The organism is Paenibacillus gyeongsangnamensis, assembly GCF_027533625.1.
Taxonomy (GTDB): domain Bacteria; phylum Bacillota; class Bacilli; order Paenibacillales; family NBRC-103111; genus Paenibacillus_G; species Paenibacillus_G gyeongsangnamensis.
In genome coordinates this window covers 115344-172361 of the sequence record NZ_JAQAGZ010000004.1, presented here as the reverse complement: position 1 = coordinate 172361, position 57018 = coordinate 115344, and the positions used below count along the sequence as shown (strand labels likewise).

Genomic DNA, 57018 nt, shown 5'->3' with positions numbered 1-57018 from the left:
AGACGGCGGCATGAGAGAATTTATTACGGTGCCGGCGACGCATCTGCTCCGGGCGGAAGGGCTTACGCTCGATCAAACGGCGATCGTGGAATGCCTAAGCATCGGAGCGCACGCGGTGCGGCGGGCCGCTGTACAGCCGGGCGAATTCGCGCTCGTCATCGGAGCCGGACCGATCGGCCTCGGCGTCATGAAATATGCGCAGCTGGCAGGTGCAAAGGTTATTGCGCTCGACATTAACGAGGAGCGGCTCGCATTTTGCAAGAGCTGGGCACCGGCAGATTACACGGTTAACGCGAGCCACGATCCGGTGGGGCAAATCGAAAGCATCACAAGCGGCGAGTTCCCGACTCTGGTGATGGATGCGACGGGGAACGCAAGGTCGATGGAGAACGCCTTCCGGTACGTGTCGCATGGCGGCCGGCTCGTCTTTGTGGGCCTCGTCAAAGCGGATATATCGTTCAGCGATCCCGAGTTTCACAAACGGGAGATGACACTGCTCAGCAGCCGGAACGCGACCCGGGCCGATTTCGAGCAGGTCATCGGGAGCATCCGCGACGGCAAAGTAAATACGGATGCGTTTATCACGCACCGGGCGTCTTTTGACGAAATGATCGGGACATATGAAGCGTGGCTGAAACCGGAAACCGGGGTCATTAAAGCAATCGTAGAAGTTTAATGAAATAGAGGGAGAGAAGAGCAGGCTGCGGCCTGCTCTTTTTTTGCATGGGGAGGCGGGGGGGCGATTTGGTTAATTGTTGCAAACCGGGAAATCATATGGTTAACCATTGTACCCGCATTTGAGACAACGGTACAGACTGGCGGCGAATCAGATGACCCTCAATAAGCGATGCCGTCCGGCAAGTGAAGATGGATCTGATCCGGCAGCACCGGAGCGGATAACGGCAGTTAAGAATAAGTAAAGGGTTTGTGCCGGGGAGACGGATCGTTTATAATATGAATTTGAAGCATCCAGCCCATGAGGGGAGTCTTATTGTCGGTATGGCTACAATTATTATGCTATTATGTCTGGTGGTTATGGGGTCTTTTATCAGTGCGGCCTTCGTTCTTTATTTTCAAAAGAAACCGGCTCCGGCCACAGTATGGCTGATCCTCGGGCTGATCAGCATCGCCGCGTTCTATTACGGGATCGCGGAAGGCTGGATTGCGATTCCGAAGCAAGTCTAGAGACGGAAACGGCGGGTTCCTGCGGCTAGTCCGCACCGAACAGGCTCGGGCCAGGTGCGGGCCGTATCCGCATCGTCACAAAAATGGCAGCGCCCACGAATACATTTATGTAAAAATGGTACACAGAGGGGGTTCCTATGGAGAAGCAGATTAGTCAACGTTATTTGCTCCTGCAGCCGATTCTTCCTGTGGTCAACGGAATGATTTACCTTGGAAAGGATCAATCCCTGAACAGGGAGGTCATTCTCCATCTTATGGAGAACGGCGATCCGGCCTTCACCCAGCGATATATTCGGCAGCTTAGAGACGTGGCTTCATTTTCAGACAACCGTTTTTTGCATATTTTAGATATGGGGGTCGATGCTCAGGGCGTCTTTGCAGTACTGAAGATGTTCGGCGGCCGCCCAATGATCGGGGAGTTAAAGCAGCTTGCAAAATCGACAACGGAGCTGCTCGCTATGGTCTTCGCTCTCGGCAAAGGGATGCAGGATGCGCTTGAAGCGGGAATTCAAGGCTACTCCGTGCTGGCCGACAACCTTTGGCTCAGTGAAGAAGGGCAGCTGAAGGTCATTAACTATTGGGAGAAGGGCGACGCCTCCACGCGCGGTGCAGCCGGCCTTTGCCGTCTGCTCACGCAGCTGACGACGCGTACGGAGCTGGTAGGCGGCGACGCGGAGTTGATGGAAAGGCAGCTTAGCCGCTCCACCGCCGATTTGTCTCCGGCGCAGCAGGAGGGGCTGCTGGAGCTAGTTCGGGGAGTAAGGCTGGAGCAATCTTCGCTGGCTTCTTTTGTTCTCGGATTGCAGCGGCTGCTCGATGTCCCCGTAACGCCGGCTGACGAGACGAGATATCGAGAGGCACCGCTGACGTATACAACAGAGGAAGATGATGAGGAGGAGGAAGCGGTTCGTCCGGGACAGGGGGAGCCGGCTGAACAGGCGTCGAACCGGCGTTTGCTGCGTCTGGGTATCGTTCTTGCCTGTCTCGTCGTCGTCATGGGAGGACTTGTCGTATGGGTGAATGGAAAATTCGTCCACAAGGATCAGGCCGCCTCTCCCGTGCAGGAAACGCCGTCGCCGGCAAACCCGCCGGCAACGAGCAAGCCTCCCACTACCGATACGCAGAATCCGAAGACACCGGACACGAATCCGAAAACGGACGGCGGTCCGGTCGAAGCTCCCAACCTCGTGGGGTTGTCCCAAGCCGAAGCCGAGAAGAGCGCGCTGGCTGCGGGGCTCAGATACCAGTACTTTCTGGAGCGTAATAACCAGTCGCAAGGCACGGTTTTTCGGCAGGAGCCTGCGGCCAAATCGCAGCTCCAGAAGGGCGACAGCGTGACCTTCTGGGTGAGCAAAGGGTTGGATTAGAGGCGGGTACACCCTATGTGCAGCATAGAGCAAAGCTCAGATCTTCAGATCTGGGCTTTTTTGGTTGATAAGAATTTATAAGTTTCGTAACTTTAAGCTTCGCATCAACCTTGATAAACGCGCTGGTCCTTGTAAGACAAGGACGGCGTAGCCGTTTATTCTGGGTATGCGGGGTGGGAGGAGCTCGAATGCATCGTCAGGACGCAGCAGTTCCCTATTCGGCGGGATGGGCGCCCGGTTCAATTAAAGGGCGACTGTATTGCTTTTACGGTGCGCAAAACGACGAGCTCCAAGCAAGCGGATAAAGCTATGTACGGCAGCGAATGAACCGAACCTTACGTCAAGAAAAACGGATCTTCATAACCGATGCCTCTACCGGTCGGTCCGACCAGCCGGTGGGTATGGCGGTCTATGGAAAGAACAGTGGAATAAAAATTGCCTCTATTGATAAAAGGCTCTTCGTCGGTTAAGCCGTCGATCAAGTGATAATGGGAGCCGTCGGGCAGCGGGATTGCGGGCCCGGAATTGCCGATTAACCGGTGAAAATGCCGGTCCGCAATATACGTGAGTCCTTGATAGCGGTGAATGTGGCCGTCTGTCGCGCTGCCGTTTAAGGCATAGAGATAAAAATCGACAATATGCCTGTGATTCAAGGTGACGGACGTCATGCCGTGGTAATGATGCGCGTGGCTGGGCCGGAGTTCATCGAACGCCGGAGCAGGGATAAAATGGCCGTCTATCGTCACATGGATCAGCTCCTTTTGACAACAGCATATGGCCTCCCGCAGGGAAACATGCCTTAGCGGATATGTTGGCAAGCAGAAAGACTCCCGGCAACCGGGAGTCTCTCCGTATTAACCTTTCCAAGCTTGCGGGTGATCGTCCCGTACAAGCTCAAGGCGCGCGGCACGCGCATTCGTAATGACTTGCTCCGGACTCTTGCACCCGGGGATAACGCAGGTGACGGCGTCGTGCTGCAGACACCAGGCCAAAGCCCATTCGGCCATAGAGACCCCTTGAGGCACTTCGGTGCGGCCGATTTCTTCAACCTGACGCAGCTTGGCCGCGGTCTGCTCCTGATCGTGTCGGGAGCGTACGTCGTTGTCCGGGAAGACGGAACCCGGCTTGTATTTCCCGCTCAGGTAGCCGCTGGCCAGCGGAACGCGCGCGAGAACACCGAGATCCTGACGCCGGCAGGAAGGGAACACCCTCATCTCCGGCCTTTGATCGAGGCGGTTGTAGACGACCTGAATCGCTTTGGCATGTACCTCCGAAGCGGCATCGGTTTGATGCACATTGTCGTTGCTCCCGATGGAGATGCCGAGATTGCGGATTTTGCCTGCCTGTACTTGCTTGTCCAGGGCCGTCCAAAGCTCATCGTTATCGAATACCTCATCCGGTCCGGAATGGAATTGATATAAGTCCACATAATCGGTTTGCAGCGCTTTCAACGAAGCATCCAGCTGCTTCAGCACTTCGCCGGCCGACCAGTAATTGACGCTGGAGTTGTTCCGGTCCGCGTGGTTATGTCCGAATTTGGTCGCGATGACCCAATCGGCCCGGCTTTTTCGTTTGGAGATATAACCGCCTATGAAGCTTTCGGACAGGTGGTGTCCGTAGCATTCCGCCGTATCCAGCAAATTGATGCCTTCATCCATTGCGGTGTCCAGAATGGCATCGACTTCCTCCTGCATGAAATCTTTGCCCCATGCGCCGCCAAACTGCCATGTTCCTACGCCGACAACCGATACCTTCAGTTCCGTTGATCCGAGTCTGCGGTATTTCATTGGCTCGTCACGCTCCCCTCATCATTCGTTACATCTGCATTATAGAGAAGATCGGTTCCTTCGACAAGAAATGAAATAAAGGTTCGTTACTTACGTCCATGTAACTAACAAGCGGCCGGACGCTTTTCTAAGGTGAAGGAGCCGCCTTGTCATAGCGGAATCCTTCGCGGTTATACTACAATAAGGAAGGCGAAGCCTAATGAATGAAAGGGGGCATCCGAATGGATCGAGAACGGATGGAGCAGGAGCTGGCGGAAACGCTGGAGAACGGCGAGATGCGGTCGGAGCAGGCAGGCGAAGCGGCGAGGCGCAAGCTTCCCGCGAGAACCGTCATCCGGATCCAGGCCCAGGCCGATCCCGTAGCGGTAGAGACAAAGCAGTACAGGCAAATGGCCAAGGAAGTGGATGAACGTTATTCCCGGTATGACGATCAGGCCTGACGGGAATGTACCAGTTGACAGTCATTTTGCTTAGGCAAGGACGGAGCCCGGCAGGGCCTTCGCTGTAAGCTATTCATGACCGGCGCTGCCTCGGCTGCGCCGTTTTTTTGCGCAAGGCAGTTGCGAGCGTTTTCCGGTTGGATTACAATCAATACATTATTAAAACAGGCCGTTTACCGGAAGGAGGTATCCCCGATGAGAGTACATAATGTGAAGGTATCCCATGATCTGCAGCCGGCGGATCTGCTCGGCATCGTTCAAGCAGCGAACCGCTACCGTTCCAGCATCCAGTTCATTCTGGAAGAAAGCAGCATGGTGCTGGACGCCAAGAGCATGCTGGGCATGATGCTTCGGCCGATTCGCAGCGGTACAATCCTCCGGATTCAGACCCGGGGAGGGGACGAGGAGGAGGCGCTTGATGAAATGTGCCGGCTGCTGGAAAAGTCATTAGGCGCATAAGGTGACACGAGATCCGCAGGAGGCGGTTTTTTTTGTCCTTCGGTATCCGTTACAATAAAGGATAGACATGTAACCATAGAGGAGGCTGGATCCAGATGAGGACGATGGTCATTATGCAATCGCTGACGCCGGAACAGATTGCCCGGGTGACCGCTTTGGCCCCCGATTGGGAGGTCATCCATGGGAAAGACAAGGAGCTGGTTGCTTCGAAGCTGAAGCAAGCGGAGCTCGTCGCAGGCTGGAACGCAGCCGCCGCGGAAGCCTGCCTGCAGCCGGACTCGAAGCTTCGCTGGGTGCAGAACTGGGGAGCGGGCGTCGACAAGCTGCCGCTTCAGGCTTTTAAAGAGAAGGACATCACGCTTACCAACGCCAGCGGGGTTCATGCTTATCCGATTTCGGAAACGATCTTCGCCATGCTGCTGTCGTTTGCAAGAAAAGTTCATGTCTCCTTGCGCTGCCAGGCGGAGAGAAAATGGCACGATCCCGGAGCGCTCGGCGAAATTCATGGGAAAACGATCGGAATCATCGGCGTTGGAGCGATCGGCGAAGAGACGGCGCGGCTTGCCAAAGCGTTCCATATGCGTGTGCTCGGCCTTCGCCGTTCGGGTGAACCAGCCCCTTACGTGGACCACATGGTTGGTCTTGAGGGGCTGCACGACGTCTTGGCGGAGAGCGATTATGTCGTCGTCACGCTTCCGCTTACGGACGAAACCCGTCATATCTTCGGACGAGCCGAGTTCGCCCGCATGAAACCGACCGCCGTCTTCATCAACATCGGCCGCGGCGGAACGACGGATACGGAGGCGCTGCTGGAAGCACTTCGGGAGGAACGGATTGCCGGAGCGGGACTGGATGTGTTCGAGCAGGAGCCGCTGCCATCGGACCATCCGCTTTGGGGCATGGAGCAGGTCATCATCACCCCGCACAACTCAGGCTCGACGGACGTTTACAACGAGCGGGCATTTGATATTTTTATCCGGAATCTGCACGATTACCTGCAGTGCGGTAAGCCCGCGCTCAATCTGGTGGATCTGGAGAAGCAATATTAAGCTTGGGACATCTCTCCTTGCGACGGAAGCAGCAGCTTCTCTCCCGGAGTGCGGGCTCTTTTGAATTGATACGAAATATGAGACAATAGTGGGAGTTTGCATTTGACTCGCTTGAGGGAGTGTACTGCATGAGGCCCCGCGCTGCGGCTGTTATTTCGTTTGTTCTCATATTATTTCTTCTACTCCAGGCTTATATCGGCTGGCACGGGTGGTTGTTGCTCTCGGCCGGATTCGGACTCGGGCATGCCGGAGTGTATTGGACCTGCTTCTGGATCATCGCGCTGTCCTATTTGCTTGCGAGACTTGGCTCGCGCTTTCTGCCGTCTCCGCTCCACCGTCTGCTCAAATGGGTCGGCTCCTACTGGTTCGCCGTCTTCGAATACGGCGTCCTTCTGCTGCCGCCGGCCGATCTCGTCTATGCCATATTCCGGCTGACAGCCGGAACCGATCCTGCTCCGCTGATTCGGACGCTCGGCCTGCTCATCCTCGGCGTATTGGCCGTCCTTCTGATCCGCGGCTCTTGGAACGCCTGGAATCCCGTCGTCCGGAGATACGAAATCACGGTACCCAAATATGCCGGAGGACTAAGCACGCTGCGCATCGCCGCCGCTTCGGATTTACATCTCGGCACGATCGTGGGCAACCGCTATTTGAGGCTGCTGGTAGATAAGGTGAATGATTTGAACCCGGATTTGATCCTTCTGCCGGGCGATGTGCTCGACGATGAGATCGGTCCGTTCATCCGCTACGGCATGGCCGATATTATCAAGGAGCTTCGGGCTCCCTACGGAACGTATGCGGTGCTGGGAAACCACGAGTATATCGGCGGACATGTCGAGGAATACGCCGAACGGATGAAGGCGATCGGCATCGAGGTGCTGATGGATAAGGCCGTTACGATCGGGAACCAATTCGTGCTTATCGGACGGAAAGACAAGGCGGTGGAGCGTTTTCGCCCGGATAGCGGACGCTTGACGCTGGAGCAATTGCTGGAGGGGGTGGATCGGCGCCAGCCGCTTCTGCTCATGGATCATCAGCCGAGCCGGCTCGATTTGTCCGCTGAGGCAGGGATTGACTTATCGCTTTCAGGTCATACGCACCGGGGCCAGATGGCACCGAACCACTGGATCACGAAACGGATTTTCGAGCTGGATTGGGGATATCTGCGCAAAGGAAATCTCCATGCCATCGTATCCTCCGGCTACGGAACGTGGGGACCGCCCATTCGGATCGGCAGCCGCTCCGAGATCCTGGAGATTATCGTCCACTTCAACACACAAGAAGAGTAGCCTGTCTTTATAATTGGAGACCCTGAGCCGCCTGACGCCGCTTGGGGCCTCTATTTTTTTGTCCTGCTAAGAAGGGGTGCGTCAACGCGATGCCCGTTATCAGTCCATGTCCGCTAGCGATCATTTGGGGTAAAGCATGAGAAAGCAAGCTCACTCAGCTAAACCCGAATTGGAGGCTGTTAACGAGTCGAAATGGTCTGAATATTAGACAAAAATAAGTGAATTTACAGTATTTTACCTTCGTATGATTCCAGATATCATGGGTATAAACGTCGACGAAAGCGCTGTCATTTTTTAAGAGAGATGTCATAACATCGGCTAATCCGTTTCAAGCCAAGTTCAGAGGACAAGAGATTAAGACCGCTCACGGCGGCAGGGGGGACAAGATGAATAGGAAACGTAATGGAAGTTGGAGCAAGGGCTTATCTGCAGTTATTTGTACCGGTCTTCTGCTGACGGCATGCAGCGGGGGAGGCGAGGCGAACAAGGCGAAGGATGATCCCAAATCTCCGGGAATCAGCAAGGATCCGGTGACGGTCAAGTTCGCGACCACTCAGGGCATATTTAACGAAGCGGAGTTCAAGCAATATGTGACGGACCCGGTTGTCAAGAAGTATCCGAACATCACCGTAGAGTATATCAATATGTCGACGCAGGGTTCGAGCCTGAACGAGCTGGTATCCGCAGGAACCATCCCGGATGTCGTTGTCGGCTACGGGGCAACGCTGAAACAGCTAAAGGAGCTGAAGCTCTTCAGCAACATGGACCCCTTGATCAAGAAATATCAGCTGGACCTCAGCCGGATCATCCCGCAGACGTTGGAGTACACCAAGGTGAACAGCGATACAGATTATTATGGCGGGCTGCCGCTCTTTAACAACGCTTTCGGCCTGTTCTACAACAAAACGCTGTTCGATAAGTTCGGCGTTCCTTATCCGAAGGACGGCATGACCTGGGAAGAGGTGGGCGATCTCGGCAAAAAATTGACGCGGGTTTACGACGGAACGCAGTACCGCGGCTTTTTTCCCGACGGCGTCAACCGCATGATCAACCAGATCGAGCTGCTGCAGCTGAACAAAGACAATAAATCGATTCTGACGACGGAGCCCTGGAAGAAAGCCTTTGATTTATGGAATTATGTATACAATTATCCGGGCAATGCGGATGCTCCATACAATACGATCAATTTCGGCAATAACGTGACCGCCTTCGGAAAAGGAGAGCTGGCGATGATTGCCGGGTACAGCGCTACGCTGCTTTCCCTGCGCAAGATCCCGGATCTGAATTTTGATATCGTCACGTATCCGCAGCACAAGGACCATATGGGCTACAGCACGAACGTGGATACGCCAAACTTCTCGATTACGGAACAGAGCAAGGTCAAGGATGCGGCTTTCCTGGTTCTTCAGACGATGTTGACGGACGAGGTGCAGCTCGATTTGGCCCGGAACGCGAAGATGTCGATACTGAACAACGATCAGGTGAGGGCGGAATTCGGTAAAGCGATTCCTGAATTCCAAGGCAAAAACATGAACCTCAGCGCGATGGCGAAGCTGAAGCCGTCCGTTCCGAAAACGCCGAAATATTCAACGAGCGATACGAACAAGATCGTGTCCGATGCCTACGAAAGCGTGCTGAAGAAGGAGAAGGACGTCAATACGGCGCTCCGCGACGCCGACGAGGCCATGAACAAGCTGGTCGAGCAAAAAATCAAGCTGAACCCTTAAGCCGCGGCACCGATTAGACAAGTCCAGTGGCACTGGTGTAAAGTAAAAGAAAATGCCAAACACTGGAGGAATTCCATGATGCCTCAAAGCCCTATCGATGCGTATCTTATGTTTATCGGATCGTATGCCGAACCGGATACGTCAGGTATCCGCGTATTTTCCCTGAATGCCGTTTCGGGAGAAACCAAGCTCCTGCATACGATCGAAGGATTGAAGAATCCGAGCTTTCTTGATTTGGATCATGAAGGAATGAAGCTGTACGCGATTGAGGAAACGACGACGGAGGATGGAGGAAGAGGCGGTTCCGTCGTCTCGTTCGCCTTTACGGCGGAAGGGATTGTCCGCCGGCTTAACGCACAAAAGTCCGTCGGAGGGGCAACCTGCCATATTGAGTTCAACGCAGTCGACCGTTACGTCACCGTGGCCAGCTACTCCGGCGGTTTGATCGGGCTGCTTCCCGTGAACGAGGACGGCACGCTGGCGCAAACGACCGATATGCACCGCAGCGAAGGGACGCTCGGCCCGAATACGGTCAGACAGGACCGGCCTCATCCGCATTCCACGTATACCGCTCCGGATCGGACGTATGTATATTCTCCGGACCTCGGATTGGATCGGATCAAACGATTCAAGTTTGATCCGGGGAGCATGAAGCTGATTCCGAGCGGGGAGACGGCGACGGCACCGGGTGCGGGACCAAGACATATGGCCTTCCATCCTGCCCGCCCTTGGGTGTATGTCATCAATGAGCTGAACGGGACGATTACGTTCTATGAGCGCGAAGCGTCCGGCGGCGAGCTGCGCGAGATTCAGACGGTATCCACGCTGCCCGATTCATTCCAGGGAGAGAATACGACGGCCGAGGTTCAGCTGTCCCCGAACGGTAAATATTTGTACGGGTCGAACCGCGGTCACGACAGCATAGCCGTCTACGAAGTGGATCAAGCAAACGGCCGGTTGACGACGGTCGAAATCGTGCCGTCCGGCGGCCGGACTCCTCGCAACTTCGGCATTACGCCGGACGGCAGGTATCTGGTAACCGCTCATCAGGAAAGCGGGAATTTGGCCATATTCCGGTTGAACGAGGAAACGGGACGGCTCGAGGATACGGGACACCGGGCGGAAGCGGCGAAGGGCGTTTGCGTTAAGTTTTGGAAGAAGCCGGGGGCATTTGCCTGAAGCCGGAGGGGACGGAGGACCGCAGCGATGCGGTTCTCTTTTGCACTTGTTCAAGGAGAAAACAATCTGTCTTGATCGAACTTAGACGGATCCGAAGATAAAATTGTAGTGACAGGACGGCGGAGCGTACACAAGGGCGTTATCGCCAGTCTCAGCACCAAGCCGGGTCCCGCAATCGGAGGCTGCCAGATGCGGGACTATGCGACCGAGCTTGAGGCGGTTTAGGACGGGATGGCATGGGTCCAAGAAAAACTCCAGCAAATAACGGTTGGCTTCTAAGCTTTTCTTATTGTTTGCGGCATACATAGACGAATGCGGGCGGTACATTAAACGGCACGAAGCGCAGCGCTTCCAGCTCAAAATGCTCGGAGAGCAGGCCGCGCATCTGTAAGGAGTATTGAAAGGCGATAAATAACCCGCCTGGTTTCAGGCTGAGATGGATTTGATGAAGCAGCTCTTCCCTCACGCGCGGAGAGAAATTGAAGAAGGGAAGCCCGCTCAGCACGCAATCAAGCCGGTCGATGCCTTCGGAGCGGACGGCTTCCTCAAGCTTGCCGGCGTCAGGATAACAGGCAAACTCCGGAAAGCGCTGCGCCAGCTGATTGCGGAGGAGCGGCTCTTTCTCGAACAGGAGCACCTTCGTAGAGTCGGTTTTGGATTTACGAATATATTCGGTGATGACGCCGGTTCCCGGACCAAGCTCGGCGACGCTCTCGATCGTGTGCCAGGGCGCCGATTGAATCATTTTGGCGCATAAAAATCTAGAGCTGGGAACGACGCTGCCGATTTGTTTCGGAGCGGTCATAAATCGGTTGAAGAACAGCAATTTCTCATGGATAGACGCGGCGATGCTCATTCCTCACTCTCCCCTATGCAAACTCTTGTCCATAAAGCGTAGCATACAAAAATTAAATTGGGATTAAATTTCCGTTAATTCTTTTTTTTTAGGATCCGGTTTTTTCGTCCGAAAACGTCTTTAAGTTTGCTACCGTCTGTAGTATATTGTTCAATACAGCGGCTTGCGGAGGCAGTTCTTAAGACGAACTCTTGCTGGCTAGCGGCAATGAACGGAGGTTTCCATATGACAACGCCTTCAACGTACCGTATCCCATTGTTTTGCGCCGTAACGCTCCTCTTCTGGTTCTCGATGTATACCTGCGTTCCGATTCTTGCCGCTTATGTGGAGTCGCTGGGCGCGTCGCACCAAATGGCCGGACTGATCGTCGGAATGTACGGACTCAGCCAAATGCTGCTTCGTATTCCGGTAGGCATTCTATCGGACCGGTTCCATAAACGGAAGCTCTTTATTGTGTTCGGACTCGTATTCTCGATTTTGGCCGGGGCCGGCATTTGGGTTTCCCACGAGGTGACCTGGATCTTGATTCTGCGTGCGCTGGCTGGAGCGGCTGCAGCGACTTGGGTAGACTTTACGATCCTGTTCGCCAGTTATTACACGAAGGAAGAGACGACGAAAGCGATCGGCACTTTATCGGTTTACAATTCGCTTGGACAGATGCTCGGCATTTTGTGCGGAGGCTGGTTCGCGGATATTCTCGGCTGGGAATCCGCATTCTCCATCGGCGCCTGGGTCGGGCTGCTCGGTCTTGCGGGCGCATTCTTTCTGGTCGAGAAGTTCGATGACGGCGCTCAGAAAATTACGGGCCGCGGGATTCTTCAGGTAGCCGGCGACCGTATGCTGCTGACCGTATCATTCCTCGCCATCCTGTTCCAGCTGCTGACATTCGCTACCGTCTTCGGATTTACTCCGGTATATGCGGCAACCCATGGGGCCAGCAAGCTCGATATGGGACTGCTCACCTTCTTCTCTACCTTCCCGATGGCCCTTGCCGCCTGGATCGGCGGACGGCATTTGTCGCAGCGCATCGGGGAGAAAAATGTCATTGTGATCGGCTTCGCGCTAAGCGGCGTGTTCACGCTAGTCATTCCGTTTACGACGCACTTGTGGGTTCTAATGCTGACGCAAGCGATTGCGGGATTCGGACGAGGGTTCGCCACCCCTGTTCTTATGGCGCTCAGTATCAAGCATATGGACAATGACAAAAGGGCGACAGCGATGGGCTTCTATCAGGCAATTTACGGATTGGGGATGTTCCTGGGTCCGCTCGTGATGGGGGCCGCCGGCGACGGTTTTTCTTTACAGCAGGGCTTCATTCTGGTAGGGCTGCTCGGCTGCGTGACCGCGCTGCTCGCCCAGTGGATGCTGCGCAGGGCGCAATCGGCCGGACCGGTCACTGCAGCACCCGGCAAAACGTTATCTTCATAAAAATATGAACCGAAGTGAAGAGCCTGGCGCAGAACCCGCCGGGTTTTTTGCTGTTTACGCGGCTCAAGGGCCGGACAGTTCATCATAAGGACTATGGAGAAAAATGGGTATTCACTTTCCAAATTATGTGATACAATAATGTGTAATACGATAATACGTAATACGATAATACGTATTAATATGGTAGGAGGGTGATGTAATGACACGTGATTTGGGTGCAGAAGTGGACGCATTGAAACGCCAGATGGAAGAGCTGCTGCAGCTTGTCCAAGGGGGATTCTTTAGCGTTGTCCCTCAAAGACCTGCTGCGAGGCCTGAGGAGGAGAAAATGACCTTGGCTGTCGAGCCGGATGGTTCCGTGGAGAACGGGGGAGCGGTCTTTTATTCCGGGCATTACCGGAATCGGGACTCCCGCTTCCGCTGGGAACCTCAGGAGCGGAGCTTGGAGACGCTGGTGAACCTTCAAGGGGAGAAGGCGGCGAAGGTGCTTGCCGCACTCGGCCAGAAGCAGCGGCTCGAGATATTGCTTGAGGTGCTGAAGGAGCCGGTAAGCGGACCCGAGCTGGTCGAACGGCTGCATATGGGCACTACGGGGCAGCTGTATCATCATCTGAAAGCGCTGCTCAGCGCGGACTTGATCCGCCAGGAGGAACGCGGCGGCCGTTACATGCTCGCACAAGAGCGCTCTCTGCCGCTTCTTCTGCTGCTGGCCGCCGTCTCCGATCTGCTGGAGACCAGCAGCTACCTTGACATGGCGGAAGCGAGAACTCATGCGGAGCAATATGTGGGCGAGGCGTCCGACGAAGGCTTCGACCCGCATTTGCTGCTCTGGGCGGCGGTAGAGAACAGCATATTGGAGCACCGGGCGGGTTACTGTACGGCGATGCATATTATTTTGCACGAAGACGGAAGCGTCACGGTATCCGATAACGGAAGAGGCATTCCGGTGCAGGCGCTTCCGCAAACCGACAGGCCGGCGGTCCAGGACGTCCTTACCGATATTCACCGGTTGAGCGGTCATTATGTGGCGCCGGGGGGCGAGAAGGGTATCAGCATAGCCGTGGTCAATGCGCTCTCGTCGAGACTGACGGTAGAGATTCGCAGAGAAGGACGCATTTATCGTCAGGAGTATCGGAACGGCATCCCGCAGACGGGGCTATGGGTCATAGGGGCGACGAAGGAAACGGGAACGAGCGTAACGTTCAAGCCAAGCGGAGAATTGTTCCGTACGGGCTTTTACCGGAAGGAGTTGGAGGATCGTCTGGCCGCCGTGAGGGCGAACGATCCGGGCTTGAATGTCGTGCTGGAGACAGGCGGAGCCGGCTCCGCCAGGTGAACGCGTTCGACCCGGCGAAAAGACGCCGCGGTCCGACTAGTAAACGTTCCGGCAATTGGTAGTTTCGTATATTTTTGCGGTTGAAGGTAGATGTCCATTATTCGGGAAGCTCCCTAGCATATCTTAATATTATTTATAAAAAGTATGCAAAGGAGGCGGGCCCTCTTGAACATTCGCAAAGCGATTATTCCGGCAGCAGGCTTCGGCACCCGGTTCCTGCCTGCGACGAAAGCGATGCCTAAGGAGATGCTGCCGATTATAGATAAGCCTACGATTCAATTTATCGTAGAGGAAGCCGTTGCTTCCGGGATCGAGCAAATCCTCATTGTCACGGGAAAAGGCAAGAAGGCGATCGAAGACCATTTTGATTCGGCAATTGAGCTTGAGCAGCACCTGCAGCAAAAGGGGAAATCGGAGCTTCTTCGCAAAGTACGGGAATCGTCCGGCATGGCCGACATACATTATATCCGGCAGCCGGAGCCGAAAGGTCTGGGGCACGCCATATGGATGGCAAGGAAGTTTATCGGAAACGAGCCGTTCGCGGTGCTGCTTGGAGATACGTTCTTTGAGGCGGAGCCGCCCGCTCTGAAACAGCTGATCGAGGGGTTCGATCGGTATCAGGCATCGATGCTCGGAGTACAGGCTGTTGAAGCGGAAACCGTATCTAATTACGGAATAGTCGAATCGCGGCCGGTAAACGAATTATTCTCCCATGTTGAACGGTTAATTGAAAAGCCGCCGGCTGAGGCGGTGACATCGCGGCTCGCCATGGTCGGCAGATATGTTCTGACTCCGGAGATCTTCGATATCCTGGAGCAGCAACAGCCAGGCGCCGGCGGGGAGATCCAATTGACGGATGCACTCAATGAGATTTTATCCCAAAAAGAAGTATATGCATGTGAAGTGAAAGGGCGCTGGCACGATGTCGGCGATCCGTTCGGTTATGTCAAGTCGATTATTGCCATGAGCGGTATGCGTGGAGATTGGAAGCCGCGGCTGCAGCGCGAGCTTCGCGGGCTGCTGGACGAGAAGAAGGAGAGCTAAGCCGCTGGCAGCAGCCGGGTATCGTCTCTCCATGGACCTGTGGCGGTTCACGCCACCGGACAATGGAGAGATGCTTATGCGGCACGCTTGGAATGTATCGCCCGCCCGATTACAACGGGCTTTTTTTGCTTTCCTCGTGATGCTTTTCCAGGAGCGTCTGCACTTCGATACTCGCCTTCGGATAAGAGAGGTCCAGCTTCTCCAAGGAACGGAGAATAATCCGGAGCACCAAGTAGTCGCGGAACCAGCGCTCATTGGCAGGGACGATATACCAAGGACAGCGCTTGGTTGCGGTATGCCGGAAGGCATCTTCGTAGGCGGCGGCGTATTGGTCCCAATATCGGCGCTCCTGCAGGTCGCTAGGGTCGAATTTCCATAGCTTCTCCGGGTTGTCCAGCCGTTCGCGGATTTTTGCGAGCTGAAATTCGGGGGAGATATGCAGGAAGATTTTGATCAGCTGCACTCCGCTATCCGTAAGCAGCTTCTCGAAATGCCGAATATGATTCAGACGAGTCGCCGCTTCATCGTCCTGAATCATGCCGTGTACCCGGGTAATCAATACGTCCTCGTAGTAAGACCGGTTAAAGGCGGTGATGTATCCCTTGGCCGGGACAACCTTATGGGTCCGCCACAAGAAATCGTGGGAGGACTCCTCGTCGGTCGGCTTCTTGAAGCTCTCCGCCCGGAAGCCTTGCGGATTCAGATTGGAGAGCACCTTCTTGATGACACCGTCCTTGCCGCTGCAGTCCATCCCCTGGAACAGAATGAGCACGCCGTTCGTCTTGGACGCAAACAGCTTATCCTGCAGCTCGCGAAGCTTTCGCTCCATACGTTCAAACGCGTCCCGGATCTCTTCCTTGCTCTTGAAGCCGCCCGTATCGTTCGGATCGAAGCGGTCCAGCGCGATCTCTTCTTCTTTGTTCAGCCGATAGGATTTCAGCATGGGAAAAGCCTCCAATCTTTTTCTTTGTATTATATCACCTCCGACCTGGTAATTTAACCTGATCTTGGCTTTCCGCGGCCGCAGGAGTATAATATGGGCGCCCACTTTTTTTTAGTTGATCGCAACTTATAGCTTCGCATCAACCTTGATAAACGCGTTGGTCCTTGTAAGACAAGGACGGCGTAGCCGTTTATCCTGGTGAAACACAACTACATAACAGCATAGGAGCGTTAAGGAATGAATGCTTTTGAAAATCATCTCGAAAAATACGCGGAGCTGGTCATCCGCATCGGAGTGAACCTTCAGCCGGGACAAATCCTGTTTATCGAATCCCCGCTGGAGACAGCGGAGCTGACCCGTAAAATTGTAAAAAAAGCTTATCAGGCCGGAGCCAAATACGTAGAAGTGCATTGGGACGACGAGCAGGTGACGCGCGCCCGGTTCGAGCATGCCCCTGACGATTCGTTCTCGTACTACCCTGAGTGGAAGGCGCGCATGATGGAGCAGCTGTCGGAAGGCTACGGCGCGCTGCTGAATATTAAAGTGCCGGACCCGGATTTGTACCGCGGGATCGATTCTAATAAAGTGACGACCGCTTCCAAAGCGGCGGCGGTGGCCCGCCAAACGTTCCAGGGATATGTGCGGAACAAAAAATTCAGCTGGTGCCTGATTAAAGCGCCGACCAAAGCCTGGGCGTCGATGGTGTTCCCGGAGCTGCCGGAGGTAGAAAGGGTGCCCGCGATGTGGGATACCGTATTCCGGATGAATCGCGTGTATCATGAAGACCCGGTGGCCGAATGGAAACTGCACATCGAGCAGCTGAAGCAGGCGCGCCGCCGGCTTAACGAGAAGAAGTACAAGGAGCTGCGTTACCGTGCGCCGGGCACCGATTTGACGCTGGAGCTTCCGGAGCGCCATGTCTGGATGGGCGGAGAGGCCAGCAATGATCTGGGCGTCTCTTTCGTCGCGAACATGCCAACCGAGGAAGTGTATTCGCTTCCTAAGCGCAGCGGCGTAAACGGTACGGTGAGAAGCACGAAGCCGTTGAACCTGAACGGTCGTCTGGTCGACCGGTTCTCGCTCACTTTCAAGGACGGGAAAGTCGTAGATTACACGGCTGAAGTAGGTCTTGAGCATCTGAAATCGCTGCTGGAAACCGATGAGGGGGCAACCTATCTCGGGGAAGTGGCGCTCGTTCCTCATCAGTCGCCGATTTCCAATATGAACCGCGTCTTCTACAATACGGGAGTGGACGAGAACGCTTCCTGCCATTTGGCTTTGGGCAGCGCATATCCCTTTACGATCGAAGGCGGAACGAAGATGTCCAAGGAAGAGCTGCTAGCCTGCGGGGCCAACACCAGTCTCGCGCATGTTGATTTCATGATCGGCTCGGCCGAGCTTGATATTGACGGCGTACTGCCGGATGGAACGGTGGAGCCGGTATTCCGGAAGGGCGACTGGGCCCTCTAAAGCCATCATATGGTCAAGGGAATCGAGAGTCGGCACGATGGCACTCGATCCCCGACTGCTGATCACCTAAAAAGATCAACAACCCGAGTCCTTCACGGATTCGGGTTGTTTTTGTTTTGGAAAAAGCGCCCTTCCTTCGGGCGGCTCATCCTATCGGTTTAGGTGTTCAAAATATACTGATTCAACGTCGATTTGATCAGCTCCAGACGGCCGGATACGTTGACGATCGGCTTGTTCTCCAGCGCGTACGCTTCGAGCGAGCTCAAGGTTGCTTTGCCGGACACGATGTCCGCACCGATACCGGAGCGGAAGGAGGCGTAGCGCGAATCGATCGCCTGCTCCAGCACGCGGTCTTCCAATAACTTCGTTGCAACCTGCAGCCCTCTCGCAAAGGCATCCATGCCCGCAATGTGGGCATATACGACATCGATCGCCTCGAACGAGCTCCGGCGAACTTTGGCATCGAAGTTGACGCCGCCGCGGCCGATGCCGCCTTCATTTTGCAAAATCTCGTACATGGCCAGGGTGGTGGAATACAAATCCGTCGGGAATTCGTCGGTATCCCAGCCGAGCAGCATATCGCCTTGGTTTGCGTCGATCGAGCCGAGAGCGCCGTTCAGCCGGGAAACGCGAAGCTCGTGCTCGAACGTATGACCGGCCAGGGTCGCATGATTCGCCTCGATATTCAGCTTGAAATGCCGCAGCAGGTCGTACTTCTGGAGGAAGGCGATGGACGTCGCCGCGTCAAAATCGTATTGGTGCTTGCTGGGCTCCTTCGGCTTCGGCTCGATCAGGAACTGGGCGTCGAATCCGATCTCCTTCGCATAATCGACCGCCATATGCATGAACCGCGCCAGATTGTCCAGCTCGAGCCCCATGTCCGTGTTGAGCAGCGTTTCATACCCCTCGCGCCCTCCCCAGAATACATAGTTCTCTGCCCCGAGCTCCTTGCCGTGCTCCAGCGCTTTCTTCACCTGCGCTGCAGCGTAAGCGAATACATCTGCATTCGAGGTTGTAGCGGCGCCATGGACGAATCGGGGATGGGTGAACATGTTGGCCGTATTCCACAGCAGCTTCTTACCCGATGCTCTCATGTTGTCTTTGATCAGCGCCACAATGGTGTCAAGGTTCCGGTTGGTTTCTTGCAGCGAGCTTCCTTCGGGTGCGATATCGCGATCGTGGAAGCAGAAATAATCGACGTTCAGTATGTGCAGCAGCTCGAAGCAGGCTTCCACCCGCGCTTTGGCCAAATCCATACCGGTATATTGATCCCATCCGCGGACAGCGGTTCCCGCCCCGAACGGATCGGAACCGTTCGCCGTAAACGAATGCCAATAGGCTACAGCGAAGCGCATATGCTCGCGCATCGTTTTGCCAAGGACGATTTGATCGGGGTTGTAGAACTTGAAGGCTAGCGGATTCTTCGAATGTTTACCCTCGAATTGAATTTGTGGAACGCCGTCAAAATAGCTCATGCTCATCCCTCCGAAATAATATTAATGAGTACAACGGTTTTCTTGAAATTGGAATAAAAGCAACCTGATTTTCAACCTCATCATAGCACGGCTCGAATAGTTTGTAAATTGAATAAACAAACTATTTTTTCAGACTTCCCTTAGCCGGAAAAGCTGGCTTTAATAAAATTTTATTTGTGTCAATTCATTTCAAATAGCGACAAAATCTATTAAATTTCATATAATAGAGAGACTCGAATTGTAGAATGCTGAAAGAAGTGATCCCGATGAAATCAAGTCTTCTGATCATCACCGCTCTGGCCGTCTCGCTGTCCGTCGCGGGCTGCGGGAAGAAAGAAAATGCGGCGGAGCCGACGCCTAACCTTACCCCTGTCGCTGCAGCCGAGAAGTTGGACCCGGCCCGGCCCGATTCCACCCTCGCCAAGCCGGCCGTAGCGGCCCAGCCGATCTCAACGGAACCGGTATTTCAGGCAAGAGGAAACCGTGACGTCATTTATTCCGTGTCCTCCAAGGGCAAGAAAGTCGCGCTGACGTTCGACGACGGACCGGATAATAAATATACCGCACGGATCCTGGACATCCTAAAGGAGCAGGGCGTTCCGGCAACCTTTTTCCTGGTCGGAAAGCATGTCCAGCAGTATCCGCAGATGGTGAAGCGGATTTCCCAGGAAGGCCATGCGATCGGCAATCATTCGTGGGATCATGCGAATTTGGCTAGGATGTCGCCGGCCGACGTACAAGGCGAAATCACCAAGACCGACGAGGCGATTAAGAGCCTGACCGGCGAAGCGCCTGTGCTGTTCCGCGCCCCTTACGGCGCCATATCCCAAGAGGTGGTCAATGACGCCATAGCCTCCGGTCATCAATTGATCGGGTGGTCCGTCGATACGATGGATTGGGATGGCAAGAGTCCGGCGACGATTCTGACGACTCTTAAGAAGGAGCTGAAGCCGGGAGCTATCGTGCTGCAGCACAGTGCGGGAGGCAAGGGAGGCAATCTGGCGAATACGGTAGAGGCGCTGCCTCAACTCATCGCTTATTTGAAGAAAGAAGGCTACCAATTCGTTACCGTGACGGATTTGATCAAATCGTAGTGCTTAACCAAGGTCGAAGAGGATGTTAATTTATATATCGCGATGCCCTGCTTGTTTCGAACAAGCAGGTTTTTACGTCTAGGGGGACGTAAAAGCATTGTTACGATTTGGATACCCGGTACATCTTTCGACTGGGCATACTAATGAAGTCTTCAACCAATCGATATTTTGCGGGAGGCGATCCGAAATGGGAAGCAACAAAGGGCTGAAACAAAAGATGCAAGCGATGAAGTCCGAGTCCAGTCAAGCGGAGGAACATGTCGCTTATGTGATGCCGACCTATCAAAAAGACAAGCATGCCCCGAACCGCCCTTCCGTTTAGCGGCTTCAGGGACAAGTTCAAGCCGGCTTCCAATAAGAGCCGGCTTATTTTTTTTGACGAATCGCATCATTTTGAAATATAATTATTTAAACTATTTAAATTTATATTCTTAAAGCTATTCATTCATGGAAAGGGATGAACTGATGATCAAATTGTTTCGGTATATAAGGCCTTACCGGATACCGGCAGCGCTCGTCCTGCTGCTGGTGTTTCTGCAATCGTTGTCGGACCTGTATTTGCCTACGTTGATGGCGGATATTGTAAACCTGGGTGTCGTAAAGGGAGACACGGCCTACATCCTCCGCATCGGAGGGTATATGCTGCTCGTTGCCGCGGCCGGGGGGCTCTGTTCTGTAGGCGCAAGCTATTATTCATCGCGGGTAGCCGTAGGCTTCGGCCGGGACCTTAGGGGACGGCTGTTCGGGCATGTGGAAAATTTCTCGCTCCGGGAGTTCGACCAGATCGGCACCGCATCGCTGATTACCCGTACGACAAACGACATCACCCAGGTGCAGCAGGTGCTGACCATGATTCTGCGGATGATGATCAGCGCTCCCATGATGTGCATCGGCGGCATTATTATGGCCGTCTCGAAGGATGCGAAGCTTTCCCTTGTTTTTGTCGTCGTCATTCCCGTACTGGCCGGAGCGATCTTTCTTGTGGCAAGCAGGGGCATTCCGCTCTTCAAAGCGCTCCAGAAGAAGCTGGACCGGCTGAATCTTGTGCTTCGCGAGCATCTAACAGGTATCCGAGTTGTCCGCTCCTTCAACCGGATTGACCACGAGAAGGAGCGTTTCGATGACGCCAACCGGGATTTGACGCAAACGGCCGTGAGAGTGAACCGGATTATGGGTTCCCTCATGCCCATCATGATGCTGGTAATGAATTTTTCCTCCATTGCGATCATCTGGTTCGGCAGTCTCCGGATCAGCGGAAATCATATGCAAATCGGCGATTTGATGGCCTTTCTCCAATACGCGATGCAAATCTTGTTCTCGCTGATGATGCTGTCGATGATGTTCGTTATGATTCCGAGAGCTTCGGTATCGTCGGCCCGTATTAACGAGGTGCTGGAAACCTCGACGGATATTGCAAATCCGTCCGCCCCGCAGCATGCTGAGATCCGAGGCGGGACGGTTGAGTTCCGGAATGTGACCTTCCGTTATCCGGGCGCCGAGGAGCCTGCCCTTTCGGGGATTTCGTTCACGGCCCGTCCGGGCGAAGTGACCGCCATCATTGGCGGAACCGGGGCCGGCAAGTCGACGCTGATCCATTTGATCCCGCGGTTCTATGATGCGGGCAGCGGCCAAGTCCTGATTGACGGCGTGGATGTCCGGAAAATGGATCAAGAAGCGCTTCGCGCCCGTATCGGCTTCGTCCCGCAGCAGGCGCTGCTGTTCACCGGAACGATAGCGGACAATATCAAGCACGGCAAGGAGGAAGCGACGGATGAAGAAATTCGCCGCGCGGCGGAGGTTGCCCAAGCGGCCGATTTCATTGACCGCATGAAGGAAGGGATGGATACGGTTTTGGCGCAGGGCGGCAGCAACGTATCGGGAGGCCAGAAGCAGCGTCTCTCGATTGCCCGGGCGCTGGTCCGCAGGCCTGAGATTTATGTATTCGACGACAGCTTCTCCGCGCTGGACTTCAAAACCGATGCCAAGCTGCGCGCGGCGCTGAAGCCTGAAACGACGGATGCGACGGTACTGATCGTAGCTCAGCGCGTAAGCACCGTAATGGATGCCAATCGAATCGTCGTGCTGGAAGAAGGACACTTGGCCGGTATCGGTACGCATCGCGAGCTGATGGAGAACTGCACGGTATACCGCGAGATCGTAGCGTCCCAGCTATCGGAGGAGGAGATCGCATGAGTGAAGAACGCAAAGGTTCCGGCTTCGGCGGGGGACGTCCCGGGGGAGGAGGCCCTCCCGGCGGAGGCTTCGGCGGCGGACCGAGGATGGGCATGCCGGTACAGAAGGCGAAGGACTTCAAAGGGACGCTAAAGCGTCTTGCAGGCTTCCTGAAGCCGCATAGGGCGAAGCTGGCAGCCGTGCTGCTTGCGGCCGTGCTGAGTACGGTCTTCAGCATCGTGAGCCCGAAGATCATGGGGCAGGCTACGACCAAGCTGTTCGAAGGCTTGATGATGAAATGGAAGGGCGTGCCGGGAGCGGAAATCGATTTTACCTATATTCTGGATATTATTCTGCTCCTTGCCGCGCTTTACATCATCAGCGCGATCTTCAGCTATATCCAGCAGTACATGATGGCCGGAGTCGCGCAAGGCACTGTCTATGAGCTTCGCAGACAGGTTAATGATAAGCTGACTCGGCTGCCGCTGAAGTTTTTTGACGGCAGGACGCACGGGGAAATATTGAGCCGGGCCGTCGGGGATATCGACAATATCAGCAGTACCCTTCAGCAAAGCTTGACCCAGCTCATCACATCGATTGTTACGCTGGCCGGCGTCATTGTCATGATGCTGACGATCAGCCCGATCTTGACGCTGATCGTCTTCCTGACGCTGCCGGTCTCCATGCTGGTGACCAAAGGCATCGCCTCCCGGTCGCAGGCGTATTTTGTGGGGCAGCAGAAGGCGCTCGGACAGCTGAACGGCCATGTGGAGGAAATGTATACGGGCCATAAGATCGTAAAGGCGTTCGGCAGGGAACAAAAGTCCGTCGCCGCTTTCCAGGAAATCAACGAGCGATTGTATCAGTCCGGCTGGAGGGCGCAATTCGTCTCGGGGATTATCATGCCGCTGATGAGCTTCGTCAGCAACATCGGGTATGTTCTGGTGAGCGTGGTCGGGGGCCTGCTTGTCACAAGGCAAGCGATCCAAATCGGCGATATCCAGGCCTTTATCCAATATACGAGACAGTTCTCGATGCCGATTATGCAGCTGGCCAACATCGCCAACGTCATCCAATCGACCATTGCTTCCGCCGAGCGGGTGTTCGAACTGCTGGATGAACGGGAGGAGGTGGCCGAACCGGCCCAGCCGGCTGTGATACGCGAGCCGAGAGGGAACGTCCGTTTCGAGGACGTGCGATTCGGCTACATGGAGGACGCGCTGCTCATCGAGAACATGAATATCGACGTTCATTCGGGGCAAACAATAGCCATCGTCGGGCCGACGGGAGCGGGCAAGACGACGCTGATCAATCTGCTGATGCGCTTCTACGAGCTGAACGGCGGCTGCATCACGATTGACGGAGTAGACATCACCAAGATGTCCCGCGGCTCCCTGCACAGCTTATTCGGGATGGTGCTGCAGGATACTTGGCTGTTCAACGGGACGATTCGCGATAATATCGCTTACGGACGCTCGGGAGCGACCGACGAAGAGATCGTGCAAGCGGCACGTGCGGCTCATGCCGATCATTTCATCCGGACGCTGCCCGAAGGCTACGATACGGTGCTGAATGAGGAAGCGTCGAACATTTCCCAAGGCCAGAAGCAGCTGCTCACCATTGCCCGCGCCATCCTAGCCGACCCTGCCATCCTTATCTTGGATGAGGCTACAAGCAGCGTCGATACGAGAACCGAGATCTACATCCAGAAGGCAATGAACGATCTGATGCAAGGACGAACGAGCTTCGTCATCGCGCACCGTCTGTCAACGATCCGCGACGCCGATTTGATTCTGGTCATGGACCAAGGGAAAGTGATCGAGAAAGGAACGCACGAGCAACTGCTGGAACAGGGCGGCTTCTATTCGGAACAGTACAACAGCCAGTTTACCGGAGGCTCGCGGCTGCCTGCTTGATGCAGCGGCTGGTCCCATGGGGCGCCGGCTTGCAGCGGCAGCGAACGGGCGGATTGCCATTCATATACTGCAGAAGGTAAAAGAACCTGACGGCGAGCGGCCGTCAAGTTCTTTTTTTCTGTACACCCGGCGTAGGCGACATCGGTATTATAACAGCTTGAAACCGGATACGAATTCCTGCGCGGCCTCCTTCTCCATGGGAGGAAGAACGACGACGGTCAGGGAGCCTGCCGGAATCTCGGTATGCCCCGCATCGCGAATGGAAAGGAATCCGCGCTCGGTCAGGCGATGGAGCTCCTGCGGCGCGGCCCGCAGAACGATCTTCTTCTGTCCCGCGTTCAGCCAGGATTGGAATGATTCGTGCTTGTCCGGTTCGTTCAGCAGCACATGCAGCGTTATCATAGTAGCGGCGTGCGCAACCTGCGCGGCGGTCTTGCCTTTGGACATGACAAGCTCTTCGTTCACCACATAATATTGAACATAATCGGGCTGGCTGGCTTGCATCGGATTCAGCTCCTTTCTTTCCCGTCTATCGCATCAAATCCCGGTCCGTTTGCCATCAGTTTCGAAGAAAAAAAGCTTCTGTCCAACAGACAGAAGCCCGGCTATGGGTACTCACGAGAACGGCTCGTGGTTCATATTGAAATAATTGAGCAGCACGGTTACAACGCCGAAGGTCAGGTAGAACACCGTCTCCCAGGTTCCCAGCATATAGGACATGGGGAACATGATGAACCAGACGCCGCAGAGCAGAGATAACCAGTTAGGCCAAGCGTTCCAGCCGGTCTTCCCCAGAGCCAGAAGGGAGGAGGCCAACTGAATGAAGCCGGCGATCAGGCTGCTCATTACCGCGCTTTCCAACCGGTCGAAGTGCATCCACCAAGGACCCGACATGAAGAGTACACCGATCAGTGCCGCCAGCAGGTTGCGAGTCGTCATTGAAGCATCGCCTCCGCGCTTAGGAATAGAATGGCGAAGAGAGCAAAGAGCAAGTCTCTTCTGGTACATTTTATGCAAACGGTTACAAAAATGTTCCATTCCGGAGGTGAGGCAAAAGAAAAAAGCTTGATCGCTCAAGCTTCTTCCAGCTGCTTCTTGATGGAATTCACCGCTTCGCCGACGCTGCAGGCGTGGATGGTGTGCCGTACGCTGCTGTATTGACCCGTCGCATAATCATAGCGAGGGTCGTAATAATGCTCCAGGAGGAGCCTAATGGCTTCCTCATAGCGCGCTTCCCGTAAATGCTCTTCAATCTCCTTCGCGATAGGAGTGTGAATCCGCTTCTTGATGAGTTGGAAAGCATCCATACATGCCTCATGATGCTCCCATGGCCGATAATCCTCTATAATGTGGCGGATTCGCGTTTCCATGGGCATTTCGATGAACAGCTGCGTGTTCGTTTCTTTCTCATTGACGATAAACGACGGCAGCACCACCTTGCCGATGCGGTGGCTCTCCGCCTCGAACAGCACGTAAGGCGCATCTTTTAGCTTGAGCAGCTCTTGGACGAGAAGGGATTCGAATGTCTTCTGGTTGTGGGCCTCCAGGCCGATCTGTCCGAAGATGGAGCCCCGGTGTCCGGCCAAGCCCTCCAGATCGAGCACAGGATAGCCCTCTTCCTTGAGCTGGCGCAGGATTTGCGTCTTGCCCGTTCCGGTGTGCCCGTTGATGACATACGCCCGCGGAAGGGTCTCGAAATGCTCGAGCACATTGACGACCCATTTGCGGTAGGCTCTGAACCCTCCCGTCAGACGATAGACGCGAATGCCCATTAACGAGAGCACTGTCGCAGTCGTCTTGCTGCGCATGCCTCCCCGCCAGCAGAACACGGCTTTCTGCGCAGGCAGCTCCTGAAACGTTCGGACGAAGGACGGGAGCTTGGCGGATACGATCTCCAGGCCGCGCTCCTTGGCCGATTGGATGCTCACCTGCTTATAAACGGTGCCGATTTCGGCCCGCTCCGTATCGTCGAAGAGCGGAATATTGAGGCTGCCCGGAATGGTGGCGTCTTTGTATTCGGAAGGGGAACGTACGTCGATTAAAGTCAGTTCCTTCTTCTGCTGCAGTTCGAGCAGTTCCTCTAAGGTGATATCTTGAAACAAAGCGATTCGCGCTCCTTTTTAGCTGACTACGATATGTCCCGGATGGTCAGACGTCGTTTCCCCGATGATATGGGCTTCTACTCCAGCTTCAATCAAGTCCGCAAGAAGTGCGTCCGTTTGATCTGCGGCGACGGAGATGAGGAGTCCCCCCGAGGTAACGGCGTCGCACAGAATCCACTGATCGATTTGATCCATGCTGCCCGGGAACGTAACGGCGCCTTGAAGATGGGCAAAATTATTCTTGGTCCCGCCGGGTACGAACCCTTCCTCTGCGAGCGCTCTGACGCGCGGCATCACAGGCACCTTTTCTTTGAAGACGGTTAAGCCGACTCCGCTGCCTTTCGCCATTTCGGACGCATGTCCCAAGAGGCCGAAGCCCGTTACATCCGTACAGCCGTGAACGTCGTAAGAAGCCATCCGTTCGGCTGCGGTTTTGTTCAGCGTAGACATGACGCGGGTTACCCGCTCGACTTCCTCCGCGATCAGCTTGTCCTTCTTGATGGAGGTCGTCAGAATGCCGACCCCGATCGGCTTCGTCAGGATCAGCTTGTCGCCAGGCTTCGCCCCAGCGTTCGTGCGGACCTTGTCCGAATGGACGAGGCCGGTGACGGCGAGGCCGAACTTCGGCTCCTTATCGTCGATCGAATGGCCTCCGACAAGGGTAATGCCGCTTCCTTGAGCTTATCGCCCGCGCCCCGCAAAATATCGGCCAGCACCTGCTTGTCCAGCGTGTGAATAGGGAAGGCCACAATATTCAGCGCCGTTAACGGCGTTCCGCCCATGGCATAAATGTCGCTTATGGCGTTCGCGGCGGCAATTTGGCCGAAGGAATACGGATCAGCGGCGTAAAGAAATCAACGGTCTGTACGATCGCGAGATCGTCCGACAACCGGTACACGCCGGCGTCATCGCTTGTATCGATGCCGACAAGCAGATTCGGATTCGGCTCTGCCGGCGGCAGCATGCGGATGACCTGCATCAGGTCGGGCGGGCCCGATTTTGCAGCCGCAGCCGCCCTTGGAAGAAAGGGAAGTAAGCTTTATCGGGTTGGATAGGGTTATGGTCAATGACTTCCTTTCAGTTGTAAAATACTTGTCAAACGATTGAAACGCCCTTTTCATTATAATACGGGTTCGACCGAATTGGAATTTTTGGAGACTTTCACAGGAAAAAAAGAGCCTGCGGGTAAAACCCGCAGAACAACAAGAGTATGATCGTCTCGGCTGCCGTTTTCTTGTTGATCGCGATTGAGGGTTTAACTTATGTAAAATGGTTGCCTTACTATCACAAGAGCGATGGATGTAGCCGTTAAGCATACGATCGGGGCTTCGATCATTACGGGGAAAGACCCTGCGGCACCGGGACCGTCCTGGAGCGCCGCTTGGGATTATGCCATAGCGTATTATAATTCCGTATGGAAAGCGGCCGTACTCGGCATCCTGCTCGGTTCGCTTGTTCAAGTGCTCATCCCGTCGGGATGGCTGCTCCGCGTGCTGGGCAAGGCGGATTTCAAGAGCACCGCAGCGGCAGGACTCGCCTCGATTCCCGGGATGATGTGCACCTGCTGCGCCGCTCCGCTGGCGGTAGGTCTCCGGAAGAAGAATGCTTCGATCGGCGCAAGTCTGGCGTTCTGGTTAGGCAATCCGACGATCAATCCCGCTACGCTGATTTTTATGACATTCGTGCTTTCATGGAAATTCACGCTTCTGCGTCTCGGTTTCGGGCTGATTCTGACGTTTGGCGTCAGCTATTTGGCCAATCGTTTTGCAGGAGAAACGAAGGTGCCGGCGGATATCCGCAAGAGGAATGAGGAGATGGTCCAAGCATCCGAGCAGCCGCTGGGCGTTCGATGGATGAAAGCGATCGGATCGATGCTGCTCCATATCGTGCCATCCTATATTGTCGCGGTATTGCTGCTTGGAGCGGCGCGCGCCTGGTTGTTCCCCGCGATCGGCGAAACCGCAGGAAACAGTCTGCTCGTCCTGATCGGCTTCGCCATTGCAGGCATGCTCTTCGTCATTCCGACGGCAGCCGAGATTCCGATTATTCAAACGATGATGTCATTTGGTCTGGGTACGGGACCCGCGGCTGCGCTGCTGCTGACCTTGCCGTCCATAAGCCTTCCTTCGCTGCTGATGCTATCCAAATCGTTTCCGAAAAAGGTATTGCTTTTTGTAACGGTCTCGGTCGTCGTTCTCGGGGTACTGAGCGGATTGGCAGGTATGATCGTGCTGTAACAAAAAAAAGCGTGTGCCAAACCGGCACACGCTCAGGCTGTAGAGAAACCCATGAAGTAGAGAAATCTGCTATGGTACTCCGGTGGGGTATCCCCTTCCGGCCGCTGTTGTTATCGGAAAATTTTCATTTGATTCGCTATTCAGCGGTAATTTCCCGATAACAAAGGCGGGCGCTATCGCTCCTACAGGGGATACCCCACCTACTACCTTTTGCATATTTCTCTATATCCGGGTTTCTTATCAATCTGATCGTGTGCCAAACCGGCACACGCTTTTTTTTGCTATTTTTAGAAATAAGTCTTTCTGCTCCGAGCCAACCGGTCCGGCTCCAGTCCGGCTTCGGATAATAAGCTGGTGCTGCCGTACCCTGTGGTGCCCGTTGTAGAGTTGAAGCCCCGGTTGCCGCTGATATAGCTCGTATACCCCGGCGGACAAGGGCTCGATCCAGTTTTAGCATAAAACTAGCAATTTCGGCATAACGTATTGCTAGAAGCAAATAAACGGGAGAATGCGAGAACTGTTCTATGAACAATAATACCCGCTCGGACTTCTTGCACGATTTGTTTCGGATCCTCATCTTTCAGACCTATCTTGTCATCTATCCGACCATTACGTTGACCGATCCGTTCCTGCAATGGCTGCTTCATGTCTATTCGCTGCTGTTTCTATTCTTGTTCTTCAGCAGCCTGCTGGCTCTACCGGTTTTGGATTGGATTCCACTGCGGCTGATCGGCCGAAGGAAATCTCCCAAGCTGCGGAACCGGTCGGAGGAAAGGGCCGAAGTTATCGGGTAAAGATATGATTGCCGATCGACTTCAGCTTGGGACGAGCCATGCTCCAGGCAGAGCTGGTCAGCTTCGGGTTATAGTAAAAGAGAGCTCCGTTCGTCGGGTCAACGCCGTTCAAGGCGTCCTTCGCCGCCTGATACGCCGTCTTGTCCGGAGTGAGTCCGAACTGCCCGTCTTCGACCGCCGAGAATTGCCTTGGCTGGAGTATGACCTCCGGAATCGAATCGGGAAACAAGGGGGATTGCACGCGATTCAGCACGACGGCCCCGATCGCGACTTGTCCGGTATAGGACTCGCCGCGCGCCTCCGCATAAATGATCTTGGCCAGATGCTCAAGCGCTCCGTTCTTCGGCAATACCGATTTCTGTTTCAGCTTATCTACCGTCTCACGGTCGGCCTCTCCGTCCGGAGAGAGCCGGTTGTCTTTCTGAAAACGGCGTACCGCCTCTGCTGTGCCGGAACCGTAAAACCCGGTCAGTCTGGCTTTTAAGTAACCGATCGAGGAGAGGCGTTCTTGAAGCTCCAGCACTTGCTCGCTTTGAGTTCCTTGTGTCGCCGGAGAGGCTGAGGCTTTGGCAGCATTTCCCCAGCCTGCTGCCGTGCAAGCGCATAAAGAAAAGAAAAGGGCGGTTTTGTTCACCATCCGTTGTCCTCCTTTAATGATTCCAATCAAGATCGCACGCAAGCCGTTTCCGAATGGAGATGCGGCTTGTTTACAATTTTCGGAAGTGAGTGCCGGATTGGGTCCATGATGTCAAGAAGGGGGGAGCGGAGGGAGGCTTATCGTTTTCGGATTTCAAAAAACTCGCAGTCTCGTCTGGAATGGTAAGTGACATCACTTACGCTGTATTGAATCACAATCGTATCGTCGGTGAAGCGGGCGATTACTCCGCCGGCGCCGACGACATGGTCGTCCTGGAATACGCGGATGTGGGCTTCACGGTCCATTGCCTGTTGAAAATCCTGATCCGTTATTAATTTCTGATTGTAAGCCATGGCAGTTCTCCTTGGTTTTCGGCCCGGCCGATATATGAGCGAATCTATCTTATCAGAAAGCGGTGCGGAACAAAAGGCTTGCCGGAATAGAAAGCGGAGTCCTATCCTGATATAATAAAGCGGAACCGAGGTGAGACCGATGGCAAAGAGAAAACCGTCCCCTGCACCCGAATCGGGCGGGCAGGAGAAAGCCGCGACGCTGAAAGACCTGCTCAGCGCGGAAGTCGTTCAGCAGCTGAAGCGTCAGGCGGATCAGATGAAGGCGGAGGAGCAAGCCAGCCGCGAGCGGCAGCGCAAGCAGGCGGAAGAGCTTCGTAAGGCGGAGCAGAAACGGCTGGAGCAGGATTTTGAGCATCTTCTGAATAACAGTACCCAGGATTGGCGCAAATTCAAATAAGGTTCACCATGTTTTCATGCGATCTTCATCGTTCCTTCATGATGGCCAATGCACGTTCGTGATATGATGACGTCATACACGTCATGAATGAAGGAGATGCAGATTCGATGCACAAAACAATCATTATCGGAACAGGCCCTGCGGGCTTAACGGCTGCCATCTATTTGGCGAGAGCCAACCTCAATCCTCTCGTTATCGAAGGGCCGGAGCCCGGCGGGCAGCTGACGACGACAACCGAAGTGGAAAATTTCCCAGGCTTCCCGGACGGCATTATGGGTCCGGAGCTGATGGACAATATGCGCAAGCAGGCGGAGCGCTTCGGCGCCCAATTCCGTACGGGATGGGTCAATTCCATCGATTTCTCGAAGCGTCCGTTTACCCTGCAGCTGGAAGGCGCGGGAGAGCTTCAAGCCGAATCCGTGATCGTATCGACCGGCGCATCGGCGAAATACCTTGGCATTCCCGGGGAGAAAGAGAACGTTGGTCGCGGAGTAAGCACTTGTGCCACCTGTGACGGCTTCTTCTTCCGCAATAAGAAAATTATCGTCATCGGCGGCGGGGACTCGGCGATGGAGGAAGCGAACTTCCTGACCCGCTTCGCCTCGGAGGTCATTCTCGTGAACCGCCGCAACGAGCTGAGAGCCTCCAAGATCATGCAGGACCGGGCGCGCGAGAACGGCAAAATCAGCTGGCAGCTGAACCGCACCCCGCTGGGGGTGCTGGCCGGAGAACGCGGCGTAACGGGCCTGAAAGTGTTGAACAACGAATCCGGCCAAGAAGAAGTCATTGAGACGGAAGGCATCTTCGTCGCGATCGGCCATACGCCAAACACGAAATTCCTTGGCGGTCAGCTCGCCACCGATGAGCTGGGCTACCTGCTTGTAACGCCGGGAACGACCGCAACGAACATCCCAGGGGTATTCGCCTGCGGTGATGTCCAGGATCATCGTTACCGGCAAGCGATCAGCGCAGCGGGAACTGGCTGTATGGCGGCTCTCGACTGCGAGCGGTTCCTTGAGGAAGCCGCGCATTCGGTAACCGTCGGATCCTAAATCGAAAACACATCCAAACAAAAAACAGGCGCTCCAGGGAGAGCACTGCAAAAGTCGCGCTTTTGCAGCAGTCTCTCTCAGGATTGCCTGTTTTTGTTGTTATATGAGTAGGTTCGCCTGGAGCATCCGGTCATTGAAATGAAATAAGTATAGCTGTAAAGCATTATGCACTCTGCAAAATCTTGGCTTCGAGATTGGAGCGAATCATCCGAATCTTCTGCTTGACATAAAATTCGGAGGCGGCACCCTTCAATTCGCGCAGGGATACTTCAAGGTCCGTATCGTTATCGATAATGAGTGTCGAGCCGTTCTCGAAGAAGGTGAATGTGAAATCAGCCCAAGGCTGATCCGCAACGTTAAGCACTTTCTCAATTTGCGCTTCGGTCAATTCGTTATTGGCAGCCATCACATGTCTAAAGTAATCCCGTTCAATAAATCGTACCTTCATCACAACCTTCATCGTCAACACCCCTCTCGGATAATAGGAACAAATGTTCTATGACTCTATTATACCAAACATTCGTTCGTAGTCAACTCCTAATAGGGAAAAAGAGGAAAATGTATTTGAGATGCTACGATTCCTTTTCCCGCTCATGCAGCCGGATCGGCCGGCGAATCTCGGCATAGTTTTCTTCGATGTCATGACGGATGGATTCCAGCATATGAAGCGCTTCTTTTTTTGTTTGCTCGTCACTGATGTGTTGTATAAGAGATTTCAGATGGTTTAATCGTGTCTCAGTTACAAATCGCATGGGAACTACCTCGATTTTTCTTGGGATGCATTCTCCTACATCATTCGGGAAGCCGCTCAGCTTTGCGCCTGCAAGCTTGAATGTTAGCAATTTATTCGACTTGCTATAGCAATTTTCGACAAAATTAACCCAACGGTTCAAAAGCTTGCTATAATAAAGCTTTGAAACCGCAGGGTAAAAGAGGTGCCGCGAATGGCTTTTTGGAGAAGCATACCTTTAAAAACATCGTTATTGTTCACCATCATCATCATTCTGCTCAATGCTTCCTACTACCAACACTATAAAGAAATGCTGATCGACAACCAGAAAGACAAGATGAACCTGCTCTTTAAGAACATCGAGATTAACGTCGACGAAACGGCAACGGGGGAGAAATTCGTCATGGATTTGATCGGACAAAACCTCCGGACCGCCGCAATCGCCGCCAAGCTGAAGCTGAATCCGGATATCTCGAAGGTTACGAATGAGGAGCTTACCGAGCTGAAGCAGCAAATCGGAGTGGATGACATTACGCTGTTTGCCCCGGTCGGAGACGATTTCGTCGGATTAAAATCGTCAGATCCGAAGGAATTAAACGTCAGCTCCAAAGGCTGGGACACCTATTACGAAGCGTTCAAGCAGCTTTACGCTTTGAAGGATGTGAACGTGGGCATCGGCCAATCGCTTCCTTACTACTGGAGCGGTCCGGTCGATACCGCTACGACCAACCCGACGGAGCTCAATATATGGGGCTACTATTATGACGGAACGACGAACTATATCATAGACCCCTTCGTTCATAACAAAACGCTCCGCAAGTATCAGGACTTGACCGGTGTGGACGATGCCATTGACCGGTTGCTCAAGGACAACCGGCATACCGCGCTTGAAATCGCCGTCTTGAACTCGGACAAACTGCTCGGGAAGAAGCTTCCCGTGAAGAACCCGGCGCCGAGCTACTGGTTTTCCGAGCGGGAGGTGCTGTTCGGTTCCTACGAATACAGGGACGAAGAGGAGAAGAAATATGCTGAATCGGCGCTGGCGCGGAATGAAACGGTATTCTATGTAACCGAATCGAACGGCAAATCGGTCATGAAGAGCTTTACGCCGGTCCATACCGACTATTTGAAATATAACGCGTCGAGCGGCGTGCCGCTTATTGAGATTACGTCCGACTATACGGAAATTAGTAAAGCGCTGAACGATCAGCTCCGGGAAACCGTCGGATTTATGGCGATCTGCACCCTCATCGTCCTGCTGCTCATGATGGCCATTCTATGGGTTTTTAAACGGAACAAGGCGTTGGCGCTGCAAGACGTGCAGGAAGCCTATGTGGGCAACATCGAAACGCTGTTCCAGTCCGTACGCGAGCAGCGTCACGATTTCATCAATCATATTCAAACTATCCATGGGTTACTAAGCATTAAAAATTATGACGAGCTGCAAAAATACACCAATGCGCTGGTCGGCGAGATTCGGGTGGTCGGCGAGCTGATCAACATTAAAGATCCCGCCTTGATCGCGCTCATGCAGGCAAAGCTGACGCAAGCCGATTCACTGCACATCACGTGCGAATACGACTTCAAGAATATGGAGCAGCTTAAGCTGAGTCCGGTACGGGCGACCGATATGATCAAGATCCTGAGCAACCTGATCGACAATGCATTCGATGCTACGCTTGCATTGGAGGAGCCGCGGCGGAAAGTTCGCGTAACGGGGGAAGTGTCAAACCGTCAGCTGCGGTTTTCAGTCAGCAATACAGGGCCCGAAATTCCGGAGGAGTGGCGCGAAGAGATCTTTGCTTCGGGGTTCTCAACCAAGCCGAAGGGGAAAAATTCAGGGCTTGGCTTGCACATCGTTAAACAATTGGTCGCCCGGTACAAAGGAACGGTTGAACTAAAATGCGGGGAAGGAACTACGGAGTTTTCCATAGTCATTCAATTCTAAGGATGGGGAAGCCATTCATCAACCTTTTTATACGATATTTGCATAACGTTTATTATCAATATGCATTTCACTTATAAGCCGATCTTTGTTATCATTTGATTGTCACATAATCTTCACAAATGAACGGATGAGATGTCGAGCGGAAGGTGATGAATCATGGCAGACGCCGCAGTGATCGGCTTTATAATTTTACTCTCCTTTGTCCTGTATTTTCCGGGCTATCTTGCCGATCGGAGGAAAAGAAAAGCGGCTGCATCGGCCAACATCGTGCCTTTTCCCAAGCGGGCGTCCTCCAGTCAAGGAATGGGTGAACGGCAGCAATCGGACGGGTGCCCTTAATTAATCCTTAGGAGACACGTATTTCCGGGCATTCGTCCAACCCATTCTCCGCGATATCCCATATGATGAGGTAAATACACAGAAAGGAGATGTATTCCATGTCTGCAGTAGCCGGTTTTGGAGGTTTCTGGACCAGCACGGGTACGATCCTGGTTCTCTTTATTTTGCTCGTCATCGTTTCCAGAATGTTCGTTTTGTAATTGTCACACGCCTCATCCGAGGGTACAGTCGCTTGCCTTTAGCCCTGCCGTACGACGGCAGGCTTTTTTTTGTTGCATCGACATCAATCGGCCTTGAGCCGAAGAGCCCAAAGCCGCTTTTATCTAAGGAATGTATTGCTGAACGATAGACACGACTTTCCCATCCTTAACGGTCAAATGGTACGGATAGTCATGGAGAAGCTCCTGGGAGGCGAAGATGCTCTTGAATTTATCCAAGGATAGAGGCTCATTCCACTGGATGTCCATGGATTTGGACTCGTCCGAGCGGCGGTAGATTTGCATGCGGACTTCCGCGTCTTGGCTCACCTCCAAGGTAAGGAGCTTAGGATTGTCATTTAAGATAAAATATCCATCCGGCGCGCCATCCAAACCCGAGTCCGGATATTTCTCACGGAATACCCTGTCCGCCTCTATGCCTTCATACCACTGAATGTAATCGGCCTCGATATAGGTAATATCATTCTTGGTATAGATGCCAGCGATATAAGCGGGATGGGTATCTTCTGTTTTCGGGATCGGGGTGTATTCGCCTTCGCCGGCTGCCGCGGCCAAGCCGCGGAGCAGCAGGGAACTGAATAAGGCCAGCATCATCATCCATCGTAAGGTTTTCATTGACGGCTCTCCTTTTGCCATGGGAATACTACCTTTTAACATCCTATGCGGGGAGTGAAACAAGCTTTCGTTCATTTTGCGCCGGTTGCGGACAAGCTCTTGATTTCCGTTGGTTAGTTCGTACATGACAAGGGTAAAGAAGTACATGGAGCAAACGATGGGGAGGGACCACGATGAGCAGATTTCAACATCCCACCGTTGACAAGTTGAACTATTTGCAGAAATTAAGTTCAGCGGAAAAATTGGTGTTGGACGTCATAGCCGAGAAATCGCTGAGCCAAGCGATATTAGCGCGATAGCCGCGCATTGCAGTCTGACGAAGCTGCAAGCCGAGGTGGCGCTTCAGCTGCTGATGTATAAAAAGCTTATTCCGGGCAAGATCAAGATGGATAAGAAAACGGGGTCAACTTCAGATAAACATGTGCCGTCATAAAAATCAAGCTTTACGGAAAAATTAATATTATGTCAAAAAGGATGGGGGCACATCTGGAGTGAGCCAACTAGAGAATAAACTGTCCATATTCGCCTTGGGCGGAGTCAATGAAATCGGCAAAAATATGTATGTCATTCAATATGCAAACGATATCGTCGTAATCGACTGCGGTTCCAAGTTCCCGGACGAAAGTTTGCTTGGTATCGATTTGATCGTGCCGGACATCGCTTATTTATTGGAACACAAAGACAAGGTGAGGGCCCTGATCATTACGCATGGCCACGAGGATCACATTGGGGGCCTGCCCTATATATTGAAACAATTGAATATGCCTGTATACGGTACGCGGCTGACTCTGGGCTTAATTGAGGGGAAGCTGAAGGAAGCCGGGCTGCTGGGATCGACGGAGCGGATCTTAATTCATGCGGATTCCCAGGTGGCTCTCGGGTCCATGATCGCGACGTTTTTCAGGACCAATCATAGTATACCGGACTGCCTCGGGGTAGCGTTTCAAACCCCGGAAGGAACCGTTGTACATACGGGTGATTTCAAATTTGATTTGACTCCGGTGAATGAGCAGTATGCCGACTTGCATCGCATGGCGGAGATAGGAAAAAACGGCGTGCTTGCCCTGCTGTCCGAGAGCACGAATGCGGAACGCCCCGGATTTACGCCCTCGGAACGGAGTGTAGGCATCCATATTGAGGAAGTCTTTCGCCATGCCCGGCAAAAGGTGTTCATTTCGACGTTCGCTTCCAATGTGCATCGGCTTCAGCAGGTGATCGACGCCGCTCATGTCACGAACCGGAAGCTCGTGCTCGTAGGCAGGAGCATGGTCAATGTGGTGAATATTGCTTCCGAACTGGGATATTTGACGATCCCGGAAGGCATGCTGATCGAACCGGCCGAGGCCGGAAAATACCATTCCGAACGTGTGGCCGTACTATGTACCGGCAGCCAGGGCGAGCCGATGTCGGCCCTCTCCAGGCTGGCAAGGAGCAATTACCGGCAGCTGGAGGTCGACCCGGGCGATACCGTCATCTTGTCGGCTACTCCGATTCCCGGCAATGAACGCAACGTTGCTCGCACGGTCGATGATCTTTATCGTCTGGGCGCGGAGGTCATTTACGGTTCCGGTTCCATCACGGGAATGCACGTTTCCGGTCATGCGAGCCAGGAGGAGCTGAAGCTGATGCTGCATCTGATGAAGCCGAAATATTTTATCCCGATCCACGGAGAATTTCGGATGCTGCATCAGCACGGCCTGCTGGCGGAATCCGTCGGAGTTGAGCGGGATCGTATCTTCATCGTAAACATTGGCGAAATCGTCGAAATCAAGAACGGCACCGCCCGCAAAGCCGGGAAGGTGGCGGCGGGGAACACGCTGGTCGACGGTCTCGGCATAGGCGATGTCGGCAATATCGTGCTGCGCGACCGGAAGCATTTGTCCCAGGACGGGATTCTGGTCGTCGTGATCACCCTTAGCAAGACGGATGGTAAAATCTTGTCCGGTCCGGACATTATATCCCGCGGCTTTGTCTATGTCCGGGAAGCGGAAGAAATGATGGAAGAGGCGAATCGGCTTGTCGGCAGCACGATCCAGAAGCTGCAAACCGAGAACGTCAACCAATGGAACTCGCTCAAATCCAACGTGAAGGAAGTGCTGGGCCGTTACTTGTACGAGAAAACCGGCAGAAGACCGGTCATCCTTCCGATCATTATGGAAATATAAGCCGGGCATCAAGCCCTTTCGCTAACAATCGGAGGGGCTTTGCTGAGGATGAGACATCTAACCAGTACCATTTGACCGTGCCGGCATATGGTGAAGAGAGAAGGCATAACAAATGGGGGGACCTCCAATTGAAAATCCTCATGGTTGCTCCGGAACAAATCCCGGTGCCGGGCAACGGCTCCGTTGAGATTTGTATGCTGTCCATCGCCAAGAAGCTTGCAAAAACGAACAAGGTCACGCTCGTAAGCCGGAAAAGCTCCGGGCTCCCCCCGGCAAGCAAGCTGGGGAACTTAACCATTATCCGTGTGCCTACCGGCAGTTCGGGCAAATATATCGCCTCGGTGCTTCGCTACATTAAAGGGAAAAAATACGACCTGATTCAGGTCGACAATCGTCCGCATTATATGGCGAAGGTAAAGAAAGCTTTTCCCCATACGCCCGTGTCCTTATTCCTGCATTCGCTTACGTTCGTACCCCGCACGCGGGCCGTATCCGCCAGTATGAGCCGGGCCGACCTCATCATAGCCAACAGCGATTCGCTTAAGAGCACGCTGTCCAGCTGGTTCCCGGCCGTGGAGTCCAGGATTCACCGGGTTCATCTCGGTGTCGATACCGCCCGATTCAAGCCGAGCAAGTCCTCAGGCAGGTCAAGGAGCTTTCATGTATTGTTCGCCGGCCGCGTCATTCCGCGTAAAGGAGTCCCTGTTATCATCAAGGCCATGGGCATCGTCCGCTCCAAAATCCGACACGCGAAGCTGACGATTGCCGGCGGCGGAAAGTCGGGCTATGTGAAGTCGCTGAAGGCACTGGCCCGCAGGCATCGCATACCCGCGCGCTTCTCGGGAAAAATTCCGCACCGAAGCATCCATAAGCTGTACCGCAAGGCGGACTGCTTCGTTTGTCCTTCCCAACAGCATGAGGCCTTCGGGCTCGTCAATGTGGAGGCAATGGCTTCCGGTTTACCGGTAGTCGCATCCAACATCGGAGGCATTAAAGAAATTATCAACGCCGGCTCCAACGGCTACCTGGTTGACCGGTACAAGAGCCCTAAGGCGCACGCGAAGTACCTAATGAAGCTTGCTCAAGACCCTGAGCATGCCGCCCTGCTGGGGAAGCAAGCGCGAAGCGACGCGGTACGGCGGTTCAGCTGGAAGCAGACGGCGTCGAAGCTGGAGTCGATATACGTTAGCAAGTGATCCGAACGCGAGGGCAGCCGAGAGGCTGTCCCTTTTACCGTGCCCGGAGAGCCAGGGGTTCCTGTGTGCCTTTAATAGTTGATAAGACTTTATAAGTTTTCGTGGGCTTATAGCTTCGCATCAACCTTGATAAACGCGCTGGTCCTTGTAAGACAAGGACGGCGTAGCCGTTTATCCTGGTTTTATGATGAAGCCTATTTACAAATCCGCAAGCATACAATAAAATATAACCATTGTTACAATGTGACAGTTGTTATAATTTATTGTGGGGAGGATCAAAATGAATTTCTACGTTATATCCGCCAGTTTTCTGGGAACGGCCGTTGAGTTCATTGAAGCGTTGACCATCGTCCTGGCCGTAGGCGTCGTCAGAGGTTGGAAAAGTTCTCTTACCGGCATGGCGGCGGCTCTCGCGCTGCTTACCGCGCTCGTAGCCTTGTTCGGCGTACCGCTGATGCAGTTGGTTCAAGTGGCCGTCTTTCAGTTAATCATCGGTATTTTCATGCTGATGTTCGGCATGCGCTGGCTGCGCAAAGCGATTCTTCGTTACTCGGGGCTTAAAGCGCTTCATCTGGAGGACAAGGCCTATGAAGAAGAACTGGAGAGGCAGCGGAAAGAAGGCAAGAAGAACAGCGGCATCGACTGGTTCGGGTTTGCAACCTCGTTCAACATCGTCCTGCTTGAAGGGATTGAAGCGATCTTTATCGTCCTGACGTTCGGGCTTGCCGCGAATTCCATGACTTCCTCGGTAATGGGCAGCCTGATCGGCTTGCTCCTCGTCGTCATCGCAGGCGTTCTCTTGCGAAAGCCCTTGACAATGATTCCCGAAAACACGATGAAGTTCGTGGTCGGCTTAATGCTCAGCGCCTTCGGTATCTTCTGGGTGGGTGAAGGCATCGGCGTGGAATGGTGGCATCAGGACGTATCCATTCTTGTGCTTGGCGTTCTGTTGTTCCTGATCTCGATGGCCTGTGTCGCCGTATTAAAAAAAGCGCAGAGGAGGGCGGTTTCTCATGAAAAGCGTGTTTCAAACCATACTGGGTCTACTTATTGATGATTGGTGGCTCGGCATTGGCATTCTCGTATCCATTCTCGTTACCTTCTTCGCTTTACATATGGGGCTGTCCGAAATGGCGTCGGGTTGGGTGCTGACCCTCCTTCTCGTCGGAACCCTGCTCCTTAGTTTAACGATGGAATACCGCCGAAAAAGGCATTCATAACAAGTAACATTGCACCGCAAGTTCCAAATATTACGCAAAAAGGACCTTCAAATCCACTTGTATAGTGGAGATGAAGGTCCTTCTTGCACATGAAATCCAACCTTGAATGGGGGCTAGAAAATCATGAATTGACTTTTAGGACAGCCCCTGATTAATTAATGACGCGGCGCGCCGTCGTATAGTGCGAGCTCCACCAGCTGCTGTTGAGGTCGGAGATGGTTACCCCGCCTTTGCCGAACGTATGAAGAATTTTGCCGTTGCCCATATAAATGCCTACGTGGTGAATCGGGGAGTAGAAGAAGACCAAATCGCCCGGCTTCAGCTGGCTCCGCGGCACGTATGTCCCCACTTGGGATTGTTGACGGGAGCTGCGCGGAATGTTGATTCCGTTTTGCTTGAAAGCATACTGCGTGAAAGAAGAGCAGTCGAAAGATTTCGTACTTCCCGAAGGCGCTCCGAATTGATAACGAACTCCCATAAATCGTTTACCTGTTGCTATGACGTTATTGGCTGTGGAAGAGGCGGATACGCTTGCCGCGTGTGCCTGAGGCGTTCCGAGCGCCATATTTCCTGCAGCCAATAAAGAGAAGCTGAGCGTGATACCAAGTAACGTTTTGCTGAGACGGTTCCGTTTCAATGTGTTCATGAGTTCCTCCTAAGTGTGTATAATCTTTGTTGTGTTGTGGCTATCGATAAATCTACCATATCACATCTAAACATGACTGAAATTGGAAGAAGTGCCATAAACCCAGGCCCAATACAGCTTTATCCGGCTTTATTAGAATTTCATGAGAATGATCGGCAAGGAAAAGTCTTGACAAAAGGCAAGTTAGAAGTTGTAAGTGTTTTCTCTTCCTGATTTGGATCGAAAAGCTAGGGAAGCAGCGAAGAACCGGGCGCAGCTCGAAGGAAGAGCGCTTCTCGAATTGGATACGAAAACGTGCGATTAGTCCAATGTGCCGTACCGATCGTCATTTTCTCATTAAAATCTCATTTTAGCCGTGTATACTGCTTACTGATCGCAACTCGCTGAATCAGCAAGAGAAAGGGAGTGCTTCTTTTGAGAGAACTCATGATAAACATGATTCAGCATTACGGGTATGCGGCGGTGCTGATTTCCATGGTTGTAGGGATCATCGGATTGCCTATACCAATCGATTTTATGCTGCTGTTCGCAGGCTCCATCGTGTTGGAAACGAAGTTGAATTTATTGTGGCTCATCTTCTACTCATGGATCGGCTGCACCGTCGGCATGACCGTAAACTATTTGCTCGGCAAATATATCGGAATTCAAAGAATCAGCCGGATAACCCGGTATATTCATCTGTCGGAGGCACAGCTGAATGGGTGGGGAACGAAGTTTAAACAACTGGGTCTATGGATTATTCCGATCGGCTTCTTCGTCGCAGGACTTCGACATGTGTCACCTTTCATTGCCGGGGCCAGCCGGATGGCGTTTCCCAAATTTATCGGCATGACGCTGGCAGGCGGCTTATTCTGGATCAGCGTATTCGCTTTCGCCGGGCAGCGGCTTGGCCGTCACTGGCATACGCTGCTCAAGCTGCTGCATAGTCCCCTTGTTATAATCGGAATGCTTGTAATTGTTGGTTTCGTATTGGCGCTAAAGGCCCGTTGGGTGAAAATCAAACCGTTCCGGAATAATCGGGTTTCCTAGTCGGAGAAAATAATGGAATCCAACATGAGGCAAGAGGACGGATCAATGAAAACCATTTTGCTTATAGAAGATGAAAAGCATCTGGCCCTGTTCGTCGAGCTTGAGCTGCGCCATGAAGCATACGACGTGACGGTTGCCTGGGACGGTCGGACGGGGCTGGATCTTGCACTAAAACAGGACTGGGACCTTATTCTGCTGGATATCATGCTGCCCGGGATGAACGGACTGGATGTGTGCCGCGCCATTCGGGCCGCCAAGAAGACGCCGATCATTATGCTGACGGCACGGGACAGCGTACTCGACCGGGTAACCGGACTCGACAGCGGAGCGGATGATTATATTCCCAAGCCGTTCGCCATCGAGGAACTGCTGGCACGCATTCGCGCGATCTTTCGGAGATGGGAGCTAGTGGAGGAACCCGGGCGGCAGTTCCTCTCCTTTAAGGAGATTCAGCTCGATCTTGATGCAAGGAAGGCGACAATCGGAGGACAGCCGGTCGAACTGACGAAAAGGGAGTTCGACCTTTTGGCCGTTTTTATGCAGAATACGAACATTGTGCTGACCAGGGACATCCTGCTCGAGCGGGTATGGGGGTATGACACCGAAGTGGAGACGAATGTGGTGGATGTGTATGTCCGATATTTGCGCAATAAAATTGACCCTCCGGATGGGGACAGCTTCATCGAAACCGTTCGAGGGATAGGATACGTGATGAGATGATCCAAAAGGTTCGCAGCTGGTTCTCGCGGCTGCCGATCAAATGGAAGATGGTGCTCTGGTCTTCCTGTATGCTGTTTTTATTATTCGCGGCGTACAATTTCGCTCAATATATCGCCATGAATCGTTGGATGGTCCTGCAGGAGCAGACGTCGATTCAGAGGAACATGGCGGAGCTGCAGGACTATTTTCAGGAAAAGCGGGATACGCTGAACGTCAGGACGATTGAGGGGAGCAGAGGCTTCCTGGAGAAGGTCAACGGGAAGCGTCAATTGATCCGCATTTTGGATGAACAAGGGAAGCCAATCGTTACCGTGAGCGACGGTCTGCCTCCCGCCAACGTCATTCCGCAGACCGCCTTGCAGACTGAGCTGCTGAGCGTATGGCACTATGAGGATCATCTGCTCGTCATGCGCAGTCCGCTGATCGCCGGCTCGTTCCATGGAACGATCGAAATCGTGCATAATCTGGAGACGTTCGATCAACTGAGCGATAGCATTCTGTGGATTATGATTGTTGCGGGTGCGGGTGCGATTCTGCTCAGCGCCATCGGCGGTCTAATGATCGCCAGACAGCTCTTGAGGCCGATTCATTCCTTAACGAATGCGATCCGGAATGTTAAAAAACGGGGTCTCCACGAACGCGTAGAGTACCGCGGCGCGTCGGACGAATTAAGCCGCTTGGCCAGCTTGTTCAACGATCTGATGCATCAGCTGGAATTTTCTTTCCAGCAGCAGAAGCAATTCGTCGAAGATGCGTCCCATGAGCTGAGGACCCCGATCGCGATCATTAAAGGGCATTTATCTCTGCTGGACCGGTGGGGCAAGCGGGATCCTGAGATGCTGGATCAATCGTTATCGGTAACGCTGCAGGAATTCAGCCGATTGGAAAAGCTCGTTCAAGAGCTTCTCACGCTGACACGGGCAGAGAACGAAGCCCCGGCTCTTAATGACGAAGCGGTTCGTCCGGCCGATATCGTGAAGCAGACCGCGGACCGTTTCGCCGCGCTGCATCCGAGTCTGGATATTGCATATGAGCTGGGGCCCATCGAAAGCGATACCTTCATACGTGTCGTTCCCCGCCATTTGGAGCAGACACTGCTGATACTGCTTGACAACGCCGTAAAATATGCGGTTGATGTCCCGGTGATCCGAATTACGGGGAAGCGGACGGAGGAGCGGGCCGAGATCCGGGTTATCGACCGCGGGATCGGCATTCCGCCGGAGGAGCTTCCCTTCATCTTCGACCGGTTCTACCGTGTAGATAAAGCGCGGAGCCGCGAGAAAGGCGGAACGGGCCTCGGACTTGCGATTGCGAAGCGGCTGGTGGAAAAGAACGGCGGGCAAATCACGATAACCAGCTCAGAGCAGGAGGGGACATGTGTGCTGCTCTCTTTTCCCCTGGAGGGCCCGATGCCCACATGAACGCTTAACGCTTGAATATTACTTAATTAAAGGATGATTGCAATGTCTTTCGTACAATGGGATTACTGGCTCTTTGAATGGATTAACCGGGGGGGAAGCACCTTTGCTTTCCTGAACCCGGTCATGCGGTTTCTGGCGGAAGATGCCGAGTATATATTTTATCTGGGCATGTTGGTTTACTGGTTCACAAGGCAGCAGCAGCTGCGCAGAGTGGTCGCCGAGGCGCTGGTCTCCGCTTGTCTCGCACTCGGGATCAGCGGCGTCATCGGATCGTTCTTTTACCGGGACCGTCCGTTCGTTACACACCATGTATTGCAGCTGATTAAGCATGCGGCTAATGCTTCTTTCCCGAGCGACCATGCTATCGGCGGCTTCGTCATTGCTACGACGATTTATTTTTTTCGACGCAGTGCGGGAAGGCTATGGCTGCTTCTCGCCGCGCTGATCGCTTTCTCCCGGGTTTGGACCGGCGTGCATTACCCGTCGGACGTGATCGCGGGGGCAATGATCGGAGCTCTGACGGCCGCCCTCGTACATCTGGCGTTTACGCATTTCAAGCCGGCCGATCGGGCGCTGCGGGGCATTCTGGCTTGGTATGATTCGTTGGAGGTCAAAGTGTGGGCGAAGAAGCCTAAGGGTCAGAGCCTGAACCGGTAAATGAAAAGACAAACCTTACAGACCACGTGCTGATGCCGTGGTCTTTTTCCTCTGCAGGAATAACGTATTCCGGCCCTTAGCAGATGCTTTGCCTCGGGTTTTTTCGGGTTGCTTCACAAATTAAGAAAAGTTTAACATTTAATTCATAGTCGCTTTATTTTTCAGCGGTATGATTAAACCAGCTTGTGTTAGGTAATCCATTAGAATAATGGAATACCACATATTTGATGAAAAGGAAGAATGGTTTTACGATACTTGCTTATGATAAATAATGCAGGAAGGGGGACCTTACCAATGAGACGAAATTCACGGATATTGATTCTTACATCCAGCTACGGGGACGGACATTTGCAAGCAGCACGTTCGCTGAAGCAAGCGTTTCACATGCAGGGAACGGATGAGGTTCTGATCATGGATCTCATGAAGGAAGCACATCCGGTGCTGAATAAAATATCCACAACGATTTATATTACCAGCATGCTTACCTCTCAGTTCGGGTTTGATTATTACGGGTGGAGCTACTATATGACCCGGAACACCAAGACGCATCTCGGTCTGGGGCGATTCTTCAACAACTTGGGTAAGAAGAAGCTGAAGGAAGCGGTTGAACGGGTGCGTCCGGATGCGATTATCAGTACGTTCCCCTATGGCGCCGTACCGGAGCTCTGCGCTCAGATCGGCATTCCGGCCTATACGGTAGTTACGGATTTTACATTGCATTCCAGGTGGGTTCATCCGAATATAAATAAGTATTATGTGGCTACCGAGGACTTGAAGGAGGAGCTCATGTCCATCGGCTTCGCCGGTCCGCAAATCGAGGTCAGCGGCATTCCTATACGCCAGGCCTTCGATCATGCCGCTCCGGCGAATACGAACAAATTCCGCGGTGTCCTGAGTCCAGAGCGGCGAACGATTCTGATCTTGGCCGGCTCGTACGGCGTACTCGGGAATGTGGATGAGATGATAGATTCGCTTCAAAATGTTCCGGACACCCAGCTGGTTGTCGTATGCGGCCGAAATGAAAAGCTGGAGCGAAAGCTGAGGAGCAAATTCGGGGGCAGGCCCCATTGTCATATATTCGGCTTTGTCGAGGATATTCATGAGTTAATGGCCGCTTCGAGCTGCATCGTCACGAAGGCCGGCGGATTGACCTTATCCGAAGCGCTTTCGTTGAAGGTGCCTATTTTTATATATAAACCGTTTGCCGGGCAGGAGAAGGAGAATGCGAACTTCCTCGCCAGGAAGGGTGCCGCGCTCATCTCGCACCAGATGGAGGAGCTGTCCGGCCAAATTCGGCAGCTGCTTGCCGACGGAGCCGGTTACGGAGAGCTTATGCAGCGAATGTCTCAGCTGCAGAGGAAATCGGCGGCCGAATACATCATTCAAGATATGCTTGGAAGTATGAGGCAAACCGCCCCACTGACGGGATTGCAGCATTAAACCGGACGGAATAGGGGATAACATGACAAGAAACAAAATAAACGCTTCGGCTGAGGAGGATCGAACTTCGATGGAGGCAATAAGCAAGCCGGCCGCAGCTCCGCATATGCTAAGGTATGGTTTCGTTTTATTCCTGGTCGAATTTGTCCGGGGAGCCTTTCTTGTATCCTTCCTGCCGACCTATGCCGTCAACGCCCTCGGCATTTCGGTGGCAACCGTCGGGGTCGCCGTTTCCGTCCACTATATCACCGATACGCTGATCAAATGCTGCGCCGGATATTTATTGGATCGGTTCTCCTTGCGGTTAATCGTGCAAACGGGACTGCTCATCTCGTTCGCTGGCCTATTGCTTATGCCTTATGCATATCATCTAGGGATATTGATCGGGGCGGCAGCCTTGTTCGGGGTCGGCATATCGCCGATTTGGCTAGTCTGCTTAAGCAAGGTGAAGCCGGAAAACCGAGCGGCCAACATGGGGCTGCTGTATACCTGCTGGTTAAGCGGGATCGGCGCAGGGCCCGTTATCATCAATTTCGTGATTGACAAGAGCTACACCTTATCGTTTCGGATTATGATCGGGCTATGGATCGCGGCATGGTTCATGTCCCTGTTCATATCGAACGTAAGGGAATCGGCGCCCGCGGCGATACCGTTGCGTAAGCAGATATCGCTGCTGTGGGAACGGCTGACGACGATGAAACCTTTGCTTCCCGGAATGATTCTCCAAACGGCGGCAGCCGGGATGCTCGTTCCGGTTCTGCCCGGGTTCGCGTCCAAATATTTGGGGCTGCCGTATTCGCAATATTCCTACGTATTGATGGCAGGAGGCGCCTTTACCGTGCTGTTCCTGGTCCCCATGGGCAAGCTGGCGGACCGCTTCGGCCGCAAGTGGTTCCTTATTATCGGTTTTGCCGCGTTCGCCATGACCTTGTACGGATTGACGCTAGCTTACACGCTATGGCAAGCTATACTTATCGCAGCTGTGCTCGGCTTCTCCTATTCTGCCGTTCTGCCAGCCTGGAATGCCCTCCTGGCGCAGTATGTCCCCGAGAATCAGCAGGGCATGGGGTGGGGGCTATTCTCCAGCGTGGAAGGCATCGGCGTAATGATCGGGCCGGTACTTGGGGGCTGGATCGCCGCTCTGCTGAACGAGAGGGTAGTGCTTTGGGTGAGTGCGGCGCTGCTCGCCTTGCTTGCGATTTACTATTTGCTCGTGTTCCCGGGCAAGAAGCGGGAGCTTGCATGACATTCGCTTGGTCTGAGGAGGAGGAGCATGGACAGTGCATTCTTGTACATTCTCGGTATCATGTGCATTTATACGATTATTCCTACCTTCGTAGTCCGGTTGTTCGGCGTCGGTGTGTATAAAAGAGGGACGGCCGGCCGCGGGATTGCGCTGACTTTCGATGACGGACCCGATCCGCAGTATACGCCGCTGCTATTGGATATGCTTCGCAGGAAGCAGATCCGGGCCACCTTCTTCGTGCTGGGCTCCAAGGCGGAGCGGTACCCGGAGCTGATTCGGCGGATGCACGAGGAGGGGCACCTGGTCGGCGTACATAACTACGTGCATTGGGCGAACGCCCTGATGACGCCGAAGAAGGTTAGAGCACAGCTGGATTACTCCGTTCAAGTCATTGAGCGCATTATCGGAGAACGGCCGATTTATTACCGGCCGCCTTGGGGCATCATTAATTTATTCGACTTCTTGCTGCTCAAGCAGTTTCGGATGATTCTGTGGTCGATTATCGTAGGGGACTGGCGCAGCTCCGGGGGGAAGCACAAAATTAAACGGCGGCTCCTCTCCAGGCTGAAGGACGGTGCCGTCATCCTGCTTCACGACAGCGGGGAAACGTTCGGAGCCAATGAGGATGCCCCGACCTACATGCTGGAAGCATTGGATGAGTTTATCGGCGAAGCGCTCAGCCGCGGCTACGACTTCCTGCGCATCGACGAACGGATGTCGTTGGATCAGCGGACGGAGCTGGTGAAGATGAGCCTTAGAAAACGGGCGATCGTCTCGCTGTGGTTTCGTTGGGACCGGATCATCTATGCTGCACTGCGCATCCAACCTATCGATCCCGGCAATCCGTTGTTTTATTATCGGGTATGCACCTATCATGGAGAGGCGATGGAGCTGACGGACGGAGAGCAGCTTCGGAAGGGCGACCGGATTCTGGAGCTGCATTTCAATAACCAGAGGCTGTTTGCCATGGCGGCCGGATCCCGATCGATGGTCCATCTGGCAGTCCAAATGATCCACTCCGTCAAAGAAATGCTGCCGCAAATTAACGAAAAGGTGTGCGACGAGTCGCCGCAGCAGGAGATCAAAGCCGTGTACGGCATTACGATGATCCACCGCGGCGCCGATCAGCTCGGTTTCACACTGAAAAGCCTGCCGAAGGGCTGGTTTGCAATAGCGACGAAGATATATCTGAGAACCCTTCTCAGAATCATTCATCCCGAAGGCAAGTCTCGGGCCAGGAGCAAGCCGGAGGCTCTTACGCCCAAAATGCTGGCGATCTCGGTCCGCGAGCTGAATAAGCGTTACCCGGCCGGAGGCTCGGTCGTAGACAGCGTCCCGGTCCAGCCGGCGTTCCCTCTCCGCTCCGTTCTCGCGGAAAGCCCGAAATGACCCGTCTCTCTGAAGCCCTTGCCCGTTGTCTTACTGACGGTCAGGGGCTGTTTCGTTTGAAAGGGCAAGGGTGCCAAACAAAGTTAAGAATTATTTAATAGACAATTCACCATGATTTTATGTCTGAAGGGTAATATGAGAATGCAAGTATCTCTTACCCAGAGGAGGAAACATATGAAGAAGAAATGGTTGATGGTAGGCAGCGCAGTAGGAATCAGCAGCGTGGTTATGGTGACCACCGGCCTTTCCGCGATGGCCAGCACGTCCGGCTATGACGCTTACAAATCCGCATTCAAAAATACGAAAACCGTTCAAAATGTAAGCGTCCAGGCTGAGGCGGTCGTGCAGGACAACGGAAGCACCCTCACCGACGCGAACGGCAGCTTCAAGGTCAGCCTGCAGAACCGTACGGCCAGCGGCACGGTGAAAGTGTCCGGCAGCGGAGCCGAGCAATCCCTCGATGTGTTCAAGCAGGCGGGGCAAACCGTCCTGAAGCCGGGCCAGGGGGACGTCTACTACGTTAAGCAGGAGCGCGATAAGAAAGACGCAAACAAGCTGAAGAAAGAACAAAAGAACGAGCAGGACTTCTCGCCGCAGATTGAAACGGTCGTTGACGCTCTAGTCGGCAATCTGAAGGATTATGTAACGGTAGACAGCAAGGCGGACGGTTCGAAACAGGTTTCTGTGGAGCTGACGAACTCGCAAATTCCGGCGGTCGTCAATGCGATTGCACCGATTGCGATCAAAGAAGCGACAAGTGGGCATAAGCACCTTAGCGAGAACAAGACTGATCCAAAAGCGCCTCAAAGACTTGGCTTCGACGAACATAACTTCCTGGCTTCGGCACCGAAGCTGACGCAGGACATCAAGATCGAGAAGGTAGCCGTGAAAGCGGACATCAACGCTTCCAATTACATCGATCACCAGCAGGCGGACATTACCGTCTCGGGTAAAGACGACACCGGTGCCGCTCATACGCTGACGCTGCATCTGAATGCCGATCTGACCGGCTTCAACAGCACTACGCCGGACACGGTTGACCTTACAGGCAAGCAAGTGCAGCAGCTGAAGCAAGGCCGTCAAGAAAGAGAAAGCAAGTAAACGGATAGGACAGCAGGTAAGGCAAAGCGGTTTTGCTTTACCTGCTGTATTTCTTTAGTTGATAAGAATTTATAAGATTTCGTAGCTTATAGCTTCGCATCAACCTTGGTAAACACGCCGGTCCTTGTAAGACAAGGACGGCGTAGCGGTTTATCCCGGGTTGATAAGAATTTATAAGATTTCGTAGCTTATAGCTTCGCATCAACCTTGGTAAATACGCCGGTCCTTGTAAGACAAGGACGGCGTAGCGGTTTATCCTGGGTTGATAAGAATTTATAAGATTTCGTAGCTTATAGCTTCGCATCAACCTTGGTAAACGCGCCGGTCCTTGTAAGACAAGGACGGCGTAGCCGTTTATTCTAGGAGGGGGGCCGCACGGGATGAACCCAATTGTATCGATTCAAGGACTTTCCAAGCAGTACCGGAACCAAAGAGGAATCCGCGATATTCGTCTGGAGATCGGCGCCGGAGACATCTATGGGTTACTCGGACCGAATGGGGCCGGGAAGACGACGATTTTGAAGCTGATGACCGGACTCATCCGGCCGGACCAAGGGACCGTGTCGCTATTCGGATCCGATATCCGCGAGCAGTTCGAGCTAGGGATGCGGCGCGTCGGCTGCATGATCGAATCCGCCGATTTCCATGATTTTCTCAATGCGTCCCAATATTTGACCTGCGTGGCCCGCTATTATCCGCACATCACCAAGAAGCGAATGGACGAAGTGCTGGAGAGTGTCGGCTTGTACGCCGTGCGAAAAGACAAGATTAAAAATTATTCCACAGGCATGAAGCAGAAGCTAGCGCTTGCCGCCGCGATCCTGCCGGAGCCGGAGCTCGTCATCCTCGATGAGCCGACGAACGGCCTGGACATCGAAGGCACCGTCATGTTCCGCAGCCTGGTCCAACGCTGCTCGGAGGAGCTTGGAACCACCTTTATCATTTCGAGCCACATGATTCATGAGCTGGAGCAGCTTTGCAATCGGGTAGGGGTCATTTTTGAAGGCAAACTGCGGACGGAAGGGCGCGTAACGGAGCTGCTGAAGCACAATCAATCGCTTGAACAGTTTTACATTCAGGAGCTGCAGCAGGCAAGGGAGGCGGCGCATAGTGCTTAGCTTCAAAGCTGGACTGTTAAATGAAATGCATTTGCTGGTCTATCGGAGAAAAACAGTCGTATTCTTCGCTCTATCGACGCTGATTCCGATCCTGCTGGCTTTATCGCTGCATTCGCTGCAGCCCTATCTCGGACTCATCGGCGTAAGCCGGTCGTTTCCTATCGATATGCTTGGGCTCTATACGATGGTCTGGATTCCGTTATTCATTTTCCTGACCGCGGCGGATTTGTTTCCTCACGAAATATCGGCGAGAACGCTGAAGCTGTCGCTTCTTAGACCGAGCACCCGGTTCGGCGTATTCGCGGCGAAGTCTGCGGCGCTTGCTATCGCCATCGCTGCGCTGCTTTTCGTTCTGGGAACGGTCACGGTCATCTGCAGCCTGTTTCTGGGTGCGGGTGGAAGCTTCCAGATCATGGATATGATCAAAACGTACCTGGCCTCGTTCCTCTCCATGACGGCCTTGGCGGCGTTGTTCGTCTTTGTCGCCCAGTTCTTCGGAAGCGCAAGCGGCGCGCTGGCTTTCTCGGTCGGACTGTACGCCGCGGCGAAGCTCGCGCCGTTCTTTCTCCGCTCGGCTGCGGCCTTCTCGCCGGCTTCTTATACGGATTGGCACCTGCTGTGGATCAGCAGCTCCGTATCCGCAGGCAAGCTCGTCACGGCAACCCTTTTTCTGATTTCGAGCAGCATCTTGTTTTTTTCGCTCGGGTATTTTATGTTTAATCGAAAAGAAGTTTAAGCATCGGAGAGATGTGCATGTCAATACGTCGAAAGCTGCTGTTATCCTATGCCGCGATGCTGGTCGTGCCGCTCGTGCTCATCATGCTGATCTCGGCCCTGCTGGCCGTCGTCTTCCGCGGCGATCTGCAAAACATACGCAACGACTATAAGTCTCAGGTATACCCGCTGGACGATCATCGGATCGATCGACTGAGCAAGGAGATCAAACGAACGGCCCAAACCAATCCTGCGCTGCTGGGGGATACAGGGTACCTGGACGACGTCAGCCATGAGCTGGAGCTTAGCGGCTCGGGGCTTGTCATCCGGAAGGATGGGGCCGACACGTATGCATCCGCGTCGGTGAACGCGGCGGAGCTGCTGGAGGCGCTGCCCTCTTTCGAACGCGGCAGTTATAAGGAGCAGGATCATACCTTTCGGTACAAGCAGCAGCTGTATTCCGTGGATCCGATCTTCTTCACGTATCCCGATAAGCATCCCGGGACTATTCTTGTAGTGAACAAAATCAACCCGTTCGCGGATTTTGCACTTAAATTTTTCCCCATGCTGTTCATCTCCATGATTGTTGTTCTCGTCCTTACGCATACGGTATTGACGTATTTGATGTCCAAGAGCATCATCCGGCCGCTATTGCTTTTGAAAAGGGCGGTCACGCGGATCAAGACGGGAGATCTCGACTCCAGCGTCCAGGTGACGGGCAAGGACGAGATCGGGCAGCTGGGCTTTGCTTTTGAAGAAATGCGCAAGCAGCTTCAGGAATACGAGCACAACCGGAAAGAACTGATATCGAACATCTCGCATGATCTCAAGACGCCTCTGACCGCGATCCGGGGCTATGTCGACGGGATCGAAGACGGCATCGCCGATACGCCGGAGAAAATCGGCAAATATATCCGGACGATCTCTTCCAAGGCGGAAGAGATGGACCATTTGATCGACGAATTGTTCCTCTATTCCAAGTTGGATCTGAAGCGGCTTCCTTTTCAGTTCGAGACCGTGCCGTTCCGGGCCTTCCTGCAGGATTGGGCGGAGGAGCTGCAGTTCGATCTGGAGAAGCGGGGCATAGGGTTCCACTTGGATATCCAATCGCAGCAAACAACACAAGTGGCCATCGACAGGGATAAGCTGAAAAGGGTATTTTCCAACATCGTGGACAATTGTGTAAAATATATGGATAAAGCGGAGCCCGTTATCCGCTTAAAGGGCTACGAGACGGCGAACTCGGTCATCGTGGAGCTCGCGGACAACGGCCAAGGCATCGATGCGGACGCGGTTCCGCATATCTTCGAGCGATTCTACCGCGCCGAGCAATCGAGGAACACGCACACGGGCGGGAGCGGCCTGGGGCTAGCAATCGCCAAGCAGATCATGGACGGCCACGGAGGCGCCATTCAGGCGCAAAGCGTGAAAGGGGTAGGAACGCGCATCGCGATTTCCCTGCCCATCAAGTACAATTAGAGACGGTGATGATCGATGAGCAGCATTCTAATAATCGAAGACGAGCAGGTCATAGCCGAGCTGGAGAGGGACTACCTGGTAACAAACGGCTACCAGGTCGATATTGCTTCGGACGGCGAGAGAGGACTGGAGATGGGGCTCCAGGGCGAATACGATCTCATCATTTTGGATCTGATGCTCCCGCACGTGAGCGGGTTTGACATCTGCCGGCAAATTCGGGAGAAGCGCGATATTCCGATTCTTATGGTCACCGCCAAGAAAGAGGATATCGACATTATCCGCGGTCTCGGGCTGGGAGCTGACGATTATATTACGAAGCCTTTCAAGCCGCTGGAGTTGGTGGCAAGGGTCAAAGCGCACTTGGCCCGGTACGAGAGGCTCATGACAAGCAAGGAATCCAAGGACATTGTCGCTATCCGTGGACTTACGCTCGATCATGACGCGCGGACGGTTCATGTGGACGGCAAGGAAGTCATTCTGACGAACAGGGAATTCGATTTATTGTATTATTTGGCGACGAACCCGAACCGGGTATTCAGCAAGGACCATCTGTTTGAAAAATTGTGGGGCTGGGATTCAGTCGGAGATACCCAGACGGTGACCGTTCACATTCGCAAGCTGCGGGAAAAAATCGAGACGGACCCGGCGAAGCCGGCCTATATCGAGACCATTTGGGGAGCGGGTTACCGTTTGAGGCAATAAGTAAATATTTATACTCCATTAACGTGTAAATTTTCTTTCCAAAAGTATTGGCCGATTCCAATGACAACTTAGTTGCCTTTACTCAGTAAATAACCCTCTGGGAATCAGAGGGTTAATTTATTTTATTGGTGTTTCACGGAAGACACCCAAATTTAGTCCAGCTGCTTCTTGATCAGCGTCCGGACGGCGTTTAACAAATACTCGCGACGGAAGTCGGATTTATTCACGTAACCGATCATCATGGCACCACTGTACATCATCCTAAGCTGCACGGACAGCTCGTTCGGATCCTTTGCGCCCGCCCGCTCTGCAATTTGCGTGACTCGGTCCCACTGCTGCTGGCGCAGCTCGGCGGACTTGCGGTGACCGGGATGATCGCTGTCGGGAAATTCCACGGAAGTATTCATAAACGGGCAGCCGCGAAAATCCGGGTCATCCAATCGGTTCGCCAAGCTTTCGAATAAGAACAGAAGCTGATCGGCAGGCGAATCAGGATATCGGCGCTCCGCTTCATCGATTCTGGCCATGCTGATGCTGTGCCGCTGCTCCAGGTAAGCGACGACAAGGTCGTCTTTAGTTGCGAAATTACGGTAGAAGCTGGCTTTCGCCACACCCGATTCGAGAATAATCCGGTCGATGCCGACCGCCCGCACCCCTTCCCGGTAAAACAAGTCCGTCGCCACGCGCAGAATACGTTCTTTCGCCGATTCCTTCTTTTCCAAATCGATCATCCCATTCCATATTTGTGTAAAATAATCGTTGACATGAGACAGATCTGTCTGTATCATATTCGCATATAAGGAGACAGAACTGTCTCCCCCATTTTATATAATTTTCCCTTCCGGTGTCAATCGGCCCGCCAGGCCGTCGGTAGAAACCGAGGGGAACAAGGAGAAGGTGGAGTATGGCACTAACTGCAAAATCTGTACCGCTCGGCCCGCGGGCCGCAGCAGAGGAACCGCGCCGGAGGCCCGGGGTAATGCTAGCCGTCATGATGCTGTCGGTGTTTATGGCGGTGGCGAATAATTTTATCGTCAATGTGGCCACGCCCGCCATTCAGCGGGGGCTTCAGTCCAGCTTTTCCGGCGTTCAATTCGTTATCACCGGCTATACGCTGGCTTACGCCGTAGCCCTTATCATCGGAGGCCGCTTCGGTGACAGGTTCGGTCGGAAAAAGATGCTGCTGCTCGGGGTAGCCGGCTTTACCTTGGCTTCGCTGTTCTGCGGCTTGGCGCCCGGTGTGGAGTTCCTTGTGATGGCCCGTATTCTTCAGGGTCTAAGCGCCGCATTGATTACCCCGCAGGTGCTGTCGCTCATACAGGTGAACTATCCTCCGGAAAAGCGCGGCGCTGTCTTCGGGATGTACGGAGCGACTCAGGGAATCGCGGCCTCCAGCGGACAAATGATCGGAGGCCTGCTCTTGCGCATCGATCCGTGGGGACTTGACTGGAGAACCGTATTTTTCTTCAGCGTGCCGATCGGCATCGTCATCCTGGCTCTGATTCCGCTGATCGGGGAGTCGAAACAGTCCGCCGGCTCCAAGCTCGATTGGTTCGGCGCCGTGCTGGTCGCTGCCGGATTATTACTTCTAGTCTACCCTCTAGTACAGGGGCAAAAAGACGGTTGGCCGATTTCCCTTATTGTCAGCTTAATCCTGGCGCTTCCCGCCCTCGCCACCTTCGTCTGGTTTGAAAAAGGGTTGATCCGCCGAAGCCGCGAACCCTTCATGAACGTGGATCTGTTCCGGCAGCGGGTATTCAGTTTGGGGATGCTGATCGTGTTCCTGCTTTTATGCGCGCAGGCTGCTTTCTTCCTTGTGACCGCCTATCTGCTGCAGATCGGTCTAGGCTTTACGGCACTCAAGGCGGGGACCGTTATTTTGCCGATGGGAATCGGTTATTTCCTTGCTTCGCTGTGGTCTTCCAAAGCCGTCTCCAGATTCGGACCTCATGTTCTGACGATCGGCTCCATTTTGACTTTTCTCGGCTATTTATCGCTCGCACTCTTCGCTCATCTTACGGGAACGTCTCTGATCGGCTACGAATGGCTGCCTGTCCTGGCTGTGCTCGGTTTCGGCCAAGGCTTAATCGCTTCCCCGTTAACTAACATCGTGTTGGCCAAAATCCGCAAGGACGATATCGGTTCCGCTTCCGGTATCCTGACGACCGGCATGCAGGTCGCTTACGCTATTGGAATCGCCGTTATCGGCGTGATCTGGCTGAACGCCTTGAATTATCATGCGGACACGGTAAGCCGTGAAGTCGGGCTGCAGCTTCGTCAAAGCTTGCCGTCAAATACAGTCACTATGGGGCAAAACGATGCATTAATTCAGGCGTTTCAAACGTGTTACCCGGTTCTTGTACGCGAGAACGACCCGGCCTCCGTAGAGCCGGAATGTCGCCCGGCCTCGTTCCTAGCTCCGGCGAAGCAACTGTATGAGAACAGCGTACGGCAAGCCAATGCTCAAAACTACATGGATTCCTATATCCTCTGCCTCTATGTTCTTGCGGCCATCAGCGCTTGTATTTTCCCTCTCGTTCTGGCTTTGGCGAGGAGCGGAAAAAAGCGGCCTCAGCCATAGGGATTTCTAATAATATAACGCAAGAGACAGCCCCCTTTCACCGGGGCCTCTCGAGCGTTTTGGTGTATGAGTGCATTATCCTAGACGGATCCAAGCTGGACCGGCGTACTTCTCGGTACCTTGTTCCATCCGTTCGGCGGATATGGATAACGGCTGGAGGCCTATGTGGGGATATTCGTGGGAGGGCATGTATTCTCTCCGCTAGCTATCGTTATTGACTTGATCTTCATTTTGATAATCATAATCATCACAAGACGTTTGTTTTCGGCCGGTGTTTAGGAATTTTAACGGCAGGCCGGTAATATAAAAGATTTTTGTACGGATGTGGTTCTGAGGTTATCTAGATGATAAGATCAAGCGTGCGGCGAGTTAGCCTGCACGCTTCTTATCATTTAAGGGGACAGACGAGGGAACGAATTTTTGATTTGAAGAGCTAAAGAACTATGTTTAAAAATAAAACCTAAGCTTGGTCGTTAAACAACATTTCCACTTAGAATTATCAAGATTACTAAAGCGTATAAGGCCAACATGAATAGAGTCATCCTTTTTAGAGTGT

General features: G+C 53.5%; 55 protein-coding genes and 2 pseudogenes (1 of these 57 cut by a window edge). 42 read left to right on the top strand and 15 right to left on the bottom strand.

The annotated features are described in order from the left end of the window. The 3 genes from O9H85_RS07520 to O9H85_RS07510 form a co-directional block, all read left to right on the top strand. Window positions 1-676: the 3' portion of a zinc-binding alcohol dehydrogenase family protein gene (locus O9H85_RS07520; protein WP_269880695.1), read on the top strand. It extends 338 nt beyond the left edge of the window; only the last 676 of its 1014 coding nucleotides appear in the window; its start codon lies off the left edge, out of view; it ends in the stop codon at window positions 674-676. 323 nt (window positions 677-999) lie between these two features. Further along, complete coding sequence (locus O9H85_RS07515) at window positions 1000-1185, top strand: hypothetical protein (RefSeq protein WP_269880694.1); 186 nt, start codon at window positions 1000-1002, stop codon at window positions 1183-1185. A 137-nt stretch (window positions 1186-1322) separates the two neighbouring features. Continuing rightward, a complete protein-coding gene (locus O9H85_RS07510; RefSeq protein WP_269880693.1) occupies window positions 1323-2552 on the top strand; it encodes a PASTA domain-containing protein in 1230 nt (409 codons plus the stop codon). Between the two features lie 335 nt (window positions 2553-2887). Here O9H85_RS07510 and O9H85_RS07505 read toward each other — a convergent pair whose 3' ends face one another. Both O9H85_RS07505 and O9H85_RS07500 read right to left on the bottom strand, forming a co-directional pair. Continuing rightward, window positions 2888-3370: a YmaF family protein gene (locus tag O9H85_RS07505; protein WP_269880692.1), complete on the bottom strand. Its 483-nt coding sequence runs from the start codon at window positions 3368-3370 to the stop codon at window positions 2888-2890. Between the two features lie 36 nt (window positions 3371-3406). Next, the gene (locus tag O9H85_RS07500) at window positions 3407-4339 is read right to left on the bottom strand and encodes an aldo/keto reductase (protein WP_269880691.1); all 933 of its coding nucleotides are present in this window, start codon (window positions 4337-4339) and stop codon (window positions 3407-3409) included. Between the two features lie 221 nt (window positions 4340-4560). Here O9H85_RS07500 and O9H85_RS07495 point away from each other — a divergent pair, with 221 nt between their 5' ends. The 6 genes from O9H85_RS07495 to O9H85_RS07470 all read left to right on the top strand — a co-directional run bounded on the left by O9H85_RS07495 (window position 4561) and on the right by O9H85_RS07470 (window position 10482). Further along, window positions 4561-4779: a hypothetical protein gene (locus O9H85_RS07495; RefSeq protein ID WP_269880690.1), complete on the top strand. Its 219-nt coding sequence runs from the start codon at window positions 4561-4563 to the stop codon at window positions 4777-4779. Between the two features lie 195 nt (window positions 4780-4974). After that, window positions 4975-5238 carry an HPr family phosphocarrier protein gene (locus tag O9H85_RS07490; protein ID WP_269880689.1) on the top strand — a complete coding sequence of 88 codons (264 nt, stop codon included), beginning with the start codon at window positions 4975-4977 and terminating at the stop codon, window positions 5236-5238. A gap of 95 nt (window positions 5239-5333) precedes the next feature. Next, entirely contained in the window at window positions 5334-6287 is a 954-nt protein-coding gene (locus O9H85_RS07485; RefSeq protein ID WP_269880687.1) for a D-2-hydroxyacid dehydrogenase, read from the top strand. Between the two features lie 128 nt (window positions 6288-6415). Then, on the top strand, window positions 6416-7576 hold the full coding sequence (locus O9H85_RS07480; RefSeq protein WP_269880686.1) for a metallophosphoesterase: 1161 nt from the start codon (window positions 6416-6418) through the stop codon (window positions 7574-7576). Window positions 7577-7962: 386 nt separating this feature from the next. Then, a complete protein-coding gene (locus tag O9H85_RS07475; RefSeq protein ID WP_269880685.1) occupies window positions 7963-9303 on the top strand; it encodes an ABC transporter substrate-binding protein in 1341 nt (446 codons plus the stop codon). Window positions 9304-9378: 75 nt separating this feature from the next. Then, the gene (locus O9H85_RS07470; protein WP_269880684.1) at window positions 9379-10482 is read left to right on the top strand and encodes a lactonase family protein; all 1104 of its coding nucleotides are present in this window, start codon (window positions 9379-9381) and stop codon (window positions 10480-10482) included. Between the two features lie 286 nt (window positions 10483-10768). On the opposite strand, the gene O9H85_RS07465 is transcribed toward O9H85_RS07470, so the two are convergent. Further along, window positions 10769-11338, bottom strand: a complete 570-nt coding sequence (locus tag O9H85_RS07465) for a class I SAM-dependent methyltransferase (protein ID WP_269880683.1) — start codon at window positions 11336-11338, stop codon at window positions 10769-10771. Window positions 11339-11563: 225 nt separating this feature from the next. Between O9H85_RS07465 and O9H85_RS07460 the strand changes: the two genes are divergently transcribed. The 3 genes from O9H85_RS07460 (at window position 11564) to galU (ending at window position 15146) form a co-directional block, all read left to right on the top strand. Continuing rightward, on the top strand, window positions 11564-12766 hold the full coding sequence (locus O9H85_RS07460; protein ID WP_269880682.1) for an MFS transporter: 1203 nt from the start codon (window positions 11564-11566) through the stop codon (window positions 12764-12766). 199 nt (window positions 12767-12965) lie between these two features. Next, entirely contained in the window at window positions 12966-14102 is a 1137-nt protein-coding gene (locus tag O9H85_RS07455; protein WP_269880681.1) for an ATP-binding protein, read from the top strand. A gap of 165 nt (window positions 14103-14267) precedes the next feature. After that, window positions 14268-15146 carry a UTP--glucose-1-phosphate uridylyltransferase GalU gene (gene galU, locus O9H85_RS07450; protein ID WP_269880680.1) on the top strand — a complete coding sequence of 293 codons (879 nt, stop codon included), beginning with the start codon at window positions 14268-14270 and terminating at the stop codon, window positions 15144-15146. 109 nt (window positions 15147-15255) lie between these two features. On the opposite strand, the gene O9H85_RS07445 is transcribed toward galU, so the two are convergent. Then, on the bottom strand, window positions 15256-16089 hold the full coding sequence (locus O9H85_RS07445) for a PPK2 family polyphosphate kinase (protein ID WP_269880679.1): 834 nt from the start codon (window positions 16087-16089) through the stop codon (window positions 15256-15258). A 237-nt stretch (window positions 16090-16326) separates the two neighbouring features. On the opposite strand from O9H85_RS07445, the gene O9H85_RS07440 reads away from it, so the two are divergent. Further along, window positions 16327-17559 (top strand): aminopeptidase, encoded by a 1233-nt coding sequence (locus tag O9H85_RS07440; RefSeq protein ID WP_269880678.1) that lies wholly within the window; start codon window positions 16327-16329, stop codon window positions 17557-17559. A gap of 158 nt (window positions 17560-17717) precedes the next feature. Here O9H85_RS07440 and xylA read toward each other — a convergent pair whose 3' ends face one another. Continuing rightward, window positions 17718-19034 (bottom strand): xylose isomerase, encoded by a 1317-nt coding sequence (xylA, locus tag O9H85_RS07435; RefSeq protein WP_269880677.1) that lies wholly within the window; start codon window positions 19032-19034, stop codon window positions 17718-17720. A 266-nt stretch (window positions 19035-19300) separates the two neighbouring features. Between xylA and O9H85_RS07430 the strand changes: the two genes are divergently transcribed. The 4 genes from O9H85_RS07430 (at window position 19301) to O9H85_RS07415 (ending at window position 24216) form a co-directional block, all read left to right on the top strand. Then, window positions 19301-20128 carry a polysaccharide deacetylase family protein gene (locus tag O9H85_RS07430; protein ID WP_269880676.1) on the top strand — a complete coding sequence of 276 codons (828 nt, stop codon included), beginning with the start codon at window positions 19301-19303 and terminating at the stop codon, window positions 20126-20128. 187 nt (window positions 20129-20315) lie between these two features. Beyond that, the gene (locus O9H85_RS07425) at window positions 20316-20450 is read left to right on the top strand and encodes a hypothetical protein (protein ID WP_269880675.1); all 135 of its coding nucleotides are present in this window, start codon (window positions 20316-20318) and stop codon (window positions 20448-20450) included. Window positions 20451-20593: 143 nt separating this feature from the next. Continuing rightward, complete coding sequence (locus O9H85_RS07420) at window positions 20594-22321, top strand: ABC transporter ATP-binding protein (RefSeq protein WP_269880674.1); 1728 nt, start codon at window positions 20594-20596, stop codon at window positions 22319-22321. Beyond that, complete coding sequence (locus O9H85_RS07415) at window positions 22318-24216, top strand: ABC transporter ATP-binding protein (protein ID WP_269880673.1); 1899 nt, start codon at window positions 22318-22320, stop codon at window positions 24214-24216. The genes O9H85_RS07420 and O9H85_RS07415 overlap by 4 nt, the downstream gene beginning before the upstream one ends. 147 nt (window positions 24217-24363) lie before the next feature. On the opposite strand, the gene O9H85_RS07410 is transcribed toward O9H85_RS07415, so the two are convergent. From O9H85_RS07410 to selD, 4 genes and pseudogenes are all read right to left on the bottom strand, one after another. Next, complete coding sequence (locus O9H85_RS07410) at window positions 24364-24720, bottom strand: aminoacyl-tRNA hydrolase (protein WP_269880672.1); 357 nt, start codon at window positions 24718-24720, stop codon at window positions 24364-24366. Between the two features lie 111 nt (window positions 24721-24831). Then, window positions 24832-25155 (bottom strand): SPW repeat domain-containing protein, encoded by a 324-nt coding sequence (locus tag O9H85_RS07405; protein ID WP_269880671.1) that lies wholly within the window; start codon window positions 25153-25155, stop codon window positions 24832-24834. 134 nt (window positions 25156-25289) lie between these two features. Beyond that, window positions 25290-26318 (bottom strand): tRNA 2-selenouridine(34) synthase MnmH, encoded by a 1029-nt coding sequence (gene mnmH, locus O9H85_RS07400; RefSeq protein WP_269880670.1) that lies wholly within the window; start codon window positions 26316-26318, stop codon window positions 25290-25292. Window positions 26319-26336: 18 nt separating this feature from the next. Beyond that, a pseudogene (selD, locus tag O9H85_RS07395) lies at window positions 26337-27379 on the bottom strand (selenide, water dikinase SelD). Between the two features lie 149 nt (window positions 27380-27528). Here selD and O9H85_RS07390 point away from each other — a divergent pair. Continuing rightward, window positions 27529-28555: pseudogene (locus O9H85_RS07390) on the top strand (permease). A gap of 524 nt (window positions 28556-29079) precedes the next feature. Beyond that, window positions 29080-29349, top strand: coding sequence for a hypothetical protein (locus tag O9H85_RS07385; protein WP_269880669.1), 270 nt, complete (start codon window positions 29080-29082; stop codon window positions 29347-29349). Here O9H85_RS07385 and O9H85_RS07380 read toward each other — a convergent pair. Together O9H85_RS07380 and O9H85_RS07375 are read right to left on the bottom strand one after the other, a co-directional pair. Then, entirely contained in the window at window positions 29339-29986 is a 648-nt protein-coding gene (locus tag O9H85_RS07380; protein ID WP_269880668.1) for a cell wall hydrolase, read from the bottom strand. The genes O9H85_RS07385 and O9H85_RS07380 overlap by 11 nt on opposite strands. Before the next feature lie 137 nt (window positions 29987-30123). Next, window positions 30124-30339 (bottom strand): hypothetical protein, encoded by a 216-nt coding sequence (locus O9H85_RS07375; protein ID WP_269880667.1) that lies wholly within the window; start codon window positions 30337-30339, stop codon window positions 30124-30126. A 139-nt stretch (window positions 30340-30478) separates the two neighbouring features. Between O9H85_RS07375 and O9H85_RS07370 the strand changes: the two genes are divergently transcribed. After that, window positions 30479-30736: a YqkE family protein gene (locus O9H85_RS07370; RefSeq protein WP_269880666.1), complete on the top strand. Its 258-nt coding sequence runs from the start codon at window positions 30479-30481 to the stop codon at window positions 30734-30736. Window positions 30737-30843: 107 nt separating this feature from the next. Beyond that, window positions 30844-31788 carry a thioredoxin-disulfide reductase gene (gene trxB, locus O9H85_RS07365; RefSeq protein WP_269880665.1) on the top strand — a complete coding sequence of 315 codons (945 nt, stop codon included), beginning with the start codon at window positions 30844-30846 and terminating at the stop codon, window positions 31786-31788. 163 nt (window positions 31789-31951) lie between these two features. Here the strand turns inward: trxB and O9H85_RS07360 are convergent, their stop codons facing one another. After that, window positions 31952-32248: a hypothetical protein gene (locus tag O9H85_RS07360; RefSeq protein ID WP_269880664.1), complete on the bottom strand. Its 297-nt coding sequence runs from the start codon at window positions 32246-32248 to the stop codon at window positions 31952-31954. A 484-nt stretch (window positions 32249-32732) separates the two neighbouring features. Here O9H85_RS07360 and O9H85_RS07355 point away from each other — a divergent pair, with 484 nt between their 5' ends. From O9H85_RS07355 to O9H85_RS07345, 3 genes are all read left to right on the top strand, one after another. Beyond that, a complete protein-coding gene (locus tag O9H85_RS07355; RefSeq protein ID WP_269880663.1) occupies window positions 32733-34466 on the top strand; it encodes a sensor histidine kinase in 1734 nt (577 codons plus the stop codon). 156 nt (window positions 34467-34622) lie between these two features. Next, window positions 34623-34805 (top strand): hypothetical protein, encoded by a 183-nt coding sequence (locus tag O9H85_RS07350; RefSeq protein ID WP_269880662.1) that lies wholly within the window; start codon window positions 34623-34625, stop codon window positions 34803-34805. 98 nt (window positions 34806-34903) lie between these two features. After that, window positions 34904-35005: a sporulation protein YjcZ gene (locus tag O9H85_RS07345; protein ID WP_269880661.1), complete on the top strand. Its 102-nt coding sequence runs from the start codon at window positions 34904-34906 to the stop codon at window positions 35003-35005. Between the two features lie 123 nt (window positions 35006-35128). On the opposite strand, the gene O9H85_RS07340 is transcribed toward O9H85_RS07345, so the two are convergent. Further along, the gene (locus O9H85_RS07340; RefSeq protein ID WP_269880660.1) at window positions 35129-35638 is read right to left on the bottom strand and encodes a hypothetical protein; all 510 of its coding nucleotides are present in this window, start codon (window positions 35636-35638) and stop codon (window positions 35129-35131) included. Between the two features lie 173 nt (window positions 35639-35811). Here O9H85_RS07340 and O9H85_RS07335 point away from each other — a divergent pair, with 173 nt between their 5' ends. From O9H85_RS07335 to O9H85_RS07315, 5 genes are all read left to right on the top strand, one after another. Next, a complete protein-coding gene (locus O9H85_RS07335; protein WP_269880659.1) occupies window positions 35812-35937 on the top strand; it encodes a hypothetical protein in 126 nt (41 codons plus the stop codon). Between the two features lie 192 nt (window positions 35938-36129). Continuing rightward, complete coding sequence (locus O9H85_RS07330) at window positions 36130-37803, top strand: ribonuclease J (RefSeq protein ID WP_269880658.1); 1674 nt, start codon at window positions 36130-36132, stop codon at window positions 37801-37803. Between the two features lie 128 nt (window positions 37804-37931). After that, window positions 37932-38999: a glycosyltransferase family 4 protein gene (locus O9H85_RS07325; RefSeq protein ID WP_269880657.1), complete on the top strand. Its 1068-nt coding sequence runs from the start codon at window positions 37932-37934 to the stop codon at window positions 38997-38999. 280 nt (window positions 39000-39279) lie between these two features. Further along, a complete protein-coding gene (locus tag O9H85_RS07320; protein WP_269880656.1) occupies window positions 39280-40053 on the top strand; it encodes a COG4280 domain-containing protein in 774 nt (257 codons plus the stop codon). Beyond that, window positions 40013-40219, top strand: coding sequence for a hypothetical protein (locus O9H85_RS07315; RefSeq protein ID WP_269880655.1), 207 nt, complete (start codon window positions 40013-40015; stop codon window positions 40217-40219). The genes O9H85_RS07320 and O9H85_RS07315 overlap by 41 nt, the downstream gene beginning before the upstream one ends. Before the next feature lie 151 nt (window positions 40220-40370). On the opposite strand, the gene O9H85_RS07310 is transcribed toward O9H85_RS07315, so the two are convergent. Further along, window positions 40371-40865: a C40 family peptidase gene (locus O9H85_RS07310; RefSeq protein WP_269880654.1), complete on the bottom strand. Its 495-nt coding sequence runs from the start codon at window positions 40863-40865 to the stop codon at window positions 40371-40373. A gap of 414 nt (window positions 40866-41279) precedes the next feature. Between O9H85_RS07310 and O9H85_RS07305 the strand changes: the two genes are divergently transcribed. The 12 genes from O9H85_RS07305 to O9H85_RS07250 all read left to right on the top strand — a co-directional run bounded on the left by O9H85_RS07305 (window position 41280) and on the right by O9H85_RS07250 (window position 53881). Continuing rightward, entirely contained in the window at window positions 41280-41894 is a 615-nt protein-coding gene (locus O9H85_RS07305) for a DedA family protein (RefSeq protein WP_269880652.1), read from the top strand. A gap of 45 nt (window positions 41895-41939) precedes the next feature. Beyond that, window positions 41940-42614, top strand: a complete 675-nt coding sequence (locus tag O9H85_RS07300; RefSeq protein WP_269880651.1) for a response regulator transcription factor — start codon at window positions 41940-41942, stop codon at window positions 42612-42614. Then, complete coding sequence (locus O9H85_RS07295) at window positions 42611-44035, top strand: HAMP domain-containing sensor histidine kinase (RefSeq protein WP_333474172.1); 1425 nt, start codon at window positions 42611-42613, stop codon at window positions 44033-44035. Before O9H85_RS07300 ends, O9H85_RS07295 begins: the two co-directional genes overlap by 4 nt. 42 nt (window positions 44036-44077) lie before the next feature. Further along, window positions 44078-44692, top strand: a complete 615-nt coding sequence (locus O9H85_RS07290; protein WP_269880650.1) for an undecaprenyl-diphosphatase — start codon at window positions 44078-44080, stop codon at window positions 44690-44692. 294 nt (window positions 44693-44986) lie between these two features. Beyond that, window positions 44987-46132 (top strand): MGDG synthase family glycosyltransferase, encoded by a 1146-nt coding sequence (locus O9H85_RS07285; RefSeq protein WP_269880648.1) that lies wholly within the window; start codon window positions 44987-44989, stop codon window positions 46130-46132. Between the two features lie 70 nt (window positions 46133-46202). Continuing rightward, window positions 46203-47378: an MFS transporter gene (locus tag O9H85_RS07280; RefSeq protein WP_269880647.1), complete on the top strand. Its 1176-nt coding sequence runs from the start codon at window positions 46203-46205 to the stop codon at window positions 47376-47378. A 27-nt stretch (window positions 47379-47405) separates the two neighbouring features. Next, complete coding sequence (locus O9H85_RS07275; protein ID WP_269880646.1) at window positions 47406-48767, top strand: polysaccharide deacetylase family protein; 1362 nt, start codon at window positions 47406-47408, stop codon at window positions 48765-48767. A gap of 174 nt (window positions 48768-48941) precedes the next feature. Next, the gene (locus tag O9H85_RS07270; protein ID WP_269880645.1) at window positions 48942-49868 is read left to right on the top strand and encodes a hypothetical protein; all 927 of its coding nucleotides are present in this window, start codon (window positions 48942-48944) and stop codon (window positions 49866-49868) included. A gap of 380 nt (window positions 49869-50248) precedes the next feature. Beyond that, window positions 50249-50986 carry an ABC transporter ATP-binding protein gene (locus tag O9H85_RS07265; RefSeq protein WP_269880644.1) on the top strand — a complete coding sequence of 246 codons (738 nt, stop codon included), beginning with the start codon at window positions 50249-50251 and terminating at the stop codon, window positions 50984-50986. Further along, window positions 50979-51722, top strand: coding sequence for an ABC transporter permease subunit (locus O9H85_RS07260; RefSeq protein WP_269880643.1), 744 nt, complete (start codon window positions 50979-50981; stop codon window positions 51720-51722). Before O9H85_RS07265 ends, O9H85_RS07260 begins: the two co-directional genes overlap by 8 nt. Window positions 51723-51739: 17 nt before the next feature. Continuing rightward, window positions 51740-53179, top strand: a complete 1440-nt coding sequence (locus O9H85_RS07255; RefSeq protein ID WP_269880642.1) for a sensor histidine kinase — start codon at window positions 51740-51742, stop codon at window positions 53177-53179. 15 nt (window positions 53180-53194) lie between these two features. After that, entirely contained in the window at window positions 53195-53881 is a 687-nt protein-coding gene (locus O9H85_RS07250; RefSeq protein WP_269880640.1) for a response regulator transcription factor, read from the top strand. Window positions 53882-54033: 152 nt separating this feature from the next. On the opposite strand, the gene O9H85_RS07245 is transcribed toward O9H85_RS07250, so the two are convergent. Further along, window positions 54034-54603 carry a TetR/AcrR family transcriptional regulator gene (locus O9H85_RS07245; protein WP_269880639.1) on the bottom strand — a complete coding sequence of 190 codons (570 nt, stop codon included), beginning with the start codon at window positions 54601-54603 and terminating at the stop codon, window positions 54034-54036. A gap of 182 nt (window positions 54604-54785) precedes the next feature. Between O9H85_RS07245 and O9H85_RS07240 the strand changes: the two genes are divergently transcribed. After that, window positions 54786-56462 (top strand): MFS transporter, encoded by a 1677-nt coding sequence (locus O9H85_RS07240; protein ID WP_269880638.1) that lies wholly within the window; start codon window positions 54786-54788, stop codon window positions 56460-56462. The last annotated feature ends 556 nt before the right edge of the window (window positions 56463-57018 follow it).

What these genes read in the sequence shown, in the direction of transcription:
- O9H85_RS07515 (WP_269880694.1), top strand. Translation starts at nt 1,000, where the DNA reads ATGGCTACAATTATTATGCTATTATGTCTGGTGGTTATGGGGTCTTTT.
- O9H85_RS07510 (WP_269880693.1), top strand. Translation starts at nt 1,323, where the DNA reads ATGGAGAAGCAGATTAGTCAACGTTATTTGCTCCTGCAGCCGATTCTT.
- O9H85_RS07500 (WP_269880691.1), bottom strand. Translation starts at nt 4,339, where the DNA reads ATGAAATACCGCAGACTCGGATCAACGGAACTGAAGGTATCGGTTGTC.
- O9H85_RS07495 (WP_269880690.1), top strand. Translation starts at nt 4,561, where the DNA reads ATGGATCGAGAACGGATGGAGCAGGAGCTGGCGGAAACGCTGGAGAAC.
- O9H85_RS07490 (WP_269880689.1), top strand. Translation starts at nt 4,975, where the DNA reads ATGAGAGTACATAATGTGAAGGTATCCCATGATCTGCAGCCGGCGGAT.
- O9H85_RS07485 (WP_269880687.1), top strand. Translation starts at nt 5,334, where the DNA reads ATGAGGACGATGGTCATTATGCAATCGCTGACGCCGGAACAGATTGCC.
- O9H85_RS07480 (WP_269880686.1), top strand. Translation starts at nt 6,416, where the DNA reads ATGAGGCCCCGCGCTGCGGCTGTTATTTCGTTTGTTCTCATATTATTT.
- O9H85_RS07475 (WP_269880685.1), top strand. Translation starts at nt 7,963, where the DNA reads ATGAATAGGAAACGTAATGGAAGTTGGAGCAAGGGCTTATCTGCAGTT.
- O9H85_RS07470 (WP_269880684.1), top strand. Translation starts at nt 9,379, where the DNA reads ATGATGCCTCAAAGCCCTATCGATGCGTATCTTATGTTTATCGGATCG.
- O9H85_RS07465 (WP_269880683.1), bottom strand. Translation starts at nt 11,338, where the DNA reads ATGAGCATCGCCGCGTCTATCCATGAGAAATTGCTGTTCTTCAACCGA.
- O9H85_RS07460 (WP_269880682.1), top strand. Translation starts at nt 11,564, where the DNA reads ATGACAACGCCTTCAACGTACCGTATCCCATTGTTTTGCGCCGTAACG.
- O9H85_RS07455 (WP_269880681.1), top strand. Translation starts at nt 12,966, where the DNA reads ATGACACGTGATTTGGGTGCAGAAGTGGACGCATTGAAACGCCAGATG.
- O9H85_RS07445 (WP_269880679.1), bottom strand. Translation starts at nt 16,089, where the DNA reads ATGCTGAAATCCTATCGGCTGAACAAAGAAGAAGAGATCGCGCTGGAC.
- O9H85_RS07440 (WP_269880678.1), top strand. Translation starts at nt 16,327, where the DNA reads ATGAATGCTTTTGAAAATCATCTCGAAAAATACGCGGAGCTGGTCATC.
- xylA (WP_269880677.1), bottom strand. Translation starts at nt 19,034, where the DNA reads ATGAGCTATTTTGACGGCGTTCCACAAATTCAATTCGAGGGTAAACAT.
- O9H85_RS07430 (WP_269880676.1), top strand. Translation starts at nt 19,301, where the DNA reads ATGAAATCAAGTCTTCTGATCATCACCGCTCTGGCCGTCTCGCTGTCC.
- O9H85_RS07425 (WP_269880675.1), top strand. Translation starts at nt 20,316, where the DNA reads ATGGGAAGCAACAAAGGGCTGAAACAAAAGATGCAAGCGATGAAGTCC.
- O9H85_RS07420 (WP_269880674.1), top strand. Translation starts at nt 20,594, where the DNA reads ATGATCAAATTGTTTCGGTATATAAGGCCTTACCGGATACCGGCAGCG.
- O9H85_RS07415 (WP_269880673.1), top strand. Translation starts at nt 22,318, where the DNA reads ATGAGTGAAGAACGCAAAGGTTCCGGCTTCGGCGGGGGACGTCCCGGG.
- O9H85_RS07410 (WP_269880672.1), bottom strand. Translation starts at nt 24,720, where the DNA reads ATGCAAGCCAGCCAGCCCGATTATGTTCAATATTATGTGGTGAACGAA.
- O9H85_RS07405 (WP_269880671.1), bottom strand. Translation starts at nt 25,155, where the DNA reads ATGACGACTCGCAACCTGCTGGCGGCACTGATCGGTGTACTCTTCATG.
- O9H85_RS07385 (WP_269880669.1), top strand. Translation starts at nt 29,080, where the DNA reads ATGAACAATAATACCCGCTCGGACTTCTTGCACGATTTGTTTCGGATC.
- O9H85_RS07380 (WP_269880668.1), bottom strand. Translation starts at nt 29,986, where the DNA reads ATGGTGAACAAAACCGCCCTTTTCTTTTCTTTATGCGCTTGCACGGCA.
- O9H85_RS07375 (WP_269880667.1), bottom strand. Translation starts at nt 30,339, where the DNA reads ATGGCTTACAATCAGAAATTAATAACGGATCAGGATTTTCAACAGGCA.
- O9H85_RS07370 (WP_269880666.1), top strand. Translation starts at nt 30,479, where the DNA reads ATGGCAAAGAGAAAACCGTCCCCTGCACCCGAATCGGGCGGGCAGGAG.
- trxB (WP_269880665.1), top strand. Translation starts at nt 30,844, where the DNA reads ATGCACAAAACAATCATTATCGGAACAGGCCCTGCGGGCTTAACGGCT.
- O9H85_RS07360 (WP_269880664.1), bottom strand. Translation starts at nt 32,248, where the DNA reads ATGAAGGTTGTGATGAAGGTACGATTTATTGAACGGGATTACTTTAGA.
- O9H85_RS07355 (WP_269880663.1), top strand. Translation starts at nt 32,733, where the DNA reads ATGGCTTTTTGGAGAAGCATACCTTTAAAAACATCGTTATTGTTCACC.
- O9H85_RS07350 (WP_269880662.1), top strand. Translation starts at nt 34,623, where the DNA reads ATGGCAGACGCCGCAGTGATCGGCTTTATAATTTTACTCTCCTTTGTC.
- O9H85_RS07345 (WP_269880661.1), top strand. Translation starts at nt 34,904, where the DNA reads ATGTCTGCAGTAGCCGGTTTTGGAGGTTTCTGGACCAGCACGGGTACG.
- O9H85_RS07340 (WP_269880660.1), bottom strand. Translation starts at nt 35,638, where the DNA reads ATGAAAACCTTACGATGGATGATGATGCTGGCCTTATTCAGTTCCCTG.
- O9H85_RS07335 (WP_269880659.1), top strand. Translation starts at nt 35,812, where the DNA reads ATGAGCAGATTTCAACATCCCACCGTTGACAAGTTGAACTATTTGCAG.
- O9H85_RS07320 (WP_269880656.1), top strand. Translation starts at nt 39,280, where the DNA reads ATGAATTTCTACGTTATATCCGCCAGTTTTCTGGGAACGGCCGTTGAG.
- O9H85_RS07315 (WP_269880655.1), top strand. Translation starts at nt 40,013, where the DNA reads ATGAAAAGCGTGTTTCAAACCATACTGGGTCTACTTATTGATGATTGG.
- O9H85_RS07310 (WP_269880654.1), bottom strand. Translation starts at nt 40,865, where the DNA reads ATGAACACATTGAAACGGAACCGTCTCAGCAAAACGTTACTTGGTATC.
- O9H85_RS07300 (WP_269880651.1), top strand. Translation starts at nt 41,940, where the DNA reads ATGAAAACCATTTTGCTTATAGAAGATGAAAAGCATCTGGCCCTGTTC.
- O9H85_RS07295 (WP_333474172.1), top strand. Translation starts at nt 42,611, where the DNA reads ATGATCCAAAAGGTTCGCAGCTGGTTCTCGCGGCTGCCGATCAAATGG.
- O9H85_RS07290 (WP_269880650.1), top strand. Translation starts at nt 44,078, where the DNA reads ATGTCTTTCGTACAATGGGATTACTGGCTCTTTGAATGGATTAACCGG.
- O9H85_RS07285 (WP_269880648.1), top strand. Translation starts at nt 44,987, where the DNA reads ATGAGACGAAATTCACGGATATTGATTCTTACATCCAGCTACGGGGAC.
- O9H85_RS07280 (WP_269880647.1), top strand. Translation starts at nt 46,203, where the DNA reads ATGGAGGCAATAAGCAAGCCGGCCGCAGCTCCGCATATGCTAAGGTAT.
- O9H85_RS07275 (WP_269880646.1), top strand. Translation starts at nt 47,406, where the DNA reads ATGGACAGTGCATTCTTGTACATTCTCGGTATCATGTGCATTTATACG.
- O9H85_RS07270 (WP_269880645.1), top strand. Translation starts at nt 48,942, where the DNA reads ATGAAGAAGAAATGGTTGATGGTAGGCAGCGCAGTAGGAATCAGCAGC.
- O9H85_RS07265 (WP_269880644.1), top strand. Translation starts at nt 50,249, where the DNA reads ATGAACCCAATTGTATCGATTCAAGGACTTTCCAAGCAGTACCGGAAC.
- O9H85_RS07255 (WP_269880642.1), top strand. Translation starts at nt 51,740, where the DNA reads ATGTCAATACGTCGAAAGCTGCTGTTATCCTATGCCGCGATGCTGGTC.
- O9H85_RS07250 (WP_269880640.1), top strand. Translation starts at nt 53,195, where the DNA reads ATGAGCAGCATTCTAATAATCGAAGACGAGCAGGTCATAGCCGAGCTG.
- O9H85_RS07240 (WP_269880638.1), top strand. Translation starts at nt 54,786, where the DNA reads ATGGCACTAACTGCAAAATCTGTACCGCTCGGCCCGCGGGCCGCAGCA.